General features: G+C 51.6%; 44 protein-coding genes, 4 pseudogenes and 1 riboswitch. Of the genes and pseudogenes, 18 read left to right on the top strand and 30 right to left on the bottom strand.

Translation table 11 applies throughout. From position 1 onward, the window contains the following. Positions 1-230 precede the first annotated feature (230 nt). Positions 231-860 carry a phosphatase PAP2 family protein gene (locus tag RTW80_RS11095; protein WP_032082730.1) on the bottom strand — a complete coding sequence of 210 codons (630 nt, stop codon included), beginning with the start codon at positions 858-860 and terminating at the stop codon, positions 231-233. A gap of 393 nt (positions 861-1,253) precedes the next feature. Then, a complete protein-coding gene (galF, locus tag RTW80_RS11100; RefSeq protein WP_024188874.1) occupies positions 1,254-2,144 on the bottom strand; it encodes a GalU regulator GalF in 891 nt (296 codons plus the stop codon). A gap of 752 nt (positions 2,145-2,896) precedes the next feature. Between galF and RTW80_RS11105 the strand changes: the two are divergent. Next, positions 2,897-3,931: pseudogene (locus tag RTW80_RS11105) on the top strand (integrase core domain-containing protein); the annotation flags it as partial. Positions 3,932-4,003: 72 nt separating this feature from the next. After that, the gene (locus RTW80_RS11110) at positions 4,004-5,587 is read left to right on the top strand and encodes a TerC family protein (protein WP_172902687.1); all 1,584 of its coding nucleotides are present in this window, start codon (positions 4,004-4,006) and stop codon (positions 5,585-5,587) included. Positions 5,588-6,038: 451 nt separating this feature from the next. Here the strand turns inward: RTW80_RS11110 and asmA are convergent, their stop codons facing one another. From asmA to udk, 3 genes are all read right to left on the bottom strand, one after another. Further along, complete coding sequence (gene asmA, locus RTW80_RS11115) at positions 6,039-7,892, bottom strand: outer membrane assembly protein AsmA (RefSeq protein WP_312719108.1); 1,854 nt, start codon at positions 7,890-7,892, stop codon at positions 6,039-6,041. Positions 7,893-7,913: 21 nt separating this feature from the next. Then, complete coding sequence (gene dcd, locus RTW80_RS11120) at positions 7,914-8,495, bottom strand: dCTP deaminase (protein ID WP_001234767.1); 582 nt, start codon at positions 8,493-8,495, stop codon at positions 7,914-7,916. A gap of 91 nt (positions 8,496-8,586) precedes the next feature. Further along, entirely contained in the window at positions 8,587-9,228 is a 642-nt protein-coding gene (gene udk / locus RTW80_RS11125) for a uridine kinase (protein ID WP_001295424.1), read from the bottom strand. Between the two features lie 317 nt (positions 9,229-9,545). On the opposite strand from udk, the pseudogene RTW80_RS11130 reads away from it, so the two are divergent. After that, positions 9,546-12,871, top strand: a pseudogene (locus RTW80_RS11130) (diguanylate cyclase). 37 nt (positions 12,872-12,908) lie between these two features. On the opposite strand, the gene alkA reads toward RTW80_RS11130, so the two are convergent. Further along, entirely contained in the window at positions 12,909-13,766 is an 858-nt protein-coding gene (gene alkA / locus RTW80_RS11135) for a DNA-3-methyladenine glycosylase 2 (protein ID WP_021514698.1), read from the bottom strand. Between the two features lie 133 nt (positions 13,767-13,899). On the opposite strand from alkA, the gene yegD reads away from it, so the two are divergent. Further along, the gene (yegD, locus tag RTW80_RS11140) at positions 13,900-15,252 is read left to right on the top strand and encodes a molecular chaperone (RefSeq protein ID WP_000469729.1); all 1,353 of its coding nucleotides are present in this window, start codon (positions 13,900-13,902) and stop codon (positions 15,250-15,252) included. Positions 15,253-15,264: 12 nt separating this feature from the next. On the opposite strand, the pseudogene yegI reads toward yegD, so the two are convergent. The 7 genes and pseudogenes from yegI to RTW80_RS11175 all read right to left on the bottom strand — a co-directional run bounded on the left by yegI (position 15,265) and on the right by RTW80_RS11175 (position 19,887). Next, positions 15,265-17,207, bottom strand: a pseudogene (gene yegI / locus RTW80_RS11145) (protein kinase YegI). After that, positions 17,204-17,965: a protein-serine/threonine phosphatase PphC gene (gene pphC, locus RTW80_RS11150; protein ID WP_000119087.1), complete on the bottom strand. Its 762-nt coding sequence runs from the start codon at positions 17,963-17,965 to the stop codon at positions 17,204-17,206. The pseudogene yegI and the gene pphC overlap by 4 nt, the downstream one beginning before the upstream one ends. After that, positions 17,962-18,621, bottom strand: coding sequence for a vWA domain-containing protein (locus RTW80_RS11155; RefSeq protein ID WP_000003158.1), 660 nt, complete (start codon positions 18,619-18,621; stop codon positions 17,962-17,964). Before RTW80_RS11155 ends, pphC begins: the two co-directional genes overlap by 4 nt. Before the next feature lie 221 nt (positions 18,622-18,842). Beyond that, positions 18,843-18,902, bottom strand: a complete 60-nt coding sequence (gene ibsA / locus RTW80_RS11160) for a type I toxin-antitoxin system toxin IbsA (RefSeq protein WP_010723109.1) — start codon at positions 18,900-18,902, stop codon at positions 18,843-18,845. A gap of 272 nt (positions 18,903-19,174) precedes the next feature. After that, positions 19,175-19,231, bottom strand: coding sequence for a type I toxin-antitoxin system Ibs family toxin (locus RTW80_RS11165; protein WP_100249772.1), 57 nt, complete (start codon positions 19,229-19,231; stop codon positions 19,175-19,177). A gap of 271 nt (positions 19,232-19,502) precedes the next feature. Continuing rightward, positions 19,503-19,559 (bottom strand): type I toxin-antitoxin system Ibs family toxin, encoded by a 57-nt coding sequence (locus RTW80_RS11170; RefSeq protein ID WP_012767741.1) that lies wholly within the window; start codon positions 19,557-19,559, stop codon positions 19,503-19,505. A 271-nt stretch (positions 19,560-19,830) separates the two neighbouring features. Further along, complete coding sequence (locus RTW80_RS11175) at positions 19,831-19,887, bottom strand: type I toxin-antitoxin system Ibs family toxin (RefSeq protein WP_100249771.1); 57 nt, start codon at positions 19,885-19,887, stop codon at positions 19,831-19,833. A gap of 278 nt (positions 19,888-20,165) precedes the next feature. On the opposite strand from RTW80_RS11175, the gene mdtA reads away from it, so the two are divergent. The 8 genes from mdtA to yegQ all read left to right on the top strand — a co-directional run bounded on the left by mdtA (position 20,166) and on the right by yegQ (position 33,179). Next, complete coding sequence (mdtA, locus tag RTW80_RS11180) at positions 20,166-21,413, top strand: multidrug efflux RND transporter subunit MdtA (RefSeq protein WP_000678954.1); 1,248 nt, start codon at positions 20,166-20,168, stop codon at positions 21,411-21,413. Next, positions 21,413-24,535, top strand: coding sequence for a multidrug efflux RND transporter permease subunit MdtB (gene mdtB / locus RTW80_RS11185; protein ID WP_001197875.1), 3,123 nt, complete (start codon positions 21,413-21,415; stop codon positions 24,533-24,535). The genes mdtA and mdtB overlap by 1 nt, the downstream gene beginning before the upstream one ends. Next, positions 24,536-27,613: a multidrug efflux RND transporter permease subunit MdtC gene (mdtC, locus tag RTW80_RS11190; protein WP_023149621.1), complete on the top strand. Its 3,078-nt coding sequence runs from the start codon at positions 24,536-24,538 to the stop codon at positions 27,611-27,613. It begins immediately after the preceding gene. Continuing rightward, positions 27,614-29,029 (top strand): MFS transporter, encoded by a 1,416-nt coding sequence (locus RTW80_RS11195; protein WP_032247700.1) that lies wholly within the window; start codon positions 27,614-27,616, stop codon positions 29,027-29,029. It begins immediately after the preceding gene. Further along, complete coding sequence (baeS, locus tag RTW80_RS11200; protein ID WP_000675150.1) at positions 29,026-30,429, top strand: two-component system sensor histidine kinase BaeS; 1,404 nt, start codon at positions 29,026-29,028, stop codon at positions 30,427-30,429. Before RTW80_RS11195 ends, baeS begins: the two co-directional genes overlap by 4 nt. Next, entirely contained in the window at positions 30,426-31,148 is a 723-nt protein-coding gene (baeR, locus tag RTW80_RS11205) for a two-component system response regulator BaeR (protein WP_000137877.1), read from the top strand. The genes baeS and baeR overlap by 4 nt, the downstream gene beginning before the upstream one ends. Positions 31,149-31,338: 190 nt before the next feature. After that, on the top strand, positions 31,339-31,671 hold the full coding sequence (locus RTW80_RS11210) for a YegP family protein (protein ID WP_000929408.1): 333 nt from the start codon (positions 31,339-31,341) through the stop codon (positions 31,669-31,671). A gap of 146 nt (positions 31,672-31,817) precedes the next feature. Continuing rightward, complete coding sequence (gene yegQ, locus RTW80_RS11215; protein WP_000476014.1) at positions 31,818-33,179, top strand: tRNA 5-hydroxyuridine modification protein YegQ; 1,362 nt, start codon at positions 31,818-31,820, stop codon at positions 33,177-33,179. Between the two features lie 330 nt (positions 33,180-33,509). Here the strand turns inward: yegQ and yegR are convergent, their stop codons facing one another. Beyond that, entirely contained in the window at positions 33,510-33,827 is a 318-nt protein-coding gene (yegR, locus tag RTW80_RS11220; protein ID WP_001318299.1) for a protein YegR, read from the bottom strand. A 405-nt stretch (positions 33,828-34,232) separates the two neighbouring features. Here yegR and yegS point away from each other — a divergent pair, with 405 nt between their 5' ends. After that, positions 34,233-35,132: a lipid kinase YegS gene (gene yegS, locus RTW80_RS11225; protein ID WP_032247699.1), complete on the top strand. Its 900-nt coding sequence runs from the start codon at positions 34,233-34,235 to the stop codon at positions 35,130-35,132. Positions 35,133-35,213: 81 nt separating this feature from the next. On the opposite strand, the gene RTW80_RS11230 is transcribed toward yegS, so the two are convergent. From RTW80_RS11230 to fbaB, 8 genes are all read right to left on the bottom strand, one after another. Next, the gene (locus tag RTW80_RS11230; protein ID WP_001295426.1) at positions 35,214-35,987 is read right to left on the bottom strand and encodes a DeoR/GlpR family DNA-binding transcription regulator; all 774 of its coding nucleotides are present in this window, start codon (positions 35,985-35,987) and stop codon (positions 35,214-35,216) included. Positions 35,988-36,092: 105 nt separating this feature from the next. Then, positions 36,093-37,133, bottom strand: a complete 1,041-nt coding sequence (gene gatD / locus RTW80_RS11235; RefSeq protein ID WP_000844219.1) for a galactitol-1-phosphate 5-dehydrogenase — start codon at positions 37,131-37,133, stop codon at positions 36,093-36,095. Positions 37,134-37,180: 47 nt separating this feature from the next. After that, the gene (locus RTW80_RS11240) at positions 37,181-38,536 is read right to left on the bottom strand and encodes a PTS galactitol transporter subunit IIC (RefSeq protein WP_000490679.1); all 1,356 of its coding nucleotides are present in this window, start codon (positions 38,534-38,536) and stop codon (positions 37,181-37,183) included. Between the two features lie 3 nt (positions 38,537-38,539). After that, the gene (gatB, locus tag RTW80_RS11245) at positions 38,540-38,824 is read right to left on the bottom strand and encodes a PTS galactitol transporter subunit IIB (RefSeq protein WP_000823270.1); all 285 of its coding nucleotides are present in this window, start codon (positions 38,822-38,824) and stop codon (positions 38,540-38,542) included. A gap of 30 nt (positions 38,825-38,854) precedes the next feature. Continuing rightward, complete coding sequence (gene gatA, locus RTW80_RS11250) at positions 38,855-39,307, bottom strand: PTS galactitol transporter subunit IIA (RefSeq protein WP_000182899.1); 453 nt, start codon at positions 39,305-39,307, stop codon at positions 38,855-38,857. A gap of 9 nt (positions 39,308-39,316) precedes the next feature. After that, positions 39,317-40,579 (bottom strand): tagatose-bisphosphate aldolase subunit GatZ, encoded by a 1,263-nt coding sequence (gene gatZ, locus RTW80_RS11255; protein WP_000853882.1) that lies wholly within the window; start codon positions 40,577-40,579, stop codon positions 39,317-39,319. 28 nt (positions 40,580-40,607) lie between these two features. Then, complete coding sequence (gene gatY / locus RTW80_RS11260; protein ID WP_063119239.1) at positions 40,608-41,462, bottom strand: tagatose-bisphosphate aldolase subunit GatY; 855 nt, start codon at positions 41,460-41,462, stop codon at positions 40,608-40,610. A gap of 307 nt (positions 41,463-41,769) precedes the next feature. Beyond that, entirely contained in the window at positions 41,770-42,822 is a 1,053-nt protein-coding gene (gene fbaB / locus RTW80_RS11265) for a class I fructose-bisphosphate aldolase (protein WP_000129551.1), read from the bottom strand. A gap of 256 nt (positions 42,823-43,078) precedes the next feature. Here fbaB and RTW80_RS11270 point away from each other — a divergent pair, with 256 nt between their 5' ends. From RTW80_RS11270 to RTW80_RS11280, 3 genes are read left to right on the top strand one after another with little or no spacing between them, the layout of a single operon-like run. Next, positions 43,079-44,356: a nucleoside permease gene (locus RTW80_RS11270; RefSeq protein WP_000858484.1), complete on the top strand. Its 1,278-nt coding sequence runs from the start codon at positions 43,079-43,081 to the stop codon at positions 44,354-44,356. Beyond that, positions 44,353-45,357, top strand: a complete 1,005-nt coding sequence (locus tag RTW80_RS11275) for an ADP-ribosylglycohydrolase family protein (RefSeq protein WP_063119233.1) — start codon at positions 44,353-44,355, stop codon at positions 45,355-45,357. Before RTW80_RS11270 ends, RTW80_RS11275 begins: the two co-directional genes overlap by 4 nt. Next, positions 45,354-46,319 (top strand): carbohydrate kinase family protein, encoded by a 966-nt coding sequence (locus RTW80_RS11280; RefSeq protein ID WP_032247696.1) that lies wholly within the window; start codon positions 45,354-45,356, stop codon positions 46,317-46,319. Before RTW80_RS11275 ends, RTW80_RS11280 begins: the two co-directional genes overlap by 4 nt. On the opposite strand, the gene RTW80_RS11285 is transcribed toward RTW80_RS11280, so the two are convergent. From RTW80_RS11285 to rcnR, 5 genes are all read right to left on the bottom strand, one after another. Further along, a complete protein-coding gene (locus RTW80_RS11285; RefSeq protein WP_032247695.1) occupies positions 46,293-47,039 on the bottom strand; it encodes a GntR family transcriptional regulator in 747 nt (248 codons plus the stop codon). The genes RTW80_RS11280 and RTW80_RS11285 overlap by 27 nt on opposite strands. A 51-nt stretch (positions 47,040-47,090) precedes the next feature. Beyond that, on the bottom strand, positions 47,091-47,909 hold the full coding sequence (locus tag RTW80_RS11290) for a glycoside hydrolase family 25 protein (protein ID WP_032247694.1): 819 nt from the start codon (positions 47,907-47,909) through the stop codon (positions 47,091-47,093). Between the two features lie 64 nt (positions 47,910-47,973). Continuing rightward, positions 47,974-48,774 carry a bifunctional hydroxymethylpyrimidine kinase/phosphomethylpyrimidine kinase gene (gene thiD, locus RTW80_RS11295; protein WP_000822274.1) on the bottom strand — a complete coding sequence of 267 codons (801 nt, stop codon included), beginning with the start codon at positions 48,772-48,774 and terminating at the stop codon, positions 47,974-47,976. After that, complete coding sequence (gene thiM / locus RTW80_RS11300; RefSeq protein WP_001195564.1) at positions 48,771-49,559, bottom strand: hydroxyethylthiazole kinase; 789 nt, start codon at positions 49,557-49,559, stop codon at positions 48,771-48,773. Before thiM ends, thiD begins: the two co-directional genes overlap by 4 nt. Before the next feature lie 34 nt (positions 49,560-49,593). Next, positions 49,594-49,690: riboswitch (TPP riboswitch) on the bottom strand. 91 nt (positions 49,691-49,781) lie between these two features. After that, positions 49,782-50,054: a Ni(II)/Co(II)-binding transcriptional repressor RcnR gene (gene rcnR / locus RTW80_RS11305; protein WP_000019944.1), complete on the bottom strand. Its 273-nt coding sequence runs from the start codon at positions 50,052-50,054 to the stop codon at positions 49,782-49,784. Positions 50,055-50,174: 120 nt separating this feature from the next. On the opposite strand from rcnR, the gene rcnA reads away from it, so the two are divergent. Together rcnA and rcnB are read left to right on the top strand one after the other, a co-directional pair. Next, positions 50,175-50,999, top strand: coding sequence for a nickel/cobalt efflux protein RcnA (gene rcnA, locus RTW80_RS11310; protein ID WP_000134636.1), 825 nt, complete (start codon positions 50,175-50,177; stop codon positions 50,997-50,999). A gap of 218 nt (positions 51,000-51,217) precedes the next feature. Beyond that, the gene (gene rcnB / locus RTW80_RS11315; protein WP_000153067.1) at positions 51,218-51,556 is read left to right on the top strand and encodes a Ni(II)/Co(II) efflux transporter accessory subunit RcnB; all 339 of its coding nucleotides are present in this window, start codon (positions 51,218-51,220) and stop codon (positions 51,554-51,556) included. Between the two features lie 81 nt (positions 51,557-51,637). On the opposite strand, the gene RTW80_RS11320 is transcribed toward rcnB, so the two are convergent. The 3 genes and pseudogenes from RTW80_RS11320 to RTW80_RS31330 all read right to left on the bottom strand — a co-directional run. Continuing rightward, complete coding sequence (locus tag RTW80_RS11320) at positions 51,638-52,672, bottom strand: putative fimbrial-like adhesin protein (RefSeq protein WP_000405713.1); 1,035 nt, start codon at positions 52,670-52,672, stop codon at positions 51,638-51,640. A gap of 15 nt (positions 52,673-52,687) precedes the next feature. Next, positions 52,688-52,930 (bottom strand): annotated as a pseudogene (locus RTW80_RS11325) (FimD/PapC C-terminal domain-containing protein); the annotation flags it as partial. Between the two features lie 14 nt (positions 52,931-52,944). Then, positions 52,945-53,005, bottom strand: a 61-nt coding sequence (locus tag RTW80_RS31330) for an IS1 family transposase (RefSeq protein WP_071528444.1), incomplete at its 5' end; no start/stop codon positions are given.

A 53,005-nucleotide genomic window follows, 5' to 3' on the forward strand; every position in this document is an offset into this window, starting at 1 on the left:
CTGATAGAAACAGAAGCCACTGGAGCACCTCAAAAACACCATCATACACTAAATCAGTAAGTTGGCAGCATCACCCACGGCTATATCCACGCGAATTGACAATAACAATGTAGTAGCACTGCATTATTTCATAAATATGAATTATCAATTGACTGGCATATAGTAGATTATTTTCTTATTTGTCCAATTAACCGGCGAAAACTTAATTTCTCCTGTAAAACAAATGGCGATTACCAGGCCTGCTTATGCAGATCGGTACGCGTAAAAGGTTTATCCAGCGGCCCTACTGCAGTGGCGATTTGCCCCAGCAGGGATTGAGTCGGCGCTTTATTACCGCTATGCAACAGGATGAGCGGGACCATCACCAGGCACGCGACGCCCCCCCAGGAAATACGCACGTTTTCCGAATGGGTGGTACGTTTTTGCAGCAACAGGAACAAAGCGCTGCCGACAGCGCCGAGCAGCAGGCCAGCGATCACTTCCGAGACGGAATGCGCATGGATGACCAACCGTGAATACCCCACCACAGCGGCCAGAATATAGCCGGTGGCGACGGCTGCTTTTTGCAAACCCGCGGAAAAACGAGCACTAAGCAGCCACAGGAAGATAGGCCAGAAGGCCGCGGAAAGCGCTGAGTGGCCGCTGAAGCCGGTGTAATCCAGCTCGCGAATACCCAGCCCCCAGCCCATAAAGGCCAGTTTGGAGGCGCAGACGATGGCGCCGGTGATGCCGAACAGCAAACTCCACTGCCACGCCAGCAACCGTGACGTTTTACGCAGCATCAGGACAATAAACAGCGCCGCTGCGCTGGGCAGCAAAACGGTGCTATCGCCAAAAAATGAGATGAGTTGCCAGTTCATATACCTGTGATCCTTCGATGATGTCCACTGCCGTGCTCAGGGATTATCCGTAATGTCTGTACCAGCTCGCATGCCAATTCATTTCACATTTTTATGCATGCAAGTGAGATGTTTAAAGCGGAAACATGATCGCAGTCAAGTTTTATTTTTGGCTGACGTTGACCGCTTTCTCTGCGCTTTAGGAATTGTCGCACTAAGTGACTATTCACAAAGCATTATTGCCGCTACTCCGACCATTGCACCACAGAGGCCAGAGGCAAACTACCAGAAGTCTCCGAAGCCATACGTTTCTTTACAATCGTTATAACATTCACGTTATGAATAATTTCTGCATAACGTTATGAGCGGCGTGGCAAAATACCCCTGCCCTGCCGCTCACTCTTACGCCGGCGCTCAGGCCAGCAATTTTTTAATGCTTTCGCGGAATTTGGTACCTTCTTTCAGGTTACGCATCCCGTAGGTGACGAAGGCCTGCATGTAGCCCATTTTTTTACCGCAGTCATAGCTTTCGCCGGTCATCAGCATCGCGTCAACGGACTGCTTCTTCGCCAGTTCGGCAATGGCGTCGGTTAGCTGGATACGGCCCCAGGCGCCCGGCTGGGTTCGTTCAAGTTCAGCCCAGATATCTGCCGACAACACGTAGCGGCCCACCGCCATCAGGTCGGAGTCCAGGGTCTGTGGTTCGTCCGGTTTTTCAATGAACTCAACGATACGCGCCACCTGCCCTTCCGCCACCATGGGCTCTTTGGTCTGGATAACGGAGTATTCGGAGAGATCGCCCGGCATGCGTTTCGCCAGCACCTGACTGCGGCCAGTCTCGTTAAAACGGGCGACCATGGCAGCGAGGTTATAGCGCAGCGGGTCCGCAGTGCCGCCATCGAGAATGATATCCGGCAGCACCACCACAAACGGGTTGTCCCCGACTACCGGGCGGGCGCATAGGATGGAGTGGCCCAGACCCAGCGGCTGTGCCTGGCGCACGTTCATGATGGTTACACCCGGCGGGCAAATGGCCTGGACTTCCGCCAGCAGCTGGCGCTTCACGCGCTGCTCAAGCAGGGCTTCCAGCTCGTAGGAGGTATCAAAGTGGTTTTCCACCGCATTCTTCGAGGAGTGCGTCACCAGAACAATCTCTTTGATCCCGGCGGCGACGATTTCGTCAACGATGTACTGAATCATTGGCTTATCAACGATCGGCAGCATCTCCTTTGGAATTGCCTTTGTGGCCGGCAGCATATGCATGCCTAGTCCTGCGACCGGAATAACCGCTTTCAAATTCGCCATATTCATCTTCACCTGTTTGGTTGCAAAACACGCGGTTTTGCAAAATTGTACATGTCACAAATTCATTGAAACTGATAATACACGGATACTGCCCGAGCATATGCCCGCCAAATTCTTAAATTCACTGTCACGTAAAAGAATACACACAACTCCCTTTTACCAACAGTTAAAACTGAGAATAATCTTATTCTCGTTCAGGTTATTCAGCGGCTCGTTCCTTTGCTCCGCACGATGTGGCTGAGATGCCCGTCTATCGGGACCTGTTGGACGTCGGACCCGCCGCGCGTATGCCCGAAAAGAATATATAGATAATAAATTTCGCCAGGCAATATACTTCAGTATAAACAGCCGGATATGACGACATATTAGCCTGAATCCGCGGCTGTGAACTGCGATCCACCCTATTCTGCACTCACTTCATAATATGAATTATGCCGGTTTTGTAAGCGGGCTTCGCGCTTCGCTTCTGCTCTGCGCATCAGCGCTCACCGTGACGAACCGCGCGAGTAAGCCCTTTTGCCACCCTCGCTGAAACGCAGCGGATAAAGTTCTGATATCGGAAAGCTTATTCCATGGTCGCCGCCATGGTGTTATTTTTTCACTGTTCTTTTCCGGAACATAATTCTTATCGGTTCGCTTAATCCGCTGGAAATATATCCACCCACGGCAGAGCGATGTCCGCGTCGTTATTGCCTGTATAAGTTCACAGAGATATTGCAATTGCCTCTGGATAAGTAAGGGGAGATTGCACTATGCAAATGCAGCACCTGATGGTTGGCTATCCTAAGTACTACCAAACAGCCGATTATGCGTTGAGGCTTTCAGTAATGGCTGATATAGCAACAATGAGAATGAAGGCTCTGCACTTCTGGGATAAACACGATATTTCTGCAGCGTCTGAAGCCTTTGGCGTATCCTGCCGCACGCCTTACTGGTGGCGTCAGTTACTGAACAAGGGAGGACCTGAGGGGCCAATCCCGCACAGTAAGGCACCTCTGGTGCGACGAAAAAAGCACTGGCATCCCGATGTGCTGAAAGAGATTCGACGCCTCAGGACAGAGCTGCCGAACCTCGGTAAAGAGCAGATTTTTGTTCGTCTGAAGCCCTGGTGCGTACAACGCCACCTGACCTGCCCGAGTGTTTCCACCATCGGCAGAATGATCGCCACCGCACACGATAAAATGCGGATGATACCAGTACGTCTGAGCTCGCGGGGTAAGGCTCTGTTTGTCAAAAAGCGAACCACCAAACCCCGCAGGCCAAAGCACTATCGTCCGGTAAAGACCGGAGAGCTCATTGGGATGGACGCCATTGAGCTCAGAATGGGTGAAATGCGTCGCTATATCATTACCATGATCGACGAACACAGCGATTACGCACTGGCGCTGGCTGTGCCGTCGCTCAACAGTGATATCGTCAATCACTTTTTCAGCCGTGCAGCCCGGCTGTTTCCTATCGGTATCAGCCAGATCATCTCAGATAACGGGAAAGAGTTCCTGGGAAGCTTTGACAAAACGCTGCAGGAAGCCGCCATCAAACACATCTGGACCTATCCCTACACGCCAAAAATGAACGCTATCTGTGATCGTTTTAACCGGACATTAAGAGAGCAATTTATTGAGTTTAATGAAATTTTACTCTTTGAGGATCTGGCGTTGTTTAACCAGAAGCTGGCGGAATATCTGGTGCTGTATAACAGCAAAAGACCCCACAAGGCGCTCGCACTAATGACGCCCGTGGAATATATGTTAAAAGAGAACAAAAATTGCAATATGTGGTGGACCCATACATTGCATTTTAGACTAATCTTATCCATGATCGTGATAACACATACTGCAGTCGTACAGGTTTTAATACATATGGAATGGATTGCCGATCCGTCAATCTGGGCAGGTCTTGTCACGCTGGTGGTTATCGAACTGGTGTTGGGTATCGATAACCTAGTCTTTATCGCTATCCTCGCCGAGAAGCTCCCTCCCGCCCAGCGCGACCGAGCGCGGATCACTGGCCTGATGCTGGCGATGGTGATGCGTCTCCTGCTGCTGGCCTCTATCTCCTGGCTGGTCACCCTTACTCAACCGCTGTTCAGCTTCCGCTCGTTTACCTTTAGCGCCCGCGACTTAATCATGCTGTTTGGTGGTTTCTTCCTGTTGTTCAAAGCCACGATGGAGCTGAACGAACGGCTGGAAGGGAAAGATAGCAATAACCCCACGCAACGCAAAGGTGCGAAGTTCTGGGGCGTGGTGACACAAATAGTGGTGCTGGACGCTATCTTCTCACTCGACTCGGTGATTACCGCCATCGGGATGGTCGACCATTTACTGGTCATGATGGCCGCCGTGGTTATCGCTATCAGCCTGATGTTGATGGCCAGCAAGCCGTTAACCCAGTTCGTTAACAGTCATCCGACGATCGTTATTCTCTGCTTAAGCTTCCTGTTGATGATTGGCTTTAGTCTGGTGGCGGAAGGTTTCGGCTTCGTCATTCCGAAAGGCTACCTGTACGCTGCCATTGGTTTCTCGGTGATGATCGAGGCGTTCAATCAGTTGGCTATCTTTAACCGGCGACGTTTTCTTTCCGCTAACCAGACACTGCGCCAGCGGACTACCGAAGCGGTAATGCGCCTGCTTAGCGGGCAAAAAGAAGATGCGGAACTGGACGCCGAAACCGCGTCCATGCTGGTGGATCATGGTAACCAGCAGATCTTTAATCCGCAGGAACGGCGGATGATTGAGCGGGTACTTAATCTTAACCAGCGTACCGTCAGCAGCATTATGACGTCGCGCCACGATATTGAGCATATCGATCTCAACGCGCCGGAAGACGAGATCCGCCAGTTGCTGGAGCGAAATCAGCATACGCGGCTTGTCGTTACTGATGGCGATGACGCAGAAGATTTGCTCGGTGTTGTTCACGTTATCGACCTGTTACAACAGTCACTGCGCGGCGAACCGCTCAACCTGCGGGTGTTGATTCGTCAGCCGCTGGTGTTCCCGGAAACCTTGCCGTTGTTACCTGCCCTGGAGCAGTTCCGTAATGCCCGCACACACTTTGCTTTTGTGGTGGATGAGTTTGGCTCGGTGGAAGGGATTGTGACATTAAGTGACGTCACTGAAACCATTGCCGGTAACTTACCGAACGAAGTGGAAGAGATCGACGCCCGCCATGATATTCAGAAGAATGCGGACGGTTCCTGGACGGCGAATGGTCATATGCCGCTGGAAGATCTGGTGCAATATGTGCCGCTGCCGCTGGATGAAAAACGTGAATATCACACCATTGCCGGGCTATTGATGGAATATTTGCAGCGTATTCCAAAACCTGGCGAAGAAGTTCAGGTGGGGGATTATTTGCTTAAAACGTTGCAGGTAGAAAGCAATCGCGTGCAGAAGGTGCAGATTATTCCGCTGCGTAAGGATGGCGAGATGGAGTACGAGGTGTGATGGTATCGGCCATTTTACCCAATGCTGCGTAACGCCTTATAACTTCAGCAATGAAGCGTTGTCTGTGGTACATGGACATCACAGCGGGGGTGTGGGTCCGGCTGTAAATCGCCGAATCGTTTCCTGTAGGCCGGGGCAGCCCACATGGATGTGGGCTGAGGGCGCGTTTTACAGTGATGTTACCTCGCGCCCGTACCCGATAGCCGAAAGGAATAAGATGAGGGAACCACGCCAGCGGCGATTTACCGCCGGGAGCCTGGGTTGCCAGGGTGGTGGCGATTGAGCCACCCTGGCACGTTCACCGGCTTGAGCGTTCCATAGTAGCGAGGAACATCAAGTGAACGGAACAGCCTTCGATCTTACATATTCAGAATATAATGGTGCCGCCACGAACGCCTGATGCGACGCTTTACGCGTCTTATCAGGCCTACAGGACAGGTCACCTGGTAACCTACATCTTCTCCAGCAACTTCTTCACATCTTTGCCATTGCGGGAATCTTTATTCCGCTCGGCCCAGTCGTTAAGACGGCGTTTTGCTTCATCCTGTAGATGTTTACGCAGTAACTGATCCACTTGCAGGCTGTAATTAAGTTGCTGCCAGTTGCCATAAACCCGCAGCGGTACTGGCGTTTCTTTGAGGAAATCAATCAGTTTGCTTTCTCCGTTCCAGCCACCCACGACCCGAATATCAAACTGGGTGTCGCAGGTTTGCTCCGCCAGATTCAACGTACCAGCCCCGGAAAGCGCCAGCATGGGCGATTGACCTTGCATGTCGTTTAACGTCACGACGCCATCCTTCAACGTCAAATCGGTGGTAAAGCGGTCAAGACGCGTCACGTTATCGAAGTTTTCAGCGGCCTTCACATCACCACCATTACGTTCTACCGCTTGCTGAATCATCTGCTGGAAGTTCATCCCTTCCATGCGTGTGTCGGTCATTTCGACATGTGCCTGTCCTTGCCAGTTGTGGCGGAATGCGTCGGCATCTATGTCAGCACCGGAGAAATCACCAGCCAGTGACATCTTTCCGGTCAACGAAATCGGATAGTTAAACGCCTTCAGAATGGTGCCAATCTCAACGTTTTCCAGCCGTGGCTGGAAGTTTATCCGCGGATTTATTGATGTCGCGTCCAACGTGCCCGGCAGTGAAACCTGTCCACCGTTAAGTTTGCCCTGCAGTTGAGTAATTTCCAGCAAACCCGACTTGTTGGTCATTTGCGTGGCAACATCTGTAAAATTCATTCCGCGCCAGCGCACGTTACTGGCCTGCAACAAAATATCAGCCGTAAAGCCTTGCAGTCCCTGATAGGCCGGTTCATCAATACGCGAAGAAATGACCGGGCGCGGCAACGTTGATTGGCTCAGCCCTTGCTCCGCGGCACCGTTCTCACCATTCGCTGTTTCATTAAGGGGGATGAGGTTGTCAAGATTCAGTTGCGGGAATTGCAGTCTCAGCTGCCATTCCGGTTTCTCTGTCAACGTGACCTGTGCTTGCCCGCTCAGCGTACTGTCATTGGCGGTCAAACTAATTTGGTTAAATGAAAGGCGTTTATGTGACTCCTGCCACTGGACCTGGAAACTCCCCTGCCCCTGAATACCTTGTTTTGGTAAATCGGCACCCTGCAACTGCCAGTTAATTTGTTCAATAGCCGCCATTAAATCATGCGGATAATCAGAAGCATCCACCGTACCGTTAAGGGATATCGTGAGATCGCGCTGATCGCGATTAACCCGCCCGGAGAACTCAAATGAGCCACGATGTTGGGGATCTTGTTCCATTTGCAGGCGGATATTGCGGATTGTCACCTGCTCGTCATCTTCATGCTGGAACACCAGAACGCTGTCCGCCACCTTAAGACTGGATATATCAAACGACCATCCGCGATCGTCTGACAGATCCGGCAAGGTATTGTCGCGCGGTGCAACCGGAGCGTCTTCACTGCGCACAGCTTCCGTCTGCGGCGTCAGTTGGATCACTGCCCCCTTTAGCATCACCTGCTTAACGCTCAGTTGATGACTCAGTAGTGGTAAAAGCGCCACGTCCAGACGCATGTTGTAGGCGCGAACCAGTGGCTGGCTTGCGCCCTGGGCGGTGAGAGACATTCGCCCGGAGAGGATACTAAGCTGCGGCCAGACGTGCCAACGCAGTGGCCCGTCGAGCTGCAATTGATAACCGCTACGTGCAGCAACTTGCTTGACCATATAGTCGCGGAAATCATTCGGATTCACCAGCAATACTAACGCAGATAACCCGGCCACCAGCACGACCAGGAGTATCATCAGCGTCGTCAGAAATCGTCTCATGGTATCCTCAATGGGCCTGAATTAGTCTTTATCGATTCGGCTGGCTACCGCGCCCTGCTGGTTGCGATATTTCGCATCTTCACGGCGGTTGTAAGGTCGCGCCGCCGGGCCGGAGAGCGGCTCAAAGCTCAGCGCACCAATTAACATGCCCGGACGCAGCGCCAGCGGCAGCTTACCGGAGTTGTAAAACTCCAGCACAATGCAGCCAGACCAGCCCGGATCGATACGGTGCGCGGTGACGTGCACCATCAGCCCCAGACGCGCCAGTGAAGAACGCCCGTCCAGCCAGCCCACCAGATCGGCTGGCAGCGTCACCGACTCCAGCGTCACCGCCAGCGCCAGCTCTCCTGGGTGAAGATAAAACGCCTCGCCCTCGTCGAGCACGATTTCATCGCTCATCACGCGGTCAAGCGCGGCGCTCACTTCATCTTTGGGACCGCTCAGATCGATAAACGCTGCCGTGTGACCACGGAAGGTACGAAATTTATTGCCCAGGCGCACATCCACCGTCGCGCCGTTAATACGCTCCACTGGCGGACGTGGGTTGATCGACAAACGGCCTTCATCAAGCCAGGCTTCAATATCTCGGTCACACAGACGCATGGCATTTTCTCCTTTCGCGCATCACTCCCTTAACGCCAATTACGTCAAGGGCATACCAGGTTATCACTGAACGGTACACAATTTATCAAGCTTATTCAAAGAACTGACTTATTTTCGCTTTCAATATATCGATCGCGATGCGGTTTTTCCCGCCGCGCGGCACGATAATGTCCGCATATTGTTTAGAAGGCTCAATGAATTGCAGGAACATCGGGCGCACGGTTTTTTGATATTGCGCCATCACTGAATCCATTGAACGCCCACGCTCGTTAACGTCACGCTTGATGCGGCGCATCAGGCAGATATCCAGCGGGGTATCAACGAAAATTGAGAAGTTAAGTTCGTCACGCAAACGCGCATCCGTCAGCAGCAAAATGCCTTCGAGAATGATGACTTTCTTCGGCTCAACTGTCACCGTTTCTTTCATACGCGTATGTTCAACATAGCTGTAAACCGGCAGGTCAATGGCCGAGCCGCGTTTCAATGCTTGTAAATGCTCAAGCAGCAGGCTGTGATCCATCGCGCTGGGATGGTCGTAGTTGGTCTTAACGCGTTCTTCCATCGACAGATGGCTTTGATCTTTGTAATAGCAGTCTTCGGGAATTACGCCGATGTGTTCATCACCGACTTGCTCACGTAATTCACGATAAAGGGTACTGGCAATAAGACTCTTGCCGGAAGCCGATGCGCCAGCGATACCGATAATGACGCACTGATGAGACTGATCAGTCATATATTTAGCGACCTGATTAACCTGGATGTTAGGAAGGGGGCGACGAAGCGCCAAACGCGGCAATTATAGGGATTTCATCCGCCTGATACCAGTCGAATAGTGTTGCCGCGCGCTCAGAGTTAATTGTTGACGAAGAATTCCCGGTGGCAAATTACGTTGATCAGTTTTATACAAGGTAAAAAATGTTATACGCCGTTGCGCAAATTATCCGCCTTTACGTCACTTTATGAGCAATTCGCATATAAAATGTAAAACTTTTGTACTAGCAAAAACACAGAAACGAATACTGGCGACCTGGTCTTGCGGATAAAGCGGTAATGAGCAAACAATCACAGCATGTATTAATTGCCCTGCCCCACCCGCTGCTTCACCTGGTCAGTTTAGGTTTAGTCTCGTTTATCTTTACCCTTTTCTCGCTTGAGCTTTCGCAGTTTGGCACCCAACTCGCCCCACTGTGGTTCCCGACGTCCATCATGATGGTGGCGTTTTATCGCCATGCCGGGCGCATGTGGCCAGGGATTGCGCTGAGCTGCTCGCTGGGAAATATCGCCGCATCCATCCTGCTTTTTTCCACCAGCTCGCTGAACATGACCTGGACGACCATCAATATTGTTGAAGCCGTGGTCGGGGCAGTGCTACTGCGTAAATTGCTGCCGTGGTATAACCCATTGCAAAATCTGGCTGACTGGCTGCGTCTGGCACTCGGCAGCGCCATTGTTCCACCTCTGTTAGGGGGTGTTCTGGTTATCCTGCTGACGCCCGGAGACGATCCTCTCAGGGCATTTTTGATATGGGTACTGTCAGAATCCATCGGCGCACTGGCACTGGTGCCGCTGGGATTGTTATTTAAACCACACTATCTGCTGCGCCATCGCAACCCACGGTTGCTTTTTGAGTCGCTGCTCACGTTAGCCATCACACTGACGTTAAGCTGGCTTTCGATGCTGTATCTGCCGTGGCCTTTTACTTTCATTATTGTGCTGTTGATGTGGAGCGCCGTGCGCCTGCCACGAATGGAAGCCTTTTTGATCTTCCTTACCACGGTGATGATGGTGTCACTGATGATGGCCGCGGATCCCTCCCTGCTTGCTACGCCGCGTACATACCTGATGAGCCATATGCCGTGGCTACCGTTTTTGCTGATCCTGCTGCCCGCCAACATCATGACCATGGTGATGTATGCCTTTCGTGCGGAACGCAAACACATTTCCGAAAGCAAAACCCGCTTTCGGAACGCGATGGAATATTCCGCCATCGGCATGGCATTAGTGGGCACCGAGGGGCAATGGCTGCAATCCAACAAAGCGCTCTGCCAGTTTCTCGGTTACGGTCAGGAAGAACTGCGCGGACTCACCTTTCAGCAACTGACCTGGCCGGAGGATCTCAATAAAGATCTGCAACAGGTTGAAAAGCTGATCAGCGGTGAAATAAACACCTATTCAATGGAAAAACGCTACTACAACCGCAATGGCGATGTTGTCTGGGCGTTGCTTGCCGTCTCACTGGTGCGCCACACCGATGGTACGCCGCTCTATTTTATCGCTCAGATTGAAGACATTAACGAGCTAAAACGCACCGAACAGGTGAATCAGCAACTGATGGAGCGCATCACGCTGGCTAACGAAGCGGGCGGGATTGGCATCTGGGAGTGGGAGCTTAAGCCGAATATTTTTAGCTGGGATAAGCGGATGTTCGAGCTGTATGAAATTCCTCCGCATATCAAACCAAACTGGCAGGTGTGGTACGAGTGCGTGCTGCCGGAAGATCGCCAGCACGCCGAAAAAGTGATTCGCGATTCATTGCAATCGCGCTCTCCCTTTAAACTGGAATTTCGCATTGCCGTGAAAGATGGCATCCGCCATATCCGCGCCCTCGCCAACCGGGAACTGAATAAAGAAGGCGAAGTCGAACGTCTGCTCGGCATTAATATGGATATGACCGAGGTTAAACAGCTTAACGAGGCATTGTTTCAGGAAAAAGAGCGCCTGCACATTACGCTTGTACGCTTGATTCCATCGGTGAAGCCGTGGTCTGTATTGATATGGCGATGAAAATTACCTTTATGAATCCGGTGGCGGAGAAGATGAGCGGCTGGACGCAGGAAGAAGCGTTAGGTGTTCCACTCCTGACGGTGTTGCATATTACTTTTGGCGACAACGGACCATTAATGGAGAACATTTACAGTGCCGACACCTCACGTTCCGCGATTGAACAAGATGTGGTGTTGCACTGCCGAAGCGGCGGCAGCTACGACGTGCATTACAGTATTACGCCGTTAAGTACTCTGGACGGCAGCAATATTGGTTCGGTTCTGGTGATTCAGGACGTCACCGAATCGCGCAAAATGCTGCGCCAGCTGAGCTACAGCGCCTCCCATGATGCACTGACGCATCTCGCCAATCTCGCCAGTTTTGAGAAGCAACTACGCATCCTGCTGCAAACGGTAAACAGTACACATCAGCGACATGCACTGGTGTTTATCGATCTTGATCGCTTTAAAGCGGTGAATGACAGCGCCGGGCACGCCGCTGGCGACGCTTTGTTGCGCGAACTGGCGTCATTGATGCTGAGTATGCTGCGCTCCAGCGACGTGCTGGCGCGACTCGGTGGCGATGAATTTGGTCTGCTGCTGCCAGATTGTAATGTCGAAAGTGCGCGTTTTATCGCTACACGCATTATCAGCGCCGTAAATGACTATCACTTTATCTGGGAAGGACGTGTACATCGGGTAGGTGCCAGTGCCGGGATTACCTTGATTGATGACAACAATCATCAGGCGGCTGAAGTGATGTCGCAGGCTGATATCGCCTGTTATGCCTCCAAAAATGGTGGACGGGGCCGGGTGACGGTTTACGAACCGCAGCAAGCTGCCGCACATAGCGAACGGGCGGTGATGTCGCTTGATGAACAGTGGCGGATGATTAAAGAGAATCAGTTGATGATGATCGCCCACGGTATCGCTTCGCCGCGGATCCCGCAAGCGCGTAATTTGTGGCTGATTTCACTTAAGCTCTGGAGTTGCGAAGGCGAGATTATTGATGAACAAACATTTCGTCGTAGCTTCAGCGATCCGGCACTTAGCCATGCTCTTGACCGACGGGTATTCCACGATTTTTTCCAGCAGGCCGCAAAAGCGGTTACCAGTAAAGGCTTAAGCATCGCCCTCCCCCTTTCCGTTGCCGGTTTGAGTAGCACCACACTGGTAAATGAACTGCTTGAACAGCTGGAAAACAGCCCTTTACCACCACGGTTATTACATCTGATTATTCCGGCAGACGCGATTTTAGATCACGCAGAAAGCGTGCAAAAACTGCGGCTGGCGGGATGTCGGATCGTATTCAGTCAGGTGGGCCGCGATCTGCAAATCTTCAACTCGCTGAAAGTAAATATGGCAGATTACCTACTACTTGATGGTGAGTTATGCGCCAACGTGCAGGGAAATTTGATGGATGAGATGCTGATTACGATCATTCAGGGGCACGCTCAGCGGCTCGGGATGAAGACCATCGCCGGGCCAGTAGTTTTACCCCTGGTGATGGATACGCTTTCTGGCATCGGCGTCGATTTGATTTATGGTGATGTGATTGCCGATGCCCAACCGCTGGATTTGCTGGTGAATAGCAGTTATTTCGCGATTAACTAAGGCGTGCTTCCCCATCGCCTGATGCGGCGTATCAGGCCTACAATTCGTCCGTTCCGTCTGGTTGCCAGCCTTCCGTATACCAGATATGCAACAGCGCATAAGAACGCCAGGGCTTCCAGCGTTCGGCATAACGGCGGATTTGTGCCGGTGTCATTCCCGGAAATCGCTGTTTAATCAGATAATCATCCGGCAGGAAAACATCTTTCGCCTGCCAGCCGCGCAAGGCGAAATAATTCGCCGTCCAGCGCCCGATACCCGGAAAAGTTTGCAGCGTTTTCATCGCCTGCTCCACATCGCCCGGTATTGTCATTGGTAAGGTGCCCTCCAGCGCCGCATTTGCCAGATGAATCAGCGCCTCTGCCCGTTTCAACGGCATACCTAACGCTTTTAATGCCTGCGGATCTGCTGCTGCCAGCCGCTGAGGCGTGGGGAAGCAGACATAATCCGGAAAATCATCCAGCCGTTCGCCATAAAGCTGTGCCACTCTGGCGGTCAATTTTGCCGCCATCGCCACGCTCACCAGTTGGCCTAAAATCGCCCGCACGCCCTGCTCAGAAGCATCAACACTGCCGGGTAAACGCAATCCGGGCCGCGCCGCGCCTAACTTGCCCAACGCACCGTTAACAATCTGCGGGTTACATTGCAGATCAAACAGGCGGCTCATTTTCGCCAGACACTCTGCGGCAACAGGTTCTAAACCTGCACTTAAATTTATGTGCAGAGTATGGCGGGCTATATCCGGAATAGCAGTCACCACGCCGCGATATTCGCCCACCGCCAGACTACGGGCATAATAATCGTCAGCGACCGTTTCCACACCGTTCACCGCACGGGCGGCGAGAAATCCCAACATCCACGACCAGTCATATGGCGGCTGCCAGTTCAGGGTATACATCGCATCTCCTTGTTAATCCGCTTTCAGCATAAACGTTATTCAGACGCTACGCTTTGCTTTCATATTCCGGTTGTCGCGACGGCAACATTTCGCTAAAGTCACGCCCCTTCTTCACCGGCATGGGGATTATTTCGTGTTTATTGGTTTTGATTACGGTACAGCAAACTGTTCAGTGGCGGTCATGCGCGACGGTAAGCCGCAATTACTGAAAATGGAAAACGACAGCACGCTGCTGCCTTCAATGCTTTGCGCGCCAACGCGTGAAGCGGTAAGCGAATGGCTGTACCGCCATCATGATGTTCCGGCAGACGACGATGAAACGCAGGCGCTGTTGCGTCGGGCGATTCGTTATAACCGCGAAGAAGATATCGATGTTACGGCGAAAAGCGTGCAGTTCGGTCTTTCCTCACTGGCACAGTACATTGATGATCCAGAAGAGGTGTGGTTTGTGAAATCACCAAAATCATTCCTCGGTGCCAGCGGCTTAAAACCGCAGCAGGTAGCGCTGTTTGAGGATCTGGTCTGCGCAATGATGTTGCACATTCGCCAGCAGGCGCAGGCGCAGCTGCCGGATGCGATTACTCAGGCGGTGATTGGTCGCCCGATCAACTTCCAGGGGCTGGGCGGCGATGAAGCAAACACCCAGGCGCAAGGGATTCTGGAACGCGCGGCAAAGCGTGCCGGGTTTAAGGATGTGGTATTCCAGTACGAGCCGGTCGCGGCTGGGCTGGATTACGAAGCCACCTTGCAGGAAGAAAAACGGGTGCTGGTGGTGGATATCGGCGGTGGTACGACTGACTGTTCATTGCTGCTGATGGGGCCGCAGTGGCGTTCGCGTCTCGATCGTGAAGCCAGCCTGCTGGGTCACAGTGGTTGCCGTATTGGCGGTAACGATCTGGATATCGCGCTGGCGTTTAAAAACCTGATGCCGTTACTGGGCATGGGTGGCGAAACCGAAAAAGGCATCGCCCTGCCGATTCTGCCGTGGTGGAATGCGGTTGCCATCAACGACGTACCTGCGCAAAGTGATTTCTACAGTAGTGCCAACGGTCGTCTGCTTAACGATCTGGTACGCGATGCCCGCGAACCGGAAAAAGTGGCCCTGTTACAGAAAGTCTGGCGTCAGCGTTTAAGCTATCGCCTGGTACGTAGCGCAGAAGAGAGCAAAATTGCGCTTTCAAGCGTAGCGGAAACCCGCGCCTCACTGCCGTTTATCAGCGATGAACTGGCTACGCTGATTAGCCAGCAAGGGCTGGAAAGCGCCCTCAACCAGCCACTGGCGCGGATTCTGGAACAGGTGCAACTGGCGCTGGATAACGCCCAGGAAAAACCGGATGTTATCTATCTGACCGGCGGTAGCGCCCGTTCACCGCTGATTAAAAAAGCGCTGACAGAACAGTTGCCGGGCATTCCGATTGCAGGTGGCGATGACTTTGGCTCCGTCACCGCCGGGCTGGCACGCTGGGCGGAAGTGGTGTTTCGTTAATTGAAAACTGGCTCAGCAACGGCTTAAATCAGCCTGCGCCTGAGCCAGTTTTTCTGCCGCCTGACGTAGCGGTTCCATCAACGGCATGGTCCGTGCTGGAGCATGAAGGCGGAATCGCTGCAACTCTGTCGCACCGACAGTCAGCGCCGATTCCAGCCGATGTCGTTTGGCGGCCATTTTTGCCATTACCGCTTGTCTGTCTGCAGGCGTTACCGCTTCGTTCGGCCTGAAAACAAAACGGCGTTCGCAACTCGCTTTCCAGTCGATAACCGCCTGGGTCAGATGATCACCAAAACCTTTTACTTGCTTAACGCTCCGTCGGGTAACGTCTGCGGCGGTTTCAATACCAAAAGACCGTAACGCCGCTTTACGTGCTGGGCCTACGCCGGGAATAGAGGCAGCATCGATAAAAAATCCCTCCAGAAACTTCTGCTTCTGCCGTTCCCTTGCGTTGTCCTGAAGTGCTGCCAGAGCGCGTTTCTCCTCTTCCGGTAACCCAAGAATTTCGTCCTTCATTTTTTCGAGCATCGTCCGTTTGGCGATAAAACCTTCCAGCCCGCCCAACTGTTGGATCTGGCTGACTAAATGGTCATAGTCCATTTTTGCGCGATTAAAAGCCTCTCTTCGTCGCTGGACTTCTGCTTTGTACGCTTTGCTTGTAAGGCTGCCAATAATCCAGATAGCCGCCAGCACGGGAACCAAAATGATATAACGCGGTTCTACCTGAAGGCCGCAAAGCAGCAGCGATAACGCTGACAGTGCGATCTCAATCAGAATGATGTATTCACGCCGTAACAGGCCTAAAGGAAGCGGCCTGCCAGTCGGTTGGAAATGATCGGGTAATGGCAATTGCAATGCTGGCGGTGCTACTGACGCCATCACCATCGCCCAGACTTTCGCCAGCACAAAATCACCGCTGGTGGTAATGACCTCTTCGCCGAGATCAATAAAATAGATAACGCCTTGATTATCCAGCGCACACCACGGGCAGTCGGTCAAATGACCGGGGTAAATATGCATTGCCGAAACGGTACATTTCTTTAACTGTTGGCGTAGTAAATCAAGTGCCGCTACCCACGCTTTTGCCGTCGGACGCCCGGTTGCCACGCCACTTTCCGTGAATGCCTGCTGAAACATGGCTTCAACATCACCCGGTAACATCGACAGCGGAATAGATCGTGGCGGCGGTGTTAAACCACGTCGCTGATTATCTGACGCGTAGGCATAACGGAAATGGGCAATATCCGTCTCCAGTGCATTCCCCGCATCAGAGATAAGCGGCACACCAGAATAAGGATGCCGCCCACCAAACAAGACGTGAAAAATCAGCAACGCAAGGCCAAAATTATCGTGATTTTCTGTGCGTTCAAAGCCGATAAATGACGACAAGGTTTGTAGCTCTGGCGGCGTAAAATACGACACGCCGACTTCGCATAAATGCAGCGTGCCATTGGCGTTAATCTGAAAGGAGTCGCTATCAATCAACACCACTTTGCTGTCGCGACCTACCATAAAGCTGTTCTGGTTTACGTCACCCACGACGTGCCCGTGCTCGTGAATCGTAGCAAAAGATGAAGCAATATTGCGCGCAACATAGAGTAGAAAATCCCACGCACAGTGAGGGTAACTCTGGCGACGATGTGCCGCGGGCTATAGATCATATGAATCGGTTCTTTACCAGAAACTTTTGGCATCATAAAACCGATAACCTTTCCGCCTCGTCCACCGTGAAGCGTTGCCTGCGGCCAGGCGACATAATTCAACAATTGCGCGTCAGCTGTCGCAGCCATAAAGGCAAGTTTGTCCTGTTTTAAGGCGGGTGGCGGCGTGTGATAAATCTTGGCGACGCTATCGACAAACTCCTCGATATCATAAACCGCACCTTCGCCGCCTTTGCCCAGTTCACGGCCAGGCGTAACGCACTCACCAGTAGCAGTATATAAAGTGGGTTTCATGGTAACCACAGCGCCAGTGCCAACGTTTTATCATCATCGGTACGCTCGTTTACCGCCGGGCTGGACAAAAACTGCTTTAACAATTCAGGTAATAAATCGAGTTGTTCCTGCGTTGCTGACGCCAGTCCATTGAAAAACGGGGTAAAGAAAGGCACATGCGGAGAATTATCCAGCATATTTAACGCCAGTCGCTGAATACCATCCGTAAATGCTGCAACTTTATGCGCACGCTCAGTACTGGTGTAAGTTTCCAGTCTGGAAACAGCATCGTCATCGGTAATGAAGTGCGTCATATTGGCATATTCCCCCACCATCGGCGTGAGCGGCAGTTGCAAACCGTGACCCAAATCTACCACCACGCCGCCATCGCCAATCTGCATAATCAAGGTGCCATTAGCTGATGAAATCAATCCCAAAAACGTGCAGGCAAAATCGCGAACCGCTAATTCTTTGGCTTCCGCCTCGGCAAAAAGTCGCTGACGAATGGTCAGCACAATGTCCGTTGCGAGGACATCATTAAGCCCCAATTCCCCGCCCTGCACTTTTTGCGACATATAAGCCATCGCTTCATTGACGGCGAGCATCGCACCTTCGCCACCCTGCGAGACGCTGCCTGCGCCATCAGCGACAAATACCGACAATAATGGCTGCTGGTCTTCTAACCAGGCAACCTGCATCTGGCAGGCATCCTGGCAAGACAAGTCAGCGCTGATGTGCGACGTTCCAACGGCTGATGCATAAACCAGACGCCAGCTCACACTGACGTCCAGCCTTTTGGCGCTTCCAGCACAACTTCCGTTCCCGGCGTGGAGCGGGAAACCGAACGCAGCGAACTGGATAACCAGCTAAACAGTTCGCGGAATTGTAATCCTTGAAGAGGCAAAGGCTGACGAACGCTGATTTGGGCCAGCGTCTTCATATCCGCCCCCTGAACACCGATGGAAAAGAAGGCAAACTTCTTATCTTCTTCCCCCTGAAACACCTTGTTGGCAGCAGCCTGCCACTCATCGGTTGGTGCGCCATCGGTAATCAGGAAAATCCACGGACGATAATAGGAAATACCATTGGCGCGATACTCACGTTTGCGCTCCTCAACCATATTCAGGGCTTTGGTAATGGCGGCGCCCATTGGTGTATCCCCATGGGCAAACAGGATGGGCGGGAAAAAATTAGCGGCACTGGTAAATGGTTGTTCCACATGCACCGGGCCGAACGTCACAATACCGAGTTCCACTCTTTTTAAGGCCAGCGAATCGGCAAGCAGCTCATCGCGAAAGGTAACCAATCCGGCGTTAAGTTCATTAATAGGTCTACCGTTCATAGAACCAGAAACATCCAGCAGCAAAATGCAGGGGCAACGTGGTTCCGGGTTACTGGCAAAATCGCTGGTGGCAAACGTGATTTGTTCGCTCATAAGAAATCCTTTCTTAGAGAATTATTGAGGTCCGGTATCATACCGATTGCAATAATGAAATAAGAGCAAACGAAGAAACTTTCAGAATTAGGCCCGGCGGCGCAGAAAATTTTGCTATTCGCCTCGCAAGAACGGAGAGCCGTCGATTGACACTAAGGGCGGAGTGACATAATTTCAGGAGTGAGGGTTAGGGAGAGGTTTCCCCCCTCCCCCTGGTGTTCTTAGTAAGCCTGGAAGCTAATCACTAAGAGTATCACCAGTATGATGACGTGCTTCATCATAACCCTTTCCTTATTAAAAGCCCTCTTCTCCGGGAGAGGGTTTCCCGTTTCAGCGTCCCGCTGAAATCGTCGGCTTACCTCCTTTCGCCCTGAATGCAGTCTATCGCTAACGCGTGAACAAAATAGTTTCCTCTGTGATTATTGCGTAACGACTCGCAAAGAATATTTGCTGGCAGGATCGCAGACTACAAAGCCTGCGGATTGACAATCTTATCGTGAAGGCATAATTTCAGGAGTGAGGGTAGAGCGGGGTTTCCCCCGCCCTGGTAGTCTTAGTAAGCTGGCCAGCTAATAACTAAGAGCACCACGATGATGAGTAGCTTCATCATGACCCTTTCCTTATTTAAGGCCCCTTCCTCGGGAGGGGCTTTCCCGTTTCAGCGTCCCGCTGAAATCGGCGGCCTACCTCCTTTCGCCATGCAAGCAGTCTATCGCTAACTTGCAGATAAAATAGTTTCACATGTGATTATTGCGTAACGTCTCGCAAAGAATATTTGCTGGCAGGATCGCAGACTACAAAGCCTGCGGATTGACAATCTGATTGTGAAGGCATACTTTCAGGAGTGAGGGTAGAGCGGGGTTTCCCCCGCCCTGGTAGTCTTAGTAAGCCGGGAAGCTTATGACTAAGAGCACCACGATGATGATCCACTTCATCATGACCCTTTCCTTATTTAAGGCCCCTTCCTCGGGAGGGGCTTTCCCGTTTCAGCGTCCCGCTGAAATCATCGGCTTACCTCCTTTCGCCCTGAATGCAGTCTATCGCTGACTTGCGGATAAAATAGTTTCACATGTGATTATTGCGTGACGTCTCGCAAAGAATATTTGCTGGCAGGATCGCAGACTGCAAAGCCTGCGGATTGACAATCGGACCGTGAAGGCATACTTTCAGGAGTGAGGGTAGAGCGGGGTTTCCCCCGCCCTGGTAGTCTTAGTAAGCTGGGTAGCTAACGACTAAGAGCACCACGATGATGAGTATCTTCATCATGACCCTTTCCTTATTTAAGGCCCCTTCCTCGGGAGGGGCTTTCCCGTTTCAGCGTCCCGCTGAAATCGTCGGCCTACCTCCTTTTGCCCTGAATGCAGTCTATCGCTAACGCGTAGATAAAATAGTTTCCTGTGTTATTACTGGATGGGGGCTCGCAAATGTGCCCGTCATTCAGACGATTCCAGACAGTGTTTCATAATTCCTCCATTTTTCTCCCTTATTGGCTGGCTACACTAGTATCATTCCGCGAAACGTTTCAGGAAGAGAAACTCTTAACGATGAAAGGTAGTTATAAATCCCGTTGGGTAATCGTAATCGTGGTGGTTATCGCCGCCATCGCCGCATTCTGGTTCTGGCAAGGCCGCAATGACTCCCAGAGTGCAGCCCCAGGGGCGACGAAACAAGCGCAGCAATCGCCAGCGGGTGGTCGCCGTGGTATGCGTTCCGGCCCATTAGCCCCGGTTCAGGCGGCGACCGCCGTAGAACAGGCAGTTCCGCGTTACCTCACCGGGCTTGGCACCATTATCGCCGCTAATACTGTTACGGTGCGCAGCCGCGTGGACGGTCAACTGATGGCGTTACATTTCCAGGAAGGCCAGCAGGTCAAAGCAGGCGATTTACTGGCAGAAATTGACCCCAGCCAGTTCAAAGTTGCATTAGCACAAACCCAGGGCCAACTGGCAAAAGATAAAGCCACGCTTGCTAACGCCCGCCGTGATCTGGCGCGTTATCAGCAACTGGCAAAAACCAATCTCGTCTCCCGTCAGGAGCTGGATGCCCAACAGGCGCTGGTCAGTGAAACCGAAGGCACCATTAAGGCTGATGAAGCAAGCGTCGCCAGCGCGCAGTTGCAACTCGACTGGAGCCGCATCACCGCACCAGTCGATGGTCGCGTTGGTCTCAAGCAGGTTGATGTTGGTAACCAAATCTCCAGTGGTGATACCACCGGAATTGTGGTGATCACCCAGACGCATCCTATCGATTTAGTCTTTACCCTGCCGGAAAGCGATATCGCTACTGTAGTGCAGGCGCAAAAAGCCGGAAAACCGCTGGTGGTAGAAGCCTGGGATCGCACCAATTCGAAGAAATTAAGTGAAGGCACGCTGTTAAGCCTCGATAACCAAATCGATGCCACAACCGGTACGATTAAAGTGAAAGCACGCTTTAATAATCAGGATGATGCGCTGTTTCCCAATCAGTTTGTTAACGCGCGCATGTTAGTCGACACCGAACAAAACGCCGTAGTGATCCCAACAGCCGCCCTGCAAATGGGCAATGAAGGCCATTTTGTCTGGGTGCTGAATAGCGAAAACAAGGTCAGCAAACATCTGGTGACGCCGGGCATTCAGGACAGTCAGAAAGTGGTGATCCGTGCAGGTATTTCTGCGGGCGATCGCGTGGTGACAGACGGCATTGATCGCCTGACCGAAGGGGCGAAAGTGGAAGTGGTGGAAGCCCAGAGCGCCACTACTCCGGAAGAGAAAGCCACCAGCCGCGAATACGCGAAAAAAGGAGCACGCTCCTGATGCAGGTGTTACCCCCGAGCAGCACAGGCGGCCCGTCGCGCCTGTTTATTATGCGTCCTGTGGCCACCACGCTGCTGATGGTGGCGATCTTACTCGCCGGGATTATCGGTTATCGCGCCCTGCCCGTTTCGGCGCTGCCGGAAGTGGACTATCCGACCATTCAGGTGGTCACGCTCTACCCAGGTGCCAGCCCGGATGTCATGACCTCTGCCGTTACCGCGCCGCTAGAACGCCAGTTCGGGCAGATGTCTGGCCTGAAACAGATGTCGTCGCAAAGTTCCGGCGGTGCGTCAGTTATCACTTTGCAGTTCCAGCTAACATTACCGCTCGATGTCGCCGAGCAGGAAGTGCAGGCCGCGATTAACGCTGCGACCAACTTGTTGCCGAGCGATCTGCCTAACCCGCCGGTTTACAGCAAAGTGAACCCGGCAGATCCGCCGATCATGACGCTCGCCGTCACCTCAACCGCCATGCCGATGACGCAAGTGGAAGATATGGTGGAAACCCGCGTCGCGCAGAAAATCTCGCAGATTTCCGGCGTCGGCCTGGTGACGCTTTCCGGCGGTCAGCGTCCGGCTGTTCGCGTCAAACTTAACGCTCAGGCGATTGCCGCCCTCGGCCTGACCAGCGAAACCGTGCGCACCGCCATTACCGGCGCTAACGTTAACTCGGCAAAAGGTAGCCTCGACGGCCCTTCCCGTGCGGTCACGCTTTCCGCGAACGACCAGATGCAATCCGCCGAAGAGTATCGCCAGCTAATCATCGCCTACCAGAACGGCGCGCCAATTCGTCTGGGCGATGTCGCAACTGTAGAGCAAGGTGCAGAAAACAGCTGGCTCGGCGCGTGGGCGAACAAAGAACAGGCCATTGTGATGAATGTTCAGCGCCAGCCCGGTGCTAACATTATCTCCACCGCCGACAGCATTCGGCAGATGCTGCCACAGCTCACTGAGAGTCTGCCGAAATCGGTGAAGGTGACAGTGCTTTCCGATCGCACCACCAATATCCGCGCATCCGTCGATGATACTCAGTTTGAATTGATGATGGCTATCGCGCTGGTAGTCATGATTATCTACCTGTTTTTGCGCAATATTCCGGCGACCATCATTCCCGGTGTTGCTGTACCGCTGTCGTTAATCGGCACTTTCGCGGTTATGGTGTTTCTCGATTTTTCAATCAATAACCTGACACTGATGGCGTTAACTATCGCCACCGGATTCGTGGTCGATGACGCCATCGTGGTGATCGAAAACATTTCCCGCTATATCGAAAAAGGCGAAAAACCGTTGGCGGCGGCGCTCAAGGGCGCAGGTGAAATCGGCTTTACCATTATCTCGCTGACCTTCTCACTGATTGCGGTGTTGATCCCACTGCTGTTTATGGGCGATATCGTCGGGCGACTGTTCCGCGAATTTGCTATTACCCTGGCGGTAGCGATTTTGATCTCAGCGGTGGTGTCGCTGACCCTGACACCGATGATGTGCGCGCGGATGCTCAGCCAGGAGTCGTTGCGTAAACAGAACCGCTTCTCCCGTGCCTCGGAAAAAATGTTCGACAGGATAATCGCCGCCTATGGTCGTGGACTGGCGAAAGTGCTGAATCATCCGTGGCTGACCTTAAGCGTGGCACTCAGCACGCTGCTGCTTAGCGTGCTGCTGTGGGTGTTCATTCCGAAAGGTTTCTTCCCGGTACAGGACAATGGCATTATTCAGGGCACTTTGCAGGCACCGCAATCCAGCTCCTTTGCCAATATGGCCCAGCGACAACGCCAGGTCGCGGACGTGATTTTGCAGGATCCGGCAGTGCAAAGCCTGACCTCATTTGTTGGCGTTGATGGCACTAACCCGTCGCTGAACAGTGCACGTTTACAAATCAACCTCAAACCGTTGGATGAACGTGATGATCGGGTGCAAAAAGTCATCGCCCGTCTGCAAACGGCGGTAGATAAAGTGCCGGGCGTCGATCTCTTCCTGCAACCAACGCAGGATCTGACTATTGATACTCAGGTCAGCCGCACCCAGTACCAGTTTACCTTGCAGGCCACGTCACTGGATGCGCTCAGTACCTGGGTGCCACAGTTGATGGAAAAACTCCAGCAACTGCCACAGCTTTCTGATGTCTCCAGCGACTGGCAGGACAAAGGGCTGGTGGCGTATGTCAATGTTGATCGCGACAGCGCCAGCCGTCTGGGGATCAGCATGGCGGATGTCGATAACGCCCTGTACAACGCGTTTGGTCAGCGGCTGATTTCCACTATTTATACTCAGGCCAACCAGTATCGCGTGGTGCTGGAGCACAACACCGAAAATACCCCAGGCCTCGCGGCGCTGGATACCATTCGCCTGACCAGCAGCGACGGCGGCGTGGTGCCGCTAAGCTCAATTGCCAAAATTGAGCAGCGTTTTGCGCCGCTCTCCATCAACCATCTGGATCAGTTCCCGGTAACGACCATCTCCTTTAACGTGCCGGATAACTATTCGCTGGGCGATGCGGTGCAGGCGATTATGGACACCGAAAAGACGCTGAATCTGCCGGTGGATATCACCACGCAGTTCCAGGGCAGCACCCTCGCCTTCCAGTCGGCGCTGGGCAGCACTGTCTGGCTGATTGTCGCGGCGGTGGTGGCGATGTATATCGTGCTCGGCATTCTGTACGAGAGCTTTATTCACCCGATCACCATTCTCTCGACGCTACCCACCGCAGGGGTTGGCGCACTGCTGGCGTTGCTGATTGCTGGTAGCGAACTGGATGTGATTGCGATTATCGGCATTATTTTGCTGATCGGTATCGTGAAGAAGAACGCCATCATGATGATCGACTTCGCGCTGGCTGCCGAGCGCGAGCAAGGCATGTCGCCGCGCGAGGCAATCTACCAGGCTTGTCTGTTGCGTTTTCGTCCGATCCTGATGACCACCCTGGCGGCTCTGCTTGGCGCGCTGCCGCTGATGTTGAGTACCGGGGTCGGCGCGGAACTGCGTCGTCCGTTAGGTATCGGCATGGTCGGCGGCCTGATTGTCAGCCAGGTGCTGACGCTGTTCACCACGCCGGTGATTTATCTGCTGTTCGACCGCCTGGCATTGTGGACCAAAAGCCGCTTTGCCCGTCATGAAGAGGAGGCGTAAGTGAAGTTTTTTGCCCTCTTCATTTACCGTCCGGTGGCGACGATTTTACTGTCGGTTGCCATTACCCTGTGCGGCATACTGGGCTTCCGTATGCTGCCGGTCGCCCCGCTGCCGCAGGTCGATTTTCCGGTGATTATGGTCAGCGCCTCGCTGCCCGGTGCGTCACCAGAAACAATGGCGTCTTCCGTTGCCACGCCGCTGGAGCGCTCACTTGGGCGCATTGCCGGAGTCAGTGAAATGACCTCCAGCAGTTCGCTCGGCAGCACGCGTATTATTTTGCAGTTTGATTTTGACCGGGATATCAACGGCGCAGCGCGTGATGTGCAGGCGGCGATCAACGCTGCACAAAGTTTGCTGCCCAGTGGGATGCCCAGCCGCCCGACCTATCGCAAAGCGAACCCGTCGGATGCGCCAATTATGATCCTCACGCTGACGTCCGATACTTATTCGCAGGGTGAACTGTACGATTTCGCCTCGACGCAGCTGGCTCCGACGATTTCGCAAATCGACGGTGTTGGTGATGTCGATGTCGGAGGCAGCTCACTGCCCGCCGTACGCGTCGGGCTGAATCCGCAGGCGCTGTTTAATCAGGGCGTGTCGCTGGACGACGTACGCACCGCCGTCAGCAATGCCAACGTGCGTAAACCGCAGGGCGCGCTGGAAGATGGCACTCACCGCTGGCAGATCCAGACCAATGATGAGCTAAAAACCGCCGCTGAATATCAGCCGTTGATTATTCACTACAACAACGGCGGCGCGGTTCGTCTGGGCGATGTGGCGACGGTGACCGACTCAGTGCAGGATGTGCGCAACGCCGGGATGACCAACGCCAAACCGGCTATTTTACTGATGATCCGCAAACTGCCGGAAGCCAATATTATCCAGACGGTTGACAGCATCCGGGCAAAATTACCGGAGTTGCAGGAAACCATTCCGGCGGCGATTGATCTGCAAATTGCCCAGGATCGCTCCCCCACCATTCGCGCCTCGCTGGAAGAAGTCGAGCAAACGCTGATTATCTCGGTGGCGCTGGTGATTCTGGTGGTGTTTTTATTCCTGCGCTCGGGTCGCGCCACTATTATTCCCGCCGTTTCGGTGCCGGTTTCGCTGATTGGTACGTTTGCGGCGATGTACCTGTGCGGATTCAGTCTCAATAACCTTTCGTTAATGGCGCTCACCATCGCTACTGGTTTCGTGGTGGATGACGCCATCGTGGTGCTGGAAAACATTGCACGTCATCTGGAAGCGGGAATGAAACCGTTGCAAGCCGCACTGCAAGGTACTCGCGAAGTCGGTTTTACGGTGCTGTCGATGAGTCTGTCACTGGTGGCGGTGTTCCTGCCGCTGCTGTTGATGGGCGGATTGCCGGGCCGACTGTTACGCGAATTTGCCGTGACGCTTTCTGTCGCCATTGGTATATCGTTGCTGGTTTCTCTGACATTAACGCCAATGATGTGTGGCTGGATGCTGAAAGCCAGCAAGCCGCGCGAGCAAAAGCGACTGCGTGGTTTTGGTCGCATGTTGGTAGCCCTGCAACAAGGCTACGGCAAGTCACTGAAATGGGTGCTCAATCATACCCGTCTGGTGGGCGTGGTGCTGCTTGGCACCATTGCGCTGAATATCTGGCTGTATATCTCGATCCCGAAAACCTTCTTCCCGGAGCAGGACACTGGCGTGTTGATGGGCGGGATTCAGGCGGATCAGAGTATTTCGTTTCAGGCGATGCGCGGTAAGTTGCAGGATTTCATGAAAATTATCCGTGACGATCCGGCAGTGGATAATGTCACCGGCTTTACAGGCGGTTCGCGAGTGAACAGCGGGATGATGTTTATCACCCTCAAGCCACGCGACGAACGCAGCGAAACGGCGCAGCAAATTATCGACCGTCTGCGCGTAAAACTGGCGAAAGAACCGGGGGCGAATCTGTTCCTGATGGCGGTACAGGATATTCGCGTTGGTGGGCGTCAGTCGAACGCCAGCTACCAGTACACGTTGTTATCCGACGACCTGGCGGCACTGCGAGAATGGGAGCCGAAAATCCGCAAAAAACTGGCGACGTTGCCGGAACTGGCGGACGTGAACTCCGATCAGCAGGATAACGGCGCGGAGATGAATCTGGTTTACGACCGCGACACCATGGCACGGCTGGGAATCGACGTACAAGCCGCCAACAGTCTGTTAAATAACGCCTTCGGTCAGCGGCAAATCTCGACCATTTACCAGCCGATGAACCAGTATAAAGTGGTGATGGAAGTGGATCCGCGCTATACCCAGGACATCAGTGCGCTGGAAAAAATGTTCGTTATCAATAACGAAGGCAAAGCGATCCCGCTGTCGTATTTCGCTAAATGGCAACCGACGAATGCCCCACTATCGGTGAATCATCAGGGATTATCGGCGGCCTCGACCATTTCGTTTAACCTGCCGACCGGAAAATCGCTCTCGGACGCCAGTGCGGCGATCGATCGCGCAATGACCCAGCTTGGTGTGCCTTCGACGGTGCGCGGCAGTTTTGCCGGCACGGCGCAGGTGTTCCAGGAGACGATGAACTCGCAGGTGATCCTGATTATCGCCGCCATCGCCACGGTGTATATCGTGCTGGGTATCCTTTACGAGAGTTACGTACATCCGCTGACGATTCTCTCCACCCTGCCCTCGGCGGGCGTTGGAGCGCTGTTGGCGCTGGAGCTGTTCAATGCCCCGTTCAGCCTAATCGCCCTGATAGGGATCATGCTATTAATCGGCATCGTGAAGAAAAACGCCATTATGATGGTCGATTTTGCGCTTGAAGCCCAACGGCACGGTAACCTGACGCCGCAGGAAGCTATTTTCCAGGCCTGTCTGCTGCGTTTTCGCCCGATTATGATGACTACCCTGGCGGCGCTGTTTGGTGCGCTGCCGCTGGTATTGTCGGGCGGCGACGGCTCGGAGCTGCGGCAACCCCTGGGGATCACCATTGTCGGCGGACTGGTAATGAGCCAGCTCCTTACGCTGTATACCACGCCGGTGGTGTATCTCTTTTTCGACCGTCTGCGGCTGCGTTTTTCGCGTAAACCTAAACAAACGGTAACCGAGTAAATGACAGATCTTCCCGACAGCACCCGTTGGCAATTGTGGATTGTGGCTTTCGGCTTCTTTATGCAGTCGCTGGACACCACCATCGTAAACACCGCCCTTCCCTCAATGGCGCAAAGCCTCGGGGAAAGTCCGTTGCATATGCACATGGTCATTGTCTCTTATGTGCTGACCGTGGCGGTGATGCTGCCCGCCAGCGGCTGGCTGGCGGACAAAGTCGGCGTGCGCAATATTTTCTTTACCGCCATCGTGCTGTTTACTCTCGGTTCACTGTTTTGCGCGCTTTCCGGCACGCTGAACGAACTGTTGCTGGCACGCGCGTTACAGGGCGTTGGCGGCGCGATGATGGTGCCGGTCGGCAGATTGACGGTGATGAAAATCGTACCGCGCGAGCAATATATGGCGGCGATGACCTTTGTCACGTTACCCGGTCAGGTCGGTCCGCTGCTCGGTCCGGCGCTCGGCGGTCTGCTGGTGGAGTACGCGTCGTGGCACTGGATCTTTTTGATCAACATTCCGGTGGGGATTATCGGTGCGATCGCCACATTGCTGTTAATGCCGAACTACACCATGCAGACGCGGCGCTTTGATCTCTCCGGATTTTTATTGCTGGCGGTTGGCATGGCGGTATTAACCCTGGCGCTGGACGGCAGTAAAGGTACAGGTTTATCGCCGCTGACGATTGCAGGCCTGGTCGCAGTTGGCGTGGTGGCACTGGTGCTTTATCTGCTGCACGCCAGAAATAACCACCGCGCTCTTTTCAGTCTGAAACTGTTCCGCACTCGTACCTTTTCGCTGGGCCTGGCGGGGAGCTTTGCCGGACGTATTGGCAGTGACATGTTGCCCTTTATGACACCGGTTTTCCTGCAAATTGGCCTCGGTTTCTCGCCTTTTCATGCCGGACTGATGATGATCCCGATGGTGCTCGGCAGCATGGGGATGAAGCGAATTGTGGTACAGGTGGTGAATCGCTTTGGCTATCGTCGGGTACTGGTGGCAACCACGCTTGGCCTGTCGCTGGTCACCCTGTTGTTTATGACTACCGCCTTGCTGGGCTGGTACTACGTTTTGCCGTTCGTCCTGTTTTTACAAGGGATGGTCAACTCGACACGTTTCTCCTCCATGAACACCCTGACGCTGAAAGATCTCCCGGACAATCTGGCGAGCAGCGGCAACAGCCTGCTGTCGATGATTATGCAATTGTCGATGAGTATCGGCGTCACTATCGCCGGGCTGTTGCTGGGACTTTTTGGTTCACAGCATGTCAGCGTCGACAGCGGCACCACACAAACCGTCTTTATGTACACCTGGCTTAGCATGGCGTTGATCATCGCCCTTCCGGCGTTCATCTTTGCCAGAGTGCCGAACGATACGCATCAAAATGTAGCTATTTCGCGGCGAAAAAGGAGCGCGCAATGAAGTTCTGGCGACCCGGTATTACCGGCAAACTGTTTCTGGCGATTTTCGCCACCTGCATTGTCTTGCTGATCAGTATGCACTGGGCGGTGCGTATCAGTTTTGAGCGTGGCTTTATTGATTACATCAAGCATGGTAATGAACAGCGATTACAACTGTTAAGTGATGCGCTTGGCGAGCAGTATGCGCAGCATGGCAACTGGCGCTTCCTGCGCAACAATGATCGCTTTGTCTTTCAGATCCTGCGTTCATTTGAACACGATAATTCGGAAGATAAACCCGGCCCGGGTATGCCACCGCACGGCTGGCGTACCCAGTTCTGGGTGGTTGATCAAAACAACAAAGTGCTGGTTGGTCCGCGAGCGCCGATTCCACCTGACGGTACACGGCGACCCATTCTGGTCAACGGTGCGGAAGTTGGCGCGGTGATCGCCTCCCCCGTTGAGCGGTTAACGCGCAATACTGATATCAATTTCGATAAACAACAGCGGCAAACCAGCTGGTTGATTGTCGCCCTGGCAACGTTACTCGCGGCACTTGCCACTTTTCTGCTGGCGCGCGGTTTACTGGCACCGGTAAAACGACTTGTCGATGGCACGCACAAACTGGCGGCGGGCGATTTCACTACCCGCGTAACGCCCACCAGTGAAGATGAACTGGGCAAACTGGCGCAAGACTTCAACCAGCTTGCCAGCACACTGGAGAAAAACCAGCAAATGCGGCGCGATTTTATGGCCGATATTTCTCACGAACTGCGTACGCCATTAGCGGTGCTGCGCGGTGAACTGGAAGCCATTCAGGATGGCGTGCGTAAATTCACGCCGGAGACGGTGGCGTCTTTACAGGCGGAGGTCGGTACACTGACCAAACTGGTTGACGATCTCCATCAGTTGTCGATGTCTGATGAAGGCGCTCTCGCCTATCAAAAAGCACCGGTAGATTTGATCCCACTGCTGGAAGTGGCGGGCGGCGCATTTCGCGAACGATTCGCCAGTCGTGGCCTGAAACTGCAATTTTCCCTGCCAGACAGTATTACCGTATTTGGCGATCGCGACCGTTTAATGCAGTTATTCAATAACTTACTGGAAAACAGCCTGCGCTACACTGACAGCGGCGGCAGCCTGCAAATCTCTGCCGGGCAGCGCGACAAAACGGTGCGCCTGACCTTTGCCGACAGTGCGCCAGGTGTCAGTGACGATCAGCTACAAAAATTGTTTGAACGTTTTTATCGCACCGAAGGTTCCCGCAACCGTGCCAGCGGCGGTTCCGGGCTGGGGCTGGCGATTTGCCTGAACATTGTTGAAGCACATAATGGTCGCATTATTGCTGCCCATTCGCCTTTTGGCGGGGTAAGCATTACAGTAGAGTTACCGCTGGAACGGGATTTACAGAGAGAAGTATGACCGAGTTACCAATCGACGAAAACACACCGCGTATTTTGATCGTGGAAGATGAACCGAAGCTGGGGCAGTTGCTCATTGATTATCTGCGTGCTGCGAGCTATGCGCCGACGCTTATCAGCCACGGCGATCAGGTACTGCCGTATGTGCGCCAGACACCACCGGATCTGATCCTTTTAGATCTGATGCTCCCTGGCACCGATGGCCTGACGCTGTGCCGGGAAATTCGTCGTTTTTCTGACATTCCGATCGTGATGGTGACGGCAAAAATCGAAGAGATCGATCGCCTGCTGGGGCTGGAGATTGGCGCAGATGATTATATCTGTAAGCCGTACAGCCCACGGGAAGTGGTAGCGCGCGTCAAAACCATTTTGCGCCGTTGCAAACCGCAGCGCGAGTTGCAGCAACAGGATGCTGAAAGCCCGTTGATTATCGACGAAGGTCGTTTTCAGGCTTCATGGCGCGGTAAAATGCTTGACCTGACGCCTGCGGAATTTCGTCTGCTGAAAACGCTCTCTCACGAACCAGGAAAAGTGTTCTCCCGCGAGCAATTGCTCAATCATCTTTATGACGACTACCGCGTAGTAACCGACCGCACCATCGACAGCCACATTAAAAACCTGCGCCGCAAGCTGGAATCTCTCGACGCCGAACAGTCATTTATCCGCGCCGTTTATGGCGTCGGTTACCGCTGGGAAGCCGACGCCTGCCGCATCGTTTAGTTTTAGCGACATTATTTTGTTAGCCGGAGATGGCGTTCAGACCAGATCCGGCAACATTATCCCACGCATGGTCAGCAAACTGACATTATCTCTCCGCCCTGGCAGGCATCAGAAAATCGCTCATACTTTAATCGGTAAACAGCACCTTTAGATGCTGTTTTCGATACACAATTTCAATCAAGGAGTCATTATGGCTGGTTGGTTTGAACTCAGTAAGAGCAGTGATAATCAGTTCCGGTTTGTGCTAAAAGCGGGCAATGGTGAGACTATCCTCACCAGCGAGCTTTATACCTCAAAAGCCTCTGCGGAAAAGGGCATCGCGTCGGTGCGTAGCAACAGCCCGCAAGAAGAACGCTATGAGAAAAAAACGGCAAGTAACGGCAAATTCTATTTCAATCTGAAAGCCGCTAATCATCAAATTATCGGCTCCAGCCAGATGTACGCCACCGCGCAATCTCGTGAAACCGGAATTGCCTCCGTTAAAGCCAATGGCACAAGCCAGACGGTGAAAGACAATACGTAATTACGATGCCGGGCGTGGGTTGTTGGCGTCCGGCGCTTTACCAGATCCCCCCACAGCGCTACAATGCCCGCCCTTAAAGTGGGGGCACTCCCCTAACCGCTTCATCAGGTGAAGCGGATCTGACCTGTCATCAGAACGAGAGAATTATGTTTAAACCGGAACTCCTTTCCCCGGCGGGAACGCTGAAAAATATGCGTTACGCTTTCGCTTATGGCGCAGATGCTGTTTATGCGGGCCAGCCGCGTTACTCCCTGCGTGTGCGCAACAACGAATTCAACCACGAAAATCTTCAGCTCGGCATCAATGAAGCCCACGCGCTGGGGAAAAAGTTTTATGTCGTGGTCAACATTGCACCGCACAACGCCAAGCTGAAAACCTTTATCCGTGACCTGAAACCGGTGGTGGAAATGGGGCCGGATGCGCTGATTATGTCCGATCCAGGGCTGATTATGCTGGTGCGTGAGCACTTCCCTGAAATGCCGATCCACCTCTCGGTGCAGGCTAACGCCGTAAACTGGGCGACGGTGAAATTCTGGCAGCAAATGGGCCTGACCCGCGTGATCCTCTCTCGCGAGCTGTCGCTGGAAGAGATTGAAGAGATCCGCAATCAGGTGCCGGATATGGAGATCGAGATCTTCGTTCACGGCGCACTGTGCATGGCCTACTCCGGTCGCTGCCTGCTCTCTGGCTATATCAACAAGCGCGATCCGAACCAGGGTACCTGCACCAACGCCTGCCGCTGGGAGTACAACGTCCAGGAAGGGAAAGAAGATGACGTTGGCAACATCGTACACAAGTACGAGCCGATTCCGGTGCAAAATGTTGAGCCGACGCTGGGTATCGGCGCGCCAACCGACAAAGTGTTTATGATCGAAGAAGCCCAGCGTCCGGGCGAGTATATGACCGCGTTTGAAGATGAGCACGGCACTTACATCATGAACTCGAAAGATCTGCGCGCCATCGCCCATGTAGAACGCCTGACCAAAATGGGCGTGCATTCGCTGAAAATCGAAGGCCGTACTAAATCTTTCTACTATTGCGCACGCACCGCACAGGTTTACCGTAAAGCTATCGATGACGCCGCTGCGGGCAAACCGTTCGATACCAGCCTGCTGGAAACTCTGGAAGGTCTGGCGCATCGTGGCTATACCGAAGGTTTCCTGCGTCGTCATACTCACGACGATTATCAGAACTACGAATACGGTTATTCAGTTTCTGACCGCCAGCAGTTTGTTGGTGAGTTTACCGGTGAGCGCAAGGGGGACCTCGCGGCGGTAGCGGTGAAAAATAAATTCTCCGTTGGCGACAGCCTTGAGCTGATGACGCCGCAAGGCAACATTAACTTTACCCTTGAGCACATGGAAAACGCCAAAGGTGAAGCGATGCCGGTCGCACCAGGCGATGGTTATACTGTGTGGCTCCCGGTCCCGCAGGATCTTGAGCTCAATTACGCTCTGCTGATGCGTAATTTCTCCGGGGAAACCACGCGTAACCCACACGGTAAGTGATTAATTTCGATTATTTTTCCCGGATGGAAAATTCTTAGAAACCGATCACATACAGCTGCATTTATTAAGGTTATCATCCGTTTCGCTGAAAAACATAACCCATAAAATGCTAGCTGTACCAGGAACCACCTCCTTAGCCTGTGTAATCTCCCTTACACGGGCTTATTTTTTTATGCATAAGCCCTATCTCTGGTAACCGTCTTCCATTGACCACATCGATAGAATCCTCCTTCATAGCACGATGCCTTTCACTTATCGGCATCGTGCTCCCACAGGTTCCGGCTACGCACAGCCAGAACGCGCATATTTGACGCTTACCAAAAAATATTCTCACTCTCCACATTTGAATGTCAGACGAGCGACACCATGTAATCCTACACCTTCTGTCTTCAGCTCAACTATTTGCATTTTTTTGCCCTGAGTAACACAGAAATGAGTTGCATCATTTTTTACTATATTTTCTGCACCAGATATTCTACCCCTGGCTAAAGAAGCTTCGGCTTCGGTGTAGTATTGGTTATCGAGTTTACGCTGAATATTACTTTTATATGCAAGACCAAATTTACCGATACTTGTCTCATCATTATGCACAGCACAACCAGACATAATAAAAATACTAATTAATGATATAGCAGCTATCTTTTTCATCTCACCTTCCCCCATTAAATACCAACGACACTCTCTAGTGTTTAAATATAATAATGGCATGATTATTATAATTGAATAGGATTATAATAAATGTTCTGTACAACATTTCCTACATAAGTAGGAATTACGGACATTGAGGCCCTTCAGGGTAACTCCATGGGGGCTTTAATATATTATATTGAAGATGCCACTGTTTAGTTGAATATTAGGTATATGCTCTTTTTTGAAATTTATCGGTGGCAGCCGTTAGTATTCGCTGTCCCCATTGCAAGCTCCTGGTGGTAACCACTGAATCCTCCATACTTGAACTGACTTTTTATCCTCCGACTTTCATCCTGTTCTGACTCCACCTTTTGTTTTCTGCTCTACACTATCTACAGACCAATCATAAAGGCACATACGATCATGGCAGAATTTCCCGCCAGCTTACTGATTCTTAATGGCAAAAGTACTGACAATCTACCCTTGCGCGAAGCAATTATGCTGTTGCGTGAGGAAGGAATGACGATCCATGTGCGGGTCACCTGGGAGAAAGGCGATGCCGCACGATATGTAGAGGAGGCCCGGAAGTTGGGCGTCGCAACGGTGATTGCCGGTGGTGGCGATGGCACCATTAATGAAGTTTCTACGGCGTTGATTCAGTGTGAGGGGGATGACATACCCGCGCTGGGAATTTTGCCATTAGGAACCGCCAATGATTTTGCCACCAGTGTAGGGATTCCTGAGGCACTGGATAAGGCGCTGAAACTGGCAATTGCCGGTGACGCCATTGCGATAGATATGGCGCAGGTCAACAAACAAACCTGTTTTATTAATATGGCGACAGGCGGATTTGGGACGCGTATTACCACAGAAACGCCGGAAAAATTAAAAGCCGCGCTGGGTAGCGTCTCTTACATCATTCATGGCTTAATGCGTATGGATACTCTGCAACCGGACCGTTGTGAAATCCGCGGTGAAAACTTTCACTGGCAAGGTGACGCCCTGGTCATTGGTATTGGTAACGGGCGTCAGGCCGGTGGCGGTCAGCAATTGTGTCCGAACGCGTTAATTAACGATGGCTTGCTGCAACTGCGCATTTTTACCGGCGATGAAATACTTCCGGCTCTCATATCAACCTTAAAATCTGACGAAGATAACCCGAATATTATCGAAGGCGCTTCGTCGTGGTTTGATATTCAGGCACCACACGACATCACCTTTAATCTTGATGGCGAACCGTTGAGTGGGCAAAATTTTCATATTGAAATACTTCCGGCAGCGTTGCGTTGTCGATTACCACCAGATTGTCCACTGTTGCGTTAATCAAACTATTCTCTCTTGAACCAGGGAGAATCCGTAATGCCGGATGCGGTGTAAACACCTTATCCGGCATACAGAACAATACTACACCGTAATTAATTTTACCCGCGTCTTCTGCAATGCCAGTTTATCCACCTCTGACACAGCATCATCGGTAATAATAATGTCAATTTTTTCGATTGGTAGTACCTGATTAAAACCGCGACGGTTAAATTTCGATGAATCGAGAACGGCAATCACTTTATTAGCGGCTGTGACCATCGCACCGCTAATAGAATAACCTTCATTAAAGGTCGTAATACCATTAACCGCATCAATACCATCAGCACCGACAAACATTAAATCGGCATTAATATCCTGTAATGAACGCTCGGCAATGGAACCATGCATCGAGCGCGTTTTATGGCGGACCGTGCCACCACAGACGACCAGAGTAATGTCTTTATTTTCGGAAAGGGCAAACGCTGCCGGGAGACTGTTGGTAATCACCGTGATATTTTTGGCGGTCATTAATCCTTCGGCGATAAGCATTGTCGTACTTCCGCTGTCGAGAATAACGGTCATCCCTTCGTGGATCATTTTGACTGCCGCCTGCGCTATTCTGTTTTTTGGCGCGCTGGCGAGCTGAAATCGCTCTTTAAACCCGACTTCCTGGGTCTCGGTTTCACTATTACCAGACATTATTTTCGCCGCACCGCCATGAAAGCGCGTAACCACGCCTTTTTGTTCGAGAAAGCGCAAATCGGCACGGATTGTCGCTTCCGAGGCAGCAAATACTCCCGCCAGATCCTGAACAAGCACGGTTCCCTGTTCATTCACTAATTGGATGATCTTATTCCTTCGCTCGAATGAATTCATCGTCATTTACCCATATTCAATTGTGGCTAGTGTAAACGAAGGGGGACCATTGGTGAATGATCTGTTTTGCACAATACCGGGCCAGCATCACGCTGGCCCGCGGTTTCAGGGAATGAGCAACACTTTGCCCGGCATAGCATTACGAGCGATGTCACGCACCGCCTGGGCGAAGCTTTCAAAGCTTCCACGGTGAGCGATTAATGGCTCCAGGCTTAACTTACGTTCTGTCAGCAACCGGCTCGCCGTTTCCCACTCCTGCCCCGGCCAAGGGCTGGAGTAGTTCATCCAACTGCCGATAACCGTCAGCTCTTTACGCAATATTTTGCCAAACGTTGCCGATGTTAAATGCAGATCCTGATGCAACGTGCCCACCAGCGCCAGTTGGGCATGAGGACCGGCAATCTCTACCGCCAGTTCGACAGTTTGCGGTACGCCAGCCGTCTCGAGGATAAGCTGATTAAAGCGCAGTTCGCGTAAAACGCTCTGCATTTGCGGCGCGCTCATTTCGCTACTGTTAAATGTTTGCATCGCACCGAAAGATTTTGCCAGTGCCAGTTTTTCTGAACTAATGTCGATCGCCGTCACACTCTTTGCTCCCAGCGCGACAGCGCACTGAATGGCCAGCAGGCCAATGGTTCCGGCACCAATAATAATAACGTTTTTATTCTCACAACCTTGCGCTAAATGAAAAGCATGCAGACCAACGGTAATCGGCTCAATAAAAGCCCCATCCTCAATAGGCATATCCGTGGGTAGAGCAAAGACATTTTTTCGCTTAACGACAATATATTCAGCAAATCCACCATCACGCCGCGAGCCAATAAAATCATATTTTGCGCACTGGGAATAAAACCCTTTCAGACACTCTGGACAAGTAAAACAGGGTAATAACGGCACACAGGCAACCGCATCGCCAGGGTGTAAATCATCAACACCGGATCCCACCGCATCAATATAGCCGCTAAATTCATGGCCTAACGTTATTGGATAATAATGTGCACCATTTTTAAATATCCTGGGTAAATCGGAACCACATAAGCCCGAGCTGGCAATTTTTACCCGCACCTCATCCTGATGTTTAATTTCAGGAATGACGCTTTCTGCAACGCGCACGATACCATCAGTATCATTCACCACTGATTTCATAAAAACTCCTGATTGTTAAGGGGGATAACCTCCCCCTCAGGTAAAAATTATTCTGCGAGAACGACTTTCTCTTGTTTAATAAAGCCACGCGCTCTACGCCAGGTCATGAAAATACCGGTCAGATAAATTGCACCGATAATAATGAAACCGGGAATATTTTGCGGGGAGAAAACCTGAATCAGTAACCAGGTAATGGGAGAACCGCCCTGATCCATTGAAGCCACCATACCCCCGGCTTTTAACGCCCCAGCATTAGCCGCCAGTTGGGTGTGCAAACCAATAGTTTGCGTCGCGATCCACAGGGTGATGCTCATAATGATGACACCCGAGATTAAGGTGCGGAACAGATTTCCACGATGCACGGCGACCGCCATCGCCACGAAGAAGCCGATGGTGGCAAGATCGCCAAACGGCAGCACCTGATTACCCGGCACACAAACAGCAATTAAAATGGTGAGTGGGATAAAAATCAGGCTTGCCGATACCACCGCCGTATGTCCCAGCAGCAACGCCGGATCAAGGCCAATCAGGAACTCCTGACCGCCGAACTTCGCCTGTAAACGACTACGAGCCTGCTTAGCGATGGGCGTTAAACCATCCATGATGGGTTTAATCACCCGTGGCATTAGCAGCATCACTGCCGCCGTTTTTACCGCCAGCTGCAATACACCTTTGACATCGTAACCCGCGAGGATGCCGATAATCAGCCCCATCACAAAACCCACGGTGACAGGCTCGCCAAATGGACCAAATTTGCGCTGAATATCGTCGGCGCTAAATTTAATTCGGTTAACGCCTGGGATTTTCTCGATGATAGCATCGACCAGCACCGCAATCGGCCCCATATACGCCGACGTACCGTGCGGAATAGCAATACCTTCCAGCTCAAAGAAATTTCGGGTATCGCGGGCAAACCAGTCGCCGAGCTTATAAACAAACGCCGCGTGAATTACCACACCTGCCATCCCTATCATCCATGAACCGGTTGCCAGATGCAGCAACGCGCCGGTGAAGGTCATATGCCAGATATTCCAGATATCAACATTTACCACCCGCGTCATACGGGTCAGTAACATCGCCACGTTAACCAGAATCGCAATCGGAATCGCCACCAGCGCAATTTGCGACGCCCAGGTCATTGGTGAAGAGCCCGGCCAGCCAACATCGACCACATGCAGATTCAGGTCGAAATTTTCCGCCATCGCTTTCGCCGCCGGGCCAATGGAATCCAGCATTAAGCCAATCACAAGGCCAATGCCAACAAAGCCAATCCCGATATGCAGACCCGCTTTAAAGCAATCGCCTGCCTTCATGCCTAATATTTTAGAAAAAATAATGATGACAATCGGCAGCATCACCGTAGGGCCGAGGTCGAGAATATAACGCATGACTTCTGAAAACATAGGTCACCCCTGTAAGATAGTCAGAATTTTATTTTGTAATGCTTCGATACCGATACCAGAAATAAAAGGCATGCCGTGAACTAACGGAATATCGCCAAAACTACGATCCACTTTGGCAGTGGTGCATATCAAATGCACACCATCCATATAGGTTTCTATTTCATTAACCCGACACTGGATTAATTCAACAGGAATATTATGATTCTGACACAACTCTTTAATTTCTTCCGCCGCCATCGTAGAGGTCGCAACCGCGCCTCCGCAAGCGACAATAATCTTGCGTTTCATAAATAGTCCTTTTTATTGTTACAGAGGGATTTATTCGTCTGAATCTAAAACATACTTTGTGAAGTATTCCTTTAACTGGGTTTCAGGAAGAGTGATTAGTGTCTCGACGATATCGGGCTGTTGTAACTTGCCAAATAAACAGCGTAAAAGTTTCAATTGCTGCTGCGGATTTTCCACAATCAACGCAATAACCAACGATACCGCCACGTCGTTATCATCATCCGCTTGCTGAAAATGAACTTTATTTGTTGGCCTTAACAGATAAATGGCTGACGACTTAGCATGAATCGCCTCACAATGCGGTATTGCAATAGCGTGCTGCTCAAGCATTATCCCGGTAGGGAATTCTGCTTCTCTGGCAATTAATGCCTGTGGCCAGGTATCATGAACCACACCTTTGGCGAGCATCTCATTACCGATATGGGTTAAAACTTCGCTACGATCGACAAAAGAAATTCCGCTACGAACAAACAGGTTAGTCATATACCGTCCTTATTCCGCACAGCCGTAGCGATAGGCGCGCAAAACATCATAAATTTTATCCATAATCAGCTGATGCGGTATTGCTGATAATTCCCCGGACTGAATGCGTTCAAATTGTTTGGGAAGATACTGACTAATCATGCCCAGTGGGATGTCCACGCCTTCAAGATTCACCATCATCGTATCGACGCTATTTTTAATCCGACTATGCGGCCAGTAATAACGAATACGATCCGACAGGCTGTAACGAATATCCAGTAATGAATCGTTAAAACCCGTACGATAATATTTTTTCCAGTATTGCGGTTCGTCGAGCATCACTTCTTCAATTACCGCCAGGCAACCGCTGCGATTTTCAGGGGCGATAAGTTCCTGCTCAATTTGTGCCAGTGCAAATATCGCCTCGCGTAAAGCAAAGGTTAATGCGGGACCGACTTTCAATATTGCAAAGTGATCGCGGACTAATTCCCAATAAGCCGTCCGGGTCTGGTAATCGGTAGAATGTGCTTCATAAACCATTCGGGTGTTTTCTATCCATTGCGCCAGCGGCTGCGCTTCCTGCGGCTGATAATGGATAATATTGCTGTGATCAAATTCCACACCCGGCTGCACCACGATGGCAATCACACGTGTTAACGCCTCTGTCAGCCCACGGGCAATAAAGGCCTTTTGATGCGTACGTAAAGTATTGGCGGCATCTTCAACATGGGTGATGTGTACTGACTGAATGGCGCTGGCCTCACCGCCCGGAACCGGAACTTCGGTGCCAATGACATAGCTCAGTTGCTCACGCTGGCAATCTGTCGCCACACTTTCCGCAGCAAAGCAAAGCACAGCAGCTCGTTCCGCAACCGTTTCTGGTGCTAACGGTATGGGATCCCCCGCGCAGGACATTGACGCATCAAGATGAATTTTACTGAAGCCGGCACGAACATATTCCTTTACCAGCTCGACGGATTTTTCCATCGCCGCATCCGCATTTTCTTGCTGCCAGCAGTTTGGCCCCAGATGATCGCCGCCGAGAATAATGCGTTCGCGTGCAAACCCAACTTTATCGGCAATCGTAAAAACAAATTCGCGAAAGTCTGCCGGTGTCATTCCGGTATAACCGCCAAATTGATTGACCTGGTTTGACGTTGCTTCAATCAGCACTTTGCGCGTGCTGTTGCGATCAAATGCCAGCGCCGCTTCGATAACCAACGGATGGGCAGAACAGACTGAACATATGCCGATATGTTCACCAGCTTTATGCCGGGCAATTAACGTTTTCATGTTTTTTCCTTGTTAAATGGCAGGTGCGTTATGCCCTGCCCTCGCAGCCACAATCGGCAATCACTTTGCTCACCACATCGCGCATTGCGGATTTAGCCGACTGCAAATAATCCCGGGGATCGGTCGCTTCAGGGTGCTCGGTCAGGTAATTTTTTAACGCCTGCGAGAAGGCATTTTTCAGCTCCGTTGCAACGTTGATTTTGCATATCCCCAGTTTGATGGTTTGCTGAATATCCTTAGTCGATAACCCTGACGCGCCATGCAGCACCAGCGGTAAGTTCACCCACTGGCGAATGTTCTCCAGTCTAGAAAAATCAAGCGCCGGTGCGCTGGCATACATCCCATGAGCCGTGCCGATGGCGACCGCCAGGGAATCAATTCCGGTTGCCTCGGCAAATTCACGCGCCTGAGCGGAGTTGGTGTACAACGCATCGGCTTCATTGACTTGCACATCATCTTCCTGGCCGCCAAGTTGCCCCAGCTCCGCCTCGACGCTGACATCAAAGCGATGGCAAAAATCCACCACCTCTTTGACCCGTGAAATATTTTGCGCAAAAGGCAAATGCGAGGCGTCAATCATGACTGAGCGCACGCCAGAACGAACCTTCTGAGCGATATCGTCAAATTTCGTGTGATGGTCGAGATGAATTGCCAGTGGATGGTGATATTGCTTCGCCATCGCGCTGACCAGCGCCAACAGATTTTCTGTACCAGCATGAGTAAATGTGCCAGGCGTTCCGGCGATGATGACCGGCGCATGCAGGTTGGCAGCGGTTTCTACCACCACTTGCATCGTTTCGAGATTGTGAATATTGAATGCCGGAACCGCATAACCGCCGCGCTGTGCGTTGTTCAGCATCTGCTTTGTCGATACCACGTACATTTTCATATCCTATCGTTTGTTTTCGATTTCAAAATATAATGAAATTATTTGTTTTTAAATATCGAGATAACGATCATAAAAACGACAATATGAAAATTGTTCGAGGAGTGAAAGGCAAAAAAACGGCCTCCCGATAGGGAAGCCGTAGCAAAGTGCGCGTGTTTTTATGCCGGATGCGGTGTAAACATACGTGGCAGTGCTATGTAGGCATGATAAGACGCTTCAGCGTCGCATCAGGCATAGGTTGCCGGATGCAGCGTAAACGCCTTATCCGTCCTACGGGGTGGTGTTGTTCGTATAAGGCGTATCAGGCGATAGTAATTTTGCTATCGAGATAAACGTCCTGCACGGCGTTAATCAGTTTCACGCCGTCAGCCATCGATTTCTTGAACGCTTTACGTCCAAGAATCAGCCCCATTCCGCCAGCGCGTTTGTTGATAACCGCAGTACGCACTGCATCACTGAGGTCAGTTTCACCGCCCGCAGCACCGCCGGAGTTTATCAACCCAGCCCGGCCCATATAGCAGTTAGCTAACTGATAACGCACCAGATCAATCGGGTTTTCGCTGGTTAACTTGCTGTACACGCGATCGTCGGTATAACCGTAATTAATCGCTTTATAACCGCCGTTATTTTCCGCCATTTTCTGTTTGACGATGTCCGCGCCAATGGTCGCCGCCAGATGGTTCGCCTGACCAGTCAGGTCGGCGGAAACATGGTAATCAACGCCATCTTTCTTAAAGGCGGAGTTACGCAAATAGGCCCACAGCACTGTCACCATGCCCAGCTCGTGCGCACGTTCAAAAGCCGCAGAAATTTCTTCAATCTGGCGACGTGACTCTTCCGAGCCAAAATAGATAGTCGCACCAACCGCAACCGCGCCCATGTTGAACGCCTGCTCCACGCTGGCATACAGCGTTTGATCGTAGGTATTCGGGTAACTTAGCGTCTCGTTGTGATTAAGTTTGACGAGGAATGGAATGCGATGCGCATAACGCCGCGATACCGACGCCAGCACGCCGTAAGTTGACGCCACACAGTTACAGCCCGCTTCGATCGCCAGTTCAACAATGTTTTTCGGGTCAAAGTAGAGCGGGTTAGCAGCAAATGAAGCTCCGGCAGAGTGCTCAACGCCCTGGTCAACCGGCAGAATAGAAAGATATCCTGTGCCAGCCAGACGCCCGGTGTTGTACAACGTCTGCATATTACGTAACACCGCAGGCGGGCGATTATTGTCAATCATCACGCGGTCTACGTAGTCATGTCCGGGGAGATAAAGCTGGTCAGAAGGAATAGTCATACAACGGTGCTGTAAAAGGTTGTCGGCGTCTTTGCCAAGCAACTGCGCAATATCTGTCATTACTATGCTCCCGTAAATTCCGATTGGATATCGGCTATGGATTTTCCTGGCCCGCCTTTTGCGGGCAATCATAATCCTGGTCGTTACGGGCGAGTTTTTCCATCTTTTGGATGTTTTTTCAGCGTTTTCTGTTGGCTCGATTCATCAGAAAAAATGTTAGCGCGGTCAAGTTTTCACCGCAAAGGTATTTAAAAGGTATTATTAAGTGGTATTGTCATCGCGTACCTTACATTACCTGTCATGAAGGAATTAAAAGATGAAAACAACAGCAAAGCTGTCGTTCATGATGTTTGTTGAATGGTTTATCTGGGGCGCGTGGTTTGTGCCATTGTGGTTGTGGTTAAGTAAAAGCGGTTTTAGTGCCGGAGAAATTGGCTGGTCGTATGCCTGTACCGCCATTGCGGCGATCCTGTCGCCAATTCTGGTTGGCTCCATCACTGACCGCTTTTTCTCGGCGCAGAAAGTGCTGGCGGTATTGATGTTCGCAGGCGCGCTGCTGATGTATTTCGCTGCGCAACAGACCACTTTTGCCGGGTTCTTCCCGTTACTGCTGGCCTACTCGCTAACCTATATGCCGACCATTGCGCTGACTAACAGCATCGCTTTTGCCAACGTGCCGGATGTTGAGCGTGATTTCCCGCGCATTCGTGTGATGGGCACTATCGGCTGGATTGCCTCCGGTCTGGCATGTGGTTTCTTGCCGCAAATACTGGGGTATGCCGATATCTCACCGACTAACATCCCGCTGCTGATTACCGCCGGAAGTTCTGCTCTGCTCGGTGTGTTTGCGTTTTTCCTGCCCGACACGCCACCAAAAAGCACCGGCAAAATGGATATTAAAGTCATGCTCGGCCTGGATGCGCTGATCCTGCTGCGCGATAAAAACTTCCTCGTCTTTTTCTTCTGTTCATTCCTGTTTGCGATGCCACTAGCGTTCTATTACATCTTTGCCAACGGTTATCTGACCGAAGTTGGCATGAAAAACGCCACCGGCTGGATGACGCTCGGCCAGTTCTCTGAAATCTTCTTTATGCTGGCATTGCCGTTTTTCACTAAACGCTTTGGTATCAAAAAGGTATTATTGCTTGGTCTGGTCACCGCTGCGATCCGCTATGGCTTCTTTATTTACGGTAGTGCGGATGAATATTTCACCTACGCGTTACTGTTCCTCGGTATTTTGCTTCACGGCGTAAGTTACGATTTTTACTACGTTACCGCTTACATCTATGTCGATAAAAAAGCCCCCGTGCATATGCGTACCGCTGCGCAGGGGCTGATCACGCTCTGCTGCCAGGGCTTCGGCAGTTTGCTCGGCTATCGTCTTGGCGGTGTGATGATGGAAAAGATGTTCGCTTATCAGGAACCGGTAAACGGACTGACTTTCAACTGGTCCGGGATGTGGACTTTCGGCGCGGTGATGATTGCCATTATCGCCGTGCTGTTCATGATTTTTTTCCGCGAATCCGACAACGAAATTACGGCTATCAAGGTCGATGATCGCGATATTGCGTTGACACAAGGGGAAGTTAAATGAAAACAGAACGTATTCTCGGTGCTCTTTATGGGCAGGCGTTAGGGGATGCGATGGGGATGCCCTCCGAGCTTTGGCCACGCAGCCGCGTTAAAGTACACTTTGGCTGGATTGACCGTTTTCTTCCTGGACCAAAGGAGAATAACGCGGCCTGTTATTTTAACCGCGCCGAATTCACCGACGATACCTCGATGGCGCTGTGTCTGGCGGATGCGTTACTGGAACGTGAAGGCAAGATCGATCCGAATCTGATTGGGCGTAATATTCTCGACTGGGCGCTGCGTTTCGACGCCTTTAACAAAAACGTACTTGGTCCGGCCTCGAAGATTGCGCTTAACGCCATTCGCGACGGTAAACCCATTGCTGAACTGGAAAACAACGGCGTGACCAACGGCGCAGCGATGCGCGTCTCGCCATTAGGTTGTTTGCTTCCGGCGCACGATGTTGATTCCTTTATTGATGATGTGGCGCTGGCGTCCAGCCCGACCCATAAATCCGATCTGGCGGTTGCAGGCGCGGTAGTCATCGCATGGGCGATTTCTCGTGCCATTGACGGAGAAAGCTGGTCAGCGATTGTAGATTCACTGCCTTCAATTGCGCGACATGCACAGCAAAAACGCATCACTACCTTCAGCGCCTCACTGGCAGCACGTCTGGAGATTGCGCTGAAAATTGTGCGCAATGCCGACGGCACCGAATCCGCCAGCGAACAGCTTTACCAGGTCGTTGGCGCAGGTACCAGCACTATTGAGTCCGTTCCGTGCGCCATTGCGCTGGTTGAACTGGCACAAACCGACCCGAATCGCTGCGCCGTCCTGTGCGCTAACCTTGGCGGCGACACAGACACCATCGGCGCTATGGCGACGGCGATTTGCGGCGCGTTGCATGGCGTTAACGCTATCGATCCTGCATTAAAGGCGGAACTGGATGCGGTAAATCAGCTTGATTTCAACCGCTATGCCACAGCGCTGGCGAAATATCGTCAACAACGGGAGGCGGTATGAGCGGCGCTCGATTACACACGCTGCTGCCTGAATTAACCTCGCGTCAGCCGGTGATGGTCGTCGGCGCGGCGGTCATTGATGTGATCGCCGACGCTTATGCCCTCCCCTGGCGTGGGTGCGATATCGAACTGAAGCAGCAGAGCGTTAACGTTGGCGGCTGCGCACTGAATATTGCCGTGGCGTTAAAGCGCCTCGGCATCGAAGCGGGTAATGCCTTGCCGCTCGGTCAGGGCGTGTGGGCGGAGATTATTCGCAACCGGATGGCGAAAGAGGGGTTAATCAGCCTGATCGATAACGCCGAAGGCGATAACGGCTGGTGTCTGGCGCTGGTTGAGCCGGATGGCGAACGCACTTTTATGTCATTCAGCGGTGTGGAAAATCAGTGGAATCGCCAGTGGCTGGCGCGATTAACCGTTGCGCCTGGCAGCCTGCTCTATTTTTCCGGTTATCAACTGGCCTCGCCCTGCGGCGAATTGTTAGTGGAATGGCTGGAAAAGCTGCAAGACGTGACGCCGTTTATCGATTTTGGCCCACGTATCGGCGATATCCCGGACGCATTACTGGCGCGGATCATGGCCTGTCGACCTTTAGTATCACTCAATCGTCAAGAGGCTGAGATTGCCACCGAACGTTTTGCTTTATCCGCAGAGATAACAACACTTGGCAAGCAATGGCAGGAGAAATTTGCCGCGCCGTTGATCGTTCGTCTCGATAAAGAGGGTGCATGGTATTTCAGCAACGACGCTTCTGGCTGCATTCCGGCATTTCCAACGCAAGTTGTAGACACCATTGGGGCGGGCGACAGTCATGCAGGTGGCGTACTTGCCGGGCTGGCCTCTGGTCTGCCACTGGCGGATGCCGTATTACTGGGCAATGCAGTGGCGTCGTGGGTTGTCGGGCATCGGGGCGGTGATTGTGCGCCAACGCGCGAGGAACTACTCCTCGCACACAAAAACGTATAGATCGCTGCGACAGTGGCTAATGCTGTACTCAATAGGCCGTTGCTGTTGGTCAAGCGCCACTTGCTTGATCACCAGCACCGGTATTTTGCTATCTAACTGAATATGTGACTGAAACTCGGCATCCGGCATCCGGGCGCTAACGCAGGAACGTGTACGTTGTGGGTAAATGTGCTGGCTGCGGAAATAGTCATAAAGTGAAATCCCGATGGCATCAACATCATGAATTAAATGCGCCGGAACCCACGATTCCTCAATCGATACCGCTTCTTCATCGACATAGCGAATACGCTTAAGCAAAAAGACATCACTTCCTGCTTCGACCGCCAGCTGCTGCGCGACTTCTTCGGGACATTTCACGACACGCTTGTTAACCCATAGCGTATCGGGCTTTTTCCCGCGCAATACCACCTGCTGAGAAAAACCTCGCGCTTCTTTCAACGAGTATTCGAAGATGTTGTTGATCTGCGTGCCGTAACCGCGCGAACGCGTCACCACACCCTCTTCTTCCAGCGCCTGCATCGCCTTGCGCACCGTAATGCGCGAAACGCCGGTTAACTGACTTAAATCACGCTCACCGGGCAAAATATTGCCATGCTCCAGCACCCCGCTGCGCACGGCATTTTTTACCGTTTCGGCAAACTTAATATAAAGCGGCGTGTTATCCGCAGCTAAAATACGCTCGTTCAGTTGGGCAATCAGCTGGGTATGCGCTTGTTCCATTTGTCTTTTTCCTGCCAGGGAGTCTGGTGGGAGTATATCACTGCTTCTTATTTAAGGCGTTTCTTTAATCCCATCAACCAATCCCTGCAACTCCTCCACCGTGCCATTAAACACATTAAAATCCACCGGACCATTGATGCCATCTACCTGTCCACGGTCGGAATGCTGCCAGAAGCGCCAGGCCATTCCGTCATTGTCCGGACGACGTTGATAATAGTGAGCCACCCACCACGGATATTCATTAAAATAGCCCGCCAGATTCGTGTGATAAAAAACGGCTCCTGAGTAAATAATCGGCTTTTTTCCCGTGCGTTTTTCTACCATTTTTAGCCACTGACTTACCCGCTTGCGTAATTCTTTTGCCGATAATTTTCCCCGTTCTTCTACGTCCAGCACGGCAGGGAAATCGCCTTGTGAGAAATCCACCGTTTGCAGAAATAATCGCGCCTGAACTGAAGCGGATACCGACGGGGAGAAATAATGATACGCCCCACGCAGCATGCCATTTTCGCGGCTTAGTTGCCAGTTACGCGAAAAATAGGGGTCCACCAGCTTTTCGCCTTCCGTCGCCTTAATAAAAGCAAACTGTAAGCGGATACCGTTGTCGCGCATTTTTGCCACCCGCTGCCAGTCGATCCGCTCCTGCCAGCGCGAAACATCTATTCCGTGAATGGTATAACTGGCAGGAATGCGAATTGCGAAAGATTTAACCGGGCGATAACCGTAGAAGTGGATGTAGTCTTTAATCTGAACTGCTGTCGAATAGAAAAAATTCACCGTCTGACGCGGATAAATTGCAATGATGGAAATTAGCCCAAGAGCGCATAATAGAGAGGTGAGTTTTTTTCGACTGGTAATTCTTAGCTGCATTGGTTTCATCCCTGAATGTCAGTGCCAAAGGCTGACAATAACCAAAGCAGCTATAGTACGGTGCTCACCACCAGGCGTGGAAGTGGTGAACCGGACCAATACCGTGACCAACTTCCAGCGTGTCGGCCTGGGCTAACGCCGATGAAAGCCAGCTTTTTGCCTCCTGTACGGTGTCAGCCCAGTTTGTATGGCGCGGGCGTAGTGCAGCCAACGCCGCAGAGAGTGTACAACCAGTGCCGTGGGTGTTTTTGGTCATAATGCGCGGTGCGGTAAACCGTTGTTCACCCTCGCGGGTAAACAGCCAGTCCGGGCTTTGCTCATCATCCAGATGACCACCTTTCATTAGCACTGCGCCACAGCCCATCGCCAACAGCGATCGCCCTTGTTCCAGCATTTCCTGTTCGGTGCGCGCGTGTGGCGCGTCGAGCAAGGCGGCAGCTTCGGGCAAGTTTGGCGTTATTAATGAAACCTGTGGCAATAATCGACTGCGCAGCGTAGCAACCGCCGAAGGTGAAAGCAGCGGGTCGCCGCTTTTTGCCAGCATAACGGTGTCGAGTACCACGTTTTGGATCTGATAACGTTGCAACCGTTCTGCCACCGCTTCAACAATATCGGTTTCCGCCAGCATACCGATTTTAGTGGTATCGATTCGCACATCGCTGAACACCGAATCGAGCTGGGCGGCGACAAAATCAGGCTCAATGCGATACACCGACTGTACGCCACGGGTATTTTGCGCCACCAGTGCAGTAATAACTGAGCAACCATAAGCGCCAAGTGCCGAGAAGGTTTTAAGATCGGCCTGAATCCCCGCACCACCACTCGGATCAGTACCGGCAATCGTCAGAGCGTTAATTCGTTTCATGCCTGCACCTCCTGCGTCAATTGCCAGAGCGCATCAAGGAAATGTGGAACAAAACTGCCTGGCCCCTCGCTTCTGGCGACTGCGCGTTCTCCGGCTTGTTTCATCCAGTGACAGGCAGATGCGACATTTTCCAGCGTATCGCCTGGTAACGCACAGCAGGCAGCGACAACCGCCGATAATGCACAGCCAGTTCCTACCACTTTGGTCATTAACGGATCACCACCGTGAATACCAATGATACGATGTCCATCGGTAACATAATCCATCTCGCCAGTGACCACGACGATTGCGCCAGTTTCCCGTGCCAGTGTTTGTGCAGCGGGTATCGCGTTAGCTGCGGCGTCAGTGGTATCCACTCCCCGTCCGCCATTAGCAATGCCAGCTAATGCCATGATTTCCGAAGCATTACCACGTATCGCTGCCGGTTTAAAAGATAAAAGTTCATGACAAAAATGGCGGCGATAATCGAGCGCACCCACCGCTACTGGATCAAGCGTCCAGGGTGTTTGAGAGCTTTTTGCTTGCTCAACGGCAGCACGCATCGCCTGAGCGCGTGGCTGCGTCAGTGTGCCAACGTTAATCAACAAGGCACTGGCGATAGCCGCAAACTGACTGGCCTCTTCGGTTTCGATAACCATCGCTGGCGATGCACCGAGCGCCAGCAAGGTATTGGCGGTAAAGGTTTGCACCACATCATTGGTCATGCAGTGCACAAGAGGGGAATGTTGGTGAAAAAGGTGTAACGCGTGCGCAGATTGCGCTGAACCCAGCAGGTCGACTTGCATAGTTTGCTCCTGCCATAACGTGAAGAAGCAATGACCTGGTGGTCCGTGACTTCCCTACGCTGGCATTATCCAGATCAGGTGATACGGGTATTTCTCAGCCTTCACGCAGAAGGGCACCCCGAGTCGTTTGGTTGCGATGATAAATCGCAGAGGAGGATGGTAATGTCCAGCGCACGCGTTGTAAACGAGGAAAAACGGCAGTTTTACAATCGCGTTAATAAATTATTTGATATATGAATCCAGCACCTTCAGAACGACATCCAGATCTTCTTCACGTTTTAGCTCATCCCCCTGGTGAACGATGTGTTCCGTCAGATGACCTTTAATCACTTCCCGCATCAGACCGTTTACCGCGCCACGGATAGCAGCAATCTGTTGTAAAACTGCAGCGCATTCGTGCGGCTCGTCGAGCATTTTCTTGAGCGCCACGACCTGGCCCTGAATCTTACTGGCACGCGCTTTCAGTTTCTGTTTATCACGGATTGTATGAGACATGGCAACACCTGGTTAACAAGAATATGAAAAATCATAGCACTATTAATCTACTGGGGGGTAGTATCAGGTACTGGGGGGGAGTAGAATCAGATTGCCGAATTAATACTAAGAATTATTATCATGACCGAATTTACAACTCTTCTTCAGCAAGGAAACGCCTGGTTCTTCATCCCCAGCGCCATCTTACTTGGTGCGCTTCATGGCCTGGAACCAGGGCACTCAAAAACGATGATGGCGGCGTTTATCATCGCCATCAAAGGCACCATTAAACAAGCGGTGATGCTCGGACTGGCAGCAACTATTTCGCATACCGCAGTGGTCTGGTTAATTGCCTTTGGCGGGATGGTGATCAGCAAGCGCTTTACTGCTCAATCAGCAGAACCGTGGCTCCAGCTGATTTCCGCAGTGATCATTATTAGCACCGCGTTCTGGATGTTCTGGCGTACCTGGCGCGGCGAACGCAACTGGCTGGAGAATATGCACGGGCATGATTATGAGCATCATCATCACGATCACGAACATCACCACGACCATGGACATCATCACCATCACGAACATGGCGAGTATCAGGATGCCCATGCACGAGCCCATGCCAATGACATTAAACGACGCTTTGATGGTAGAGAGGTCACCAACTGGCAAATTTTGTTATTTGGCTTAACCGGTGGCCTTATCCCCTGCCCGGCAGCAATTACCGTGCTGTTGATATGCATTCAGTTGAAAGCCCTGACACTGGGCGCAACACTGGTCGTCAGTTTCAGCATTGGCCTGGCGTTAACGCTTGTCACCGTAGGCGTTGGCGCAGCAATCAGCGTTCAGCAGGTCGCAAAACGCTGGAGCGGATTTAACACTCTCGCTAAACGCGCCCCCTATTTTTCCAGTCTGTTGATTGGCTTAGTCGGTGTGTATATGGGCGTACATGGCTTCATGGGCATAATGCGATAACTCAATCCTTTAGGCTTGCATGTTATCTTCAGCCCAGGATGATTCTTAAATCAGCTATTTCCGCTGACTCTCTGCTCGCTAAGGATGCTTTTAGGGCATCCTTTCATTTACACTTTTTACGAAATCATGGGATCACTAACAAAATATCGCTTGTCAGTTATATTGTATGGCAGGAAAGATATGCGACTGATATTACAGATCCCCAAAGTGGAGAGTTTATGACCATTAAAAATAAGATGTTGCTGGGTGCGCTTTTGCTGGTTACCAGTGCCGCCTGGGCCGCACCAGCCACCGCGGGTTCGACCAATACCTCGGGAATTTCTAAGTATGAGTTAAGTAGTTTCATTGCTGACTTTAAGCATTTCAAACCAGGGGACACCGTACCAGAAATGTACCGTACCGATGAGTACAACATTAAGCAGTGGCAGTTGCGTAACCTGCCCGCGCCTGATGCCGGGACGCACTGGACCTATATGGGTGGCGCGTACGTGTTGATCAGCGACACCGACGGTAAAATCATTAAAGCCTACGACGGTGAGATTTTTTATCATCGCTAAAAAAAGCCCCCTCATCATGAGGGGGAAATGCAGACACCTTGTTATTTTTTATTATTAGCCACTTGCTCGTCTTGCTTGTTATTAGTCGTATTTCACGTTGATTAATGCGGTTGCCTCCAGTGCGCCAGATTTAACTTTGTTTGTATCGTAGACGTAGTAACTGGCTGTTATCGGAATTGAAACCGTTGTATCTGTAAGTTTTGACTTCGCCGCAACTTCCTTTAAATTTGTATATCCTTTACTGCTGTTAGTGATATTTAAAAGTGTGACTGGCGAACCATTACTTTCAAGAATAAATCCTACGCCATTATCTTCCGCACCTTTCAGTATTGTGTTGCTGTTGGTTAACAAGTCAGAACTTGATAAATACACCTGCATTTTCCGTGATGTTTGATTTTGTTGACCTAATAAATTTTTACAACGCAGAATAATATCCCCTTGTTTACTATTTATTGTTGCTTTGTTACCTGTGGCTGGTAATTGTGAAACGGGAATACTGTCTAAAGTAATTAATAAATCGTCCGGTTTGCAGGTTGTGGTTATCGGGTTGTATGACAATGTCAGATTAAAGGAATAGACACCTGCATTTTGTGCCAATGCATTTCTGTAGCTATTTACACATGCATCCCATGACTTGCCACCTAATAAACACAGTAGAAATTGTACTGCGGCACTCCCGCGTGTCGATGATGAAGCACTGGATAATGTCGCAACACCATTAATCATCACTGAACCGCCGCCCCCCGCAGAAACATTCACTTTTGCATTACTGGCCGCAGGTGTCACCGTAACTGAATAACCACTGGTGAAACTGGTCTGATTATTTGACAACGTGATGTTGTTTTTATTGGTCCATTCAAAATGTAAATTTAATTTTATGGTATCGTTATAAAGTCCAACAATAATATCCGACGGGCTCATAGGGGTGATAGTATTTGTACTTACGCATGACGAATCATTAAAATTATGCTCATATGTCGCCATTTGTGTTTGAGTAAGTGCAAAATCCCCCTGAACAACCAAGTTGTGCTGAACAGATAACTCACTATAACATGCCGCATAGCTCACAGGCATAACCATCATCATTAATATAAATAGCATTATGCGAATTTCCATAGAACCACCTGACTATTACTGGCAAATATAATTTCTACTTTCATCAATCTCTTTACCGAAGGTGATTGTGCATGAAAGTCCTTGTTGCTTATCAATTGCCACATTAACCGATGGCGGTACTTCATTGGTGCGAATAAATAACTGACTTCCCTGGCCGACAACGCCAATATTATGACCATGGATATCATTGACTTCATAACCAAACGTTAATGATTGCCCATCTGCTCTTAACGTTTTTATAAACCATGGCTTGCGCTGGTAATGACTCCAACTTATTGATAGTGTTTTATGTTCAGATAATGCCCGATGACTTTGTCATGCAGCTCCACCGAT

Origin of the sequence: Escherichia sp. AM3, from assembly GCF_032029835.1 — a bacterium.
GTDB classification, from domain to species: domain Bacteria; phylum Pseudomonadota; class Gammaproteobacteria; order Enterobacterales; family Enterobacteriaceae; genus Escherichia; species Escherichia coli.

Coding starts and splice junctions, on each gene's coding strand:
- RTW80_RS11110 (WP_172902687.1), top strand. CDS start 4,004: ATGGAATGGATTGCCGATCCGTCAATCTGGGCAGGTCTTGTCACGCTG.
- RTW80_RS11270 (WP_000858484.1), top strand. CDS start 43,079: ATGAAAACAACAGCAAAGCTGTCGTTCATGATGTTTGTTGAATGGTTT.
- galF (WP_024188874.1), bottom strand. CDS start 2,144: ATGGCGAATTTGAAAGCGGTTATTCCGGTCGCAGGACTAGGCATGCAT.
- RTW80_RS11285 (WP_032247695.1), bottom strand. CDS start 47,039: ATGGAACAAGCGCATACCCAGCTGATTGCCCAACTGAACGAGCGTATT.
- mdtB (WP_001197875.1), top strand. CDS start 21,413: ATGCAGGTGTTACCCCCGAGCAGCACAGGCGGCCCGTCGCGCCTGTTT.
- fbaB (WP_000129551.1), bottom strand. CDS start 42,822: ATGACAGATATTGCGCAGTTGCTTGGCAAAGACGCCGACAACCTTTTA.
- RTW80_RS11280 (WP_032247696.1), top strand. CDS start 45,354: ATGAGCGGCGCTCGATTACACACGCTGCTGCCTGAATTAACCTCGCGT.
- RTW80_RS11320 (WP_000405713.1), bottom strand. CDS start 52,672: ATGGAAATTCGCATAATGCTATTTATATTAATGATGATGGTTATGCCT.
- RTW80_RS11195 (WP_032247700.1), top strand. CDS start 27,614: ATGACAGATCTTCCCGACAGCACCCGTTGGCAATTGTGGATTGTGGCT.
- udk (WP_001295424.1), bottom strand. CDS start 9,228: ATGACTGATCAGTCTCATCAGTGCGTCATTATCGGTATCGCTGGCGCA.
- RTW80_RS11210 (WP_000929408.1), top strand. CDS start 31,339: ATGGCTGGTTGGTTTGAACTCAGTAAGAGCAGTGATAATCAGTTCCGG.
- dcd (WP_001234767.1), bottom strand. CDS start 8,495: ATGCGTCTGTGTGACCGAGATATTGAAGCCTGGCTTGATGAAGGCCGT.
- gatB (WP_000823270.1), bottom strand. CDS start 38,824: ATGAAACGCAAGATTATTGTCGCTTGCGGAGGCGCGGTTGCGACCTCT.
- RTW80_RS11240 (WP_000490679.1), bottom strand. CDS start 38,536: ATGTTTTCAGAAGTCATGCGTTATATTCTCGACCTCGGCCCTACGGTG.
- alkA (WP_021514698.1), bottom strand. CDS start 13,766: ATGTATACCCTGAACTGGCAGCCGCCATATGACTGGTCGTGGATGTTG.
- rcnB (WP_000153067.1), top strand. CDS start 51,218: ATGACCATTAAAAATAAGATGTTGCTGGGTGCGCTTTTGCTGGTTACC.
- thiD (WP_000822274.1), bottom strand. CDS start 48,774: ATGAAACGAATTAACGCTCTGACGATTGCCGGTACTGATCCGAGTGGT.
- rcnR (WP_000019944.1), bottom strand. CDS start 50,054: ATGTCTCATACAATCCGTGATAAACAGAAACTGAAAGCGCGTGCCAGT.
- gatA (WP_000182899.1), bottom strand. CDS start 39,307: ATGACTAACCTGTTTGTTCGTAGCGGAATTTCTTTTGTCGATCGTAGC.
- gatY (WP_063119239.1), bottom strand. CDS start 41,462: ATGTACGTGGTATCGACAAAGCAGATGCTGAACAACGCACAGCGCGGC.
- mdtA (WP_000678954.1), top strand. CDS start 20,166: ATGAAAGGTAGTTATAAATCCCGTTGGGTAATCGTAATCGTGGTGGTT.
- baeS (WP_000675150.1), top strand. CDS start 29,026: ATGAAGTTCTGGCGACCCGGTATTACCGGCAAACTGTTTCTGGCGATT.
- gatD (WP_000844219.1), bottom strand. CDS start 37,133: ATGAAATCAGTGGTGAATGATACTGATGGTATCGTGCGCGTTGCAGAA.
- rcnA (WP_000134636.1), top strand. CDS start 50,175: ATGACCGAATTTACAACTCTTCTTCAGCAAGGAAACGCCTGGTTCTTC.
- asmA (WP_312719108.1), bottom strand. CDS start 7,892: ATGAGACGATTTCTGACGACGCTGATGATACTCCTGGTCGTGCTGGTG.
- RTW80_RS11275 (WP_063119233.1), top strand. CDS start 44,353: ATGAAAACAGAACGTATTCTCGGTGCTCTTTATGGGCAGGCGTTAGGG.
- thiM (WP_001195564.1), bottom strand. CDS start 49,559: ATGCAAGTCGACCTGCTGGGTTCAGCGCAATCTGCGCACGCGTTACAC.
- yegQ (WP_000476014.1), top strand. CDS start 31,818: ATGTTTAAACCGGAACTCCTTTCCCCGGCGGGAACGCTGAAAAATATG.
- RTW80_RS11290 (WP_032247694.1), bottom strand. CDS start 47,909: ATGCAGCTAAGAATTACCAGTCGAAAAAAACTCACCTCTCTATTATGC.
- RTW80_RS11155 (WP_000003158.1), bottom strand. CDS start 18,621: ATGAGCGAACAAATCACGTTTGCCACCAGCGATTTTGCCAGTAACCCG.
- RTW80_RS11095 (WP_032082730.1), bottom strand. CDS start 860: ATGAACTGGCAACTCATCTCATTTTTTGGCGATAGCACCGTTTTGCTG.
- yegR (WP_001318299.1), bottom strand. CDS start 33,827: ATGAAAAAGATAGCTGCTATATCATTAATTAGTATTTTTATTATGTCT.
- yegS (WP_032247699.1), top strand. CDS start 34,233: ATGGCAGAATTTCCCGCCAGCTTACTGATTCTTAATGGCAAAAGTACT.
- RTW80_RS11230 (WP_001295426.1), bottom strand. CDS start 35,987: ATGAATTCATTCGAGCGAAGGAATAAGATCATCCAATTAGTGAATGAA.
- baeR (WP_000137877.1), top strand. CDS start 30,426: ATGACCGAGTTACCAATCGACGAAAACACACCGCGTATTTTGATCGTG.
- gatZ (WP_000853882.1), bottom strand. CDS start 40,579: ATGAAAACGTTAATTGCCCGGCATAAAGCTGGTGAACATATCGGCATA.